The organism is Paenibacillus provencensis, assembly GCF_042678545.1.
In the GTDB taxonomy this organism is placed as follows: Bacteria; Bacillota; Bacilli; order Paenibacillales; family Paenibacillaceae; genus Paenibacillus; species Paenibacillus provencensis.
The window spans coordinates 1,210,701-1,268,371 of sequence record NZ_JBHTKX010000001.1; the positions used below are offsets into that span (position 1 = coordinate 1,210,701).

A 57,671-nucleotide genomic window follows, 5' to 3' on the forward strand; every position below is an offset into this window, starting at 1 on the left:
AATAAACGGAACCACCCTGAAAGACTGGAAATGAAAAAGTATAGTCCAAGATTGAAAAGATACACGTTACATCGTGAAACTCGCTAAAAGGAACAACTCCATAACGGAATTTGCGAAATGAACCATACGTAGTTGTAAAACATAGAATATTGTTGAAAGAAGGTTATTTGTATTGGCGAAAAAATCAAAAGTAGTAAAAGAGCTGAAAAGACAGCAGATGGTGCAAAAGTATGCGGATAAACGCAGGGAGTTAAAAGAAAAGGGAGATTATGAAGCCCTGCAGAAGCTGCCTCGGGATTCCTCTCCTACACGTCTTCATAATCGCTGCGCGGTGAGCGGCAGACCGAGAGGATATATTAGTAAATTCGGTGTATCCCGAATTGTATTCCGAGAACTCGCACACAAGGGTCAAATCCCAGGTGTGAAAAAATCAAGCTGGTAAACTAAACCGCAGAAGAAGTTTATGTTAGCTAAGATGGGGCTCCTTACCTGTAAAGGAGCCTTATTTTTACTCAGATAGACCTTGTGTAGTTAATTCTGCGCTATATGAATGGAAAGGAAGCGATAATATGAACCTCCAAACCTCAGCAGCACAAGATGGTAGAATTCCCGTTACCGTATTATGCGGTTATTTAGGAGCCGGGAAGACAACAATTATGAATCACGTGTTAAACAATCGAGAGGGTCTTAGAGTAGCAGTGATCGTTAATGACCTGGGCGAGGTCAATATCGATGCTGATCTGATACGAGATGGAGGTGGATTATCTCGTACGGATGAGAAATTAGTCGAGATGTCCAATGGCTGTATCTGCTGCACGCTGCGTGAGGACCTTCTTGTAGAAGTAGAACGTCTTGCTAAAGAACAGAAATTTGACTACATACTTATTGAATCAACGGGCATTGGAGAACCTGTTCCGGTTGCTCAAACGTTCAGCTATGTGGATGAGGAGAATGGGATTGATCTAACTCAGTATACAAGACTGGATACCATGGTTACGGTGGTGGATGCTGCTCAGTTCTGGATCGATTTTAATTCTAAGGAATCTTTAAGGGACCGCGGTCAGGCAGTCGGTGAGGAAGATCAACGTGGAATTGTACACTTATTAACGGATCAGGTCGAATTCTGCGACGTACTAATCCTTAATAAGGTAGATCTTATTTCTAAAGAGGAGTTGACTCGTCTTGAGAAGGCACTGACTGCCTTACAACCAGAGGCGAAGCTCATTCATTCAGTACAAGGACGCATTGATCCCAGAGATATACTAAATACAGGTCGATTCAACTTCGATAAAGCTAGCCAGTCTGCGGGTTGGATTAAGGAGATGTTAAAGGAAGAGCATGTGCCTGAAACAGAAGAATACGGGATTCACTCATTTGTGTACAAGCGAAAGGTTCCGTTTCATCCAGAACGGCTGCTTCGCTGGATTTCTAAATATCCATCCTCGATTGTCCGATCCAAAGGCTTAATGTGGTTAGCCACTCGGAATCATATGGCCATTTCGTATAGTCATGCAGGTACATCGAAACAACTCTCTCCCGCAGGAGTTTGGATTGCTTCACTAAGCCAAGAAGAAATCAATTTTCATTTTAACGGAAAGATCCCTGACATTCCTGATTGGGATGAGGTGTGGGGAGATCGGATTACGAAGATTGTGTTCATTGGAATTGATATGGATCGTGAGGAAATTGAAAAGAGCCTGGATACAGCGCTATTAACTGAGGAAGAGCTTCATTCCAATTGGAGAGAATTTAAAGATCCATTCCCTAAGCTGCAATAAATTAAAAGAGAAGTCCTTGAGAGTGTGAATTTTGAGGGGCTTCTTTTTTTATGGGAAAAAGATAGCTGCCTTAATTGTTGTACTTTTTACTGCAAATATTTTATCTTAATATATAGTTGCAAGTAATTTGTAGCATACAACAACTCTGCAATAATACATGCAAACAGAAGGAGCATATATGAGTAAGATCAGATTAGCGCATGCTTATACGATACAAAAGATTGAAGCAGAGCCCTATGATCAAGTTATCGCATTTGTCATGAAAATAAGGAAGGAAGTATTTCCTATGCTGTCAACGGAACAGCTTCCCCAGGACTTGGATCAATTCGAGCAGTATTATGTGCTTAGAAAAAATGCTGCTGTTTTTGCTGCTATATCCGAGGATGGTTCAGTGCTTGGTACAATCGGAATTTGTCCTTACGATGGAAGGCTGAAACAGATTGAAGGAGTCTATGACTTTACAACAACCGCCGAAGTCGTCAAGTGTTACACAGATTCGACTTGCCGCCGTTCAGGCATTGGTACCGCCTTATTTGAAGCTGCGACGGCCTTTAGCCGGGAAGCTGGTTATGAAACGTTATACTTACATACGCATGCTTTCTTACCAGGGGCCATTCCATTCTGGACAGCAAAAGGCTTCAGTGAACGATTGTACGAGAATGACCCTGTTTGGCAGACGGTGCATATGGATATGAGGTTTTAACGATCTATTAAAAATAATTTACAGTTCTACTAGCGTTCTACATAGCCTCAAGCAGCATATATTTGGTGAATAACGGCTGTGAGAGGAGGATGAAATGGATGGAGGATGCTTTATATGAGCATCGGTTTTGGCTGCAAATTCTTGGTGATCATTGTCGGTTTATTTTTACTGCACTCTCACCTAAAGAAAAAGCTGATATCGCCATCGCTGAACGATTGATGAACCGATTTGATGTGCTGCTCGATGAGGCGAGACGTTCGAATACATCGACAAATATCTCAAATCTAACGCATGAAGCAAATGGTGCCACTCAAGAACTTCGAAATTTCAAACTGAATTTACTGAAACGTCAGCTTGAAGGTAAAGTAGATATACTTCTGACGCCCTCCTTCATTAACCACATGGTGAATGAATTAGAGGAATATCAGCGAATATTAAAATCATTGCTTGAAGGGAAAGGTGTTCCTCTATTTCATCCGCTGCATTATGATATGCTTTGGTTACAGGATGCATATGGACATGCAGCCAGTCTCGCTGCCGATTTAGATTTTGCAGAAATGCAGCTCATTAAAAAAAGTAATGCTTTTCAGAAAAATTTCAAAGGGTTTTATCTCAAATCCGTGGAAATGGCTGGATATTTACGTACCCATTTAAAGGACTTCCCAGCATTGACGAAATTTCATGCGGATGTAGACCTTGAAATGAAGGTATTCATGCACTTTCTAGCCGAGCTTGAGGAATTTGAGCTGCGCGGGGAAGTGCTGGATCGAATAAATCCGTTAATGCCGGATCATATGTATCGAGAAGAATGTTATTATCTATCGAAGCTGGCTGCACTGGGTGAGATTCAGAGCCCTAATTGCGATCCAACAAAGCCAAGAGTTATTGGATAAAGGATATATTTAATCAAATAATAGAGGATGGCTTCGGTTTTCATCTGAAGTCATCCTTTTTAATTGTACAAATTTGTTATATTAATTGTTTCTCTTTAATGAATTTGCTGATGGCGGAATTTATAGGCAACAATCCGTCATTCCTAATATTCTTTCTTCCTGCGAAACAAACGAACGACGGCGATAATTACGACGATCCACAAAGCCAGACTGAGTAGGGAAAGTATAGGGGCACCAAGTGAGAATCCGGCAAACGGATTAAACAGTGATCCTATAATTGTGCCTAGAGCCAGACCGCCGAATAAGCCGCCAAAACCACCAAAACCCGTTCTTGTTGCAGGTGTCGTTCTTGGTTGGGATGGATTATTCACGTTATTATCCTGTCTAGATGGATTTGTACGATTGGGATTTCGGATTCCGGGGTTATAGGTTCCTCTTGGTGATCGAAATCCGCCTCGTCTAAACGGTTCTATAGTGCTGTTTTGTTCCATTTGGTTTGATTCTTCAGGTGGATCGGGAGTGGCGTTAATTTCAGCTATACAAATTCCATTAATCAATAAAATGATAAGGAGCATGATTAGCCATTTTCTCATATGTTTTTCACCTCGACCGTAGTTTACCCCTAATGACAGGGAACATTCGGATAAAGATGAAGAAATTCAAAAGCAATGGGAGCAAGAATTTTATATAAAGAGAAAATGAATCTGGATCGGCTGATTTTTGTTTTTTTTTGTTTCAAAATGAACTTTATTTGCTGTTAATATCTCTTATTTAGAAAAGGGGGGAGACCATGAATATAAGCCGTCTTGTTAGACAAGCCCAAAGGGGGAACAAAGAAGCTTTACTACAGCTCATCTTAGCAGAACAGGACGCTTATTATCGTCTTGCCTATAAGTATATGGGAAATAAGCATGATGCAATGGATGCCATGGAAGATATGATCATAACTCTCTATGAGAAGCTTGAGCAATTGCAGAAGAGGGAGGCATTCTACAGCTGGAGTAAAACGATACTTGTAAACCACTGCAAATCAGCACTTCGAAAAAAAGATAAACTTATTCTCATTGAAGGAAAACAGGAGTCTTTCATAGCTAATCTGACTGAAGTTGATCCTTATCTTCACTTTGAGTCTGAGACAGATATGAAAGAGCTTCTATCCAAGCTAAATCCACGTCAGCGTGAAGCGATCGAGCTTCGCTATATACATGACCTTCCTTATCAGACCATTGCGGACATGACAGGTGCACCGATTGGTACGATCAAATCAAGAATCTCACAGGGTCTAGTTAAACTGAAATCTACGATCGGAGGTGATCGTTATGAGAACGATCGAGGAGAGATTACAAGAACACAAGCAGACCTCTGAAAGAATGCTGGCACCGTCAGAGCTGGAGGACAGACTTCGTAATGCACTAGACCGTGTTCCGAACAAAAAGAAGAAGAATGAAGTCGTCCTGTGGTTTGGGCTCACCGCAGCAGCGTTAGTGCTTATCGTTGGAACTTATCAATATCCGGCATTGACCTATTATGGAAACGAGTTGTTCAATATGGGGCTGAATGCCTCCAGCTTCTCAGAAGCTGCCACAGAGGGATACGGGCAGGAGGTCAATAAGAGTACAACACTAGATGATGGTACGCTTATTACAGTGGATAGGGTAATCGCCGATGATAACTCGTTCTCTATGTACTACACCATTAAGGCTCCAGAAGGAGAAATAATCAGAAGGGATTCATCTCGTTTCGGCGTAGACCATATAGAAGGCTTCATGACCAATTCATCTCCCGAAGAAGGCAGTAATGATTACAGTGAGGACGAAACCGTACTCCATGGAATACAACGTTTTGAATCCGTTAGTCCTTTGTCTAGAACATTAACCGTGACTTTTTATGAATTCCAAAAAAATGGGGAACGTGAGACATATCCGATTTCATTTAAATTTGATACCAGCAAAGCAATGAAGAGCTTGGTTAAAGAAAAAATCTCAAAATCAGTTGCTGTCGATCAGGGAGAAATATATTATGAGTCTATTACAGCTTCACTAACCTCTACCGTCATTAAAGGACATATTAAAATGGATGAAGAATGGGCACAGGAGCGGCAACCTTGGTTTTTTGGAACGACACTTCTCTACGTAAATGGAATTGAAATGAATTTTGACTTCATGGAGTCACAATATGACGCAGCTACTGGCCTTAGCGAATTTGAACTTGGATTTGATGCGCTACCAACGGACGAGATCAGAAGTCTTGAGCTAATACTTAAAAATTCCAGCGGTTATCATAATCAACAGGAAACAATCTCTCTTGTCTCACCTTCCGATCAATCCATTAAAATGGGAAGTGAGAAACTATGGATTCGAAGTGTGAGCAAAACGGATACAGGTTATGATATCGTGATGGCTACTAAACAATTTACGATTCTGGAAAATGACAATATATTTGTACAAGCAGGCGGTACTGAGGTTCCCGTATCGTCCATTTCTTCCGAGCGTCCATGGGACTTAAACAATGGAAACATCCTGTGGGAGCGAACCTATTCATTTAATACCACGGACCAACCAGAATCATTGATTCTTGGTGGATATCATTATATTAAAACCTATAATAAGATTGTACCGATTCCTTTTGATTAGCAGCTATTTAAAAAATGGAACTGCACCGTATTGCTAGGTACCCTTACCAGCAATAGAGGTGCAGTTTTTTGATGAAATCTTGTCTCTTCACTTAAATTATGTAATATTGGAACTTTCAACTAAATGGGTCGTATTACCACGAGCACATAAAATACGAGCTAGATATACTTTACGATTGCATATGCATTAATGGGGGTACTCCTGTTGTTCATTTCAGGCTGGGGAGCGATCGTTAAGGTGAAGAATGATGTGAATATGGGTATGGATCAGTATAAGAGGAATACACATGAGAATGATATTGAACGTTATAGTAAGTATAATCACGAGACTAGTAGTAATCAAAAAATGACAGGAAGTAGCGAAACTGCTTCATCTACTCATCCACAACCGAATATCTCAATAGCAAAGCCCATCCGATATACAATCGGATGGGCGTATTCTTTGAATCCATTTACTTATTAATATCCTTTAAAAGCCTTTACGATGATGACTAGCAAAATGAACAATACAAGAATGGCAGCAACGCTGTTGCCGTAACCTCCGTTGTAAGCACCGCCAACATATTCATATCCGCTCATGTAATCCACCTCCTTGCTGATCATGCTATATTCTATGCAATCTCATATGACTTGACTGGTTAAACATCCTTTAAGAGTAAATATCCTCACATGTCATAGGAACATAACAAGCATACGGGCAGTTGCCTAACGAACCTTCACTGAATATATCTAAGACATAGGATGATTCAGGAAAGGATGTTGAACATGCAAGCTAGTTTACAAGAATTTGAAAAAGGATGGATTGCATACACTACAAACTGAGGTCCGGGAAGTAATACGAGCTTTGGAGGCGTGAGACAAACGGAGACGGGATCAGTATAAGGAAGCTGCTTTTAATGACGTTGAGCTTGAATTATCGTCGAAACTACCAAAAATGAATACCGATCATCCTGAGTCTATGGAATGGATCGCAAATTCGGGATTAATGATGAAATACCATTAAGCGACCTGATGAGCTTGCTCAGGAGATTATAGAGGAAAAGAGTTTTAGCTGTGATGCGAGTCACATGAGCAATGAATTTGCTTCTATTACAATACATAAAATTCCAAATGTAAAAGCCCTAAGTATTTTCTTCTATGTTAAAGAAAAAACTTAGGGCTTTGTTATTTAAGGGAGCAATTTTAACTGAAATTTCGTACTATCTTAGCATTTGGGCAATCAGAGAGAAGATAATCACGATCAGGAACAATAATGTCATATGATTCAAGGAGAAGATGAACATCTTCTTAGCCCAGCTCGTAATGTCTGATTTGCGGTAGCTTACCAGGCTGAAGATTAACCAGGCAAGACTTAGAGCAAAGGCAATTCCAGCAATGTACGGGTTAAATGGCCAGAATAGGGCACTTGAAGCCGTGAGCAGGATCAGATAAAAATTGGTTTGGAGATAAGTTCGCTTAATTCCTTTTACGACTGGGAGCATTGGTACTTCAGCTGCTTTGTACTCGTCTAAACGACGGATAGCAATTGCATAAAAATGAGGCATCTGCCATATGAGCATTGTTATAACCAAGGCCCAGATTTCGAAGTGTCCGAGCTCGTTCGAGATGACAGACCAGCCAATGAGTGGCGGAACTGCTCCAGAGATACTACCTACTTCCGTATTGTAAATGGTTGTCCGCTTCGTCCACATCGTGTAAGGCACGACATATAGGAATAATCCGAGAAATCCAAAAAATGCGGCTAGTGGTGAACTCAAATAGAGAAGTAATATACCGAGAATACTCATTAGGAATCCGAGAATTAAACCTGACTTTGTATCCACTTTGCCGGTTACTGTCGGGCGATCCTTGGTTCGCTGCATGATGGCATCGATATCCCGATCATACAGATTGTTAAATGTACCGGCAGAACCGATAACGAGCGATGAACCAATAATCGACAAGACAATAGCGCCCAAATGGTCAATAAACGAAACATTGAATACATAGAGCGCCATACTTAGTCCGGCGAACATCGCGATGAGATTTGATTTTATGATTCCTGTCTTAATGGTCGCAAAGAAAACCTGTGGCAGGGATTGAACATCCGCTGCTGCACTTGATCCTGAACTATTATTAATTGTACTCATAATTCCACTCACTTCTATGATTAAATTAGTATATCTATATAGATTGAACTAAATTTGATCTACTGTCTAGCCTGAATGTTACATTTTTGCTGTTAAATCTTCTTTAGTTCAACTGTATACAGCATACCAATTTTTAAGGTAAAAATGTTTGTTTGTTAAATATTTAATAATTCATTCAATAAATTGTGAACTTCTTATTAACTTTTTCATAAAGGTATTTTAATATTCAGAAAATGTGTTCTTCATGCCAAACGCAGATCAGATCCTCCTGTACGCTGAGTATACATTTATATACCCGGCCTTGACTCACCTCACCATTTCAAGGAACCTTGTTGCTGCACTGGATATAGGCATATTACGCATAATCATGACGCCTACCTTGGATGGAGGCAGCTTGATGTCTAGTTCAATTTCAAATAAGGATCCTTCTCTCAGCTCTTTAGACACGAATTCACGTGTGACATATGAAATACCCAGACCTCTTCGGGCAAATTCAATGAGTAAATCCACGCTTCCGACTTCAATTTCAGGTTTCAACTCATATCCATATCGTTCAAACAGCTCAGTGACTGCCATTCGAGCCCGGCTGTTGCGGGAGAATAAAATGACGGGATATTCCATCAGCTCTTCCATAGACAGCTGTACCCCTTTGAGCTCCGCATAATGCTCTCCAGCGACGAAACAATCCTGCAGTTGGATGCTTTCGGATACTTCAATATGAGAATCGACGATTGGCATTCTGACGACACCAAGGTCGATGCGGCCTTCTTTGAGGTATGAGATCACCTCGGGTGTAGTTCCATGGTTTAGATGCAGCTTGACGCTCGGGTATTTAGCGTGATAGTCCTCAAGAAATGGAAGCAGGTAGTGTTTAAATAACGAATCGCTGCCCCCGACTCGAAGCTCCCCGCTGTCCAGGTTTTTTAATGCAGCCATTTTTTCCTCAGCAAGTGAGATCATAATTTGAGACTGTTCAATATATGAAAATAGAATTGTTCCTTCCTGTGTTAGATTAACTCCCTTGGAAGTACGGTGAAAGAGTGTCACACCAAAGCTCTCTTCAAGCTGTTTGATGGCATGGCTTACACTGGGTTGGGTAAGGTACAACGCTTTTGCTGCCTGGGTTAAACTCCCTGTTTTCGCAGCCCAATAGAAAACTTTGTATAGTTCATAATTATTTGTCATAGATGTGGTCTATATCTCCTCTGAAATATATTAATTACATGTATAACTGTGCTTTGTATTATAGTGTATTTAAGAAATAGATACCAGAGATGATCACAGGCAATACCAAATATTCGGTTACTGTGCATTCTCAGCAGGAAGGAGATAATGGAAGTGAATCCTACAACTTTTGTATTGTTTGGAGCTACAGGCGATTTGGCCAAACGAAAAATATATCCTGCACTTTATCATTTGTTCCTGAACGGAAAGCTGCCGGAGGCATTTTCTCTGATTGGACTTGGGAGAAGGAGCTTATCTGATGCAACCTTCCAGGCCCATGTTAAACAATCTCTTTATGATTTTTATCGGTTTGAAGTGAAGGAAGATCAAACCTTACAAGCATTTCTAAGCTTATTCGGCTTTAATATTTTGAATATTGATAAACAAGAGGACTTTGTTCAATTAAAAGGACGTGTTGAAGCATGGGAACAAGGTCATGAAGGCCTTGTAAATCGATTGTTCTACCTTTCTGTAGGACCTGAGTTCTTCGGAACGATCTCATCCCAAATTGAGAACAGCGGGCTTGGTGAGGTTACGGGCTGGAAGAGACTTGTGATCGAGAAGCCTTTCGGACATGATCTGGCTTCGGCTCGGGTGCTCAATGCTCAGCTTAGCGAGGCATTCGCAGAAGAGGAAATATATCGAATTGACCATTATCTTGGCAAGCCGATGGTTCAGCGTCTTGAAGCATTACAGCAGGCGAACCCGGTAATTCAGGCCTTGTGGAACAATCGTTACATCGCAAACGTTCAGATTACAGCTGATGAAACCGTTGGGGTAGAAGAACGTGCAGGCTATTATGATCATGTCGGCGCTGTACGGGATATGTTCCAGAATCATATGCTGCAGCTGCTCATGATGCTGGCCATCCAAGTACCTCAGAACAGCACCACAGCGGAGAATGTCAGATTGAAGAAGAAAAAGGTGCTTGAAGCCATTGAACCACTGCAGAGACAGGATGTAGCCACACGCATCGTGCGCGGTCAATACGCTGCAGGAACACTCCATGGTACGCCAGTTCAAGGTTATACTTCTGAGCCGGGTATTGCAGAAGACTCGATAAACGATACGTTTATCGCAGCCAAGCTGAACATTGACAACTACTACTGGCGTGGAGTTCCGTTCTATATCCGTACGGGCAAACGTCTGAAATCCAAGCACACACGCATGGTTGTCGAATTTAAAGATCCGATTAAATCACTCGGAAGCACACAACAATCCATTACGCCAAATCTGTTGATCTTTGATATTGGACCGGATGAAGGAATCACGCTGCAGCTGAATACGAAGGACCATGAACATCAAGGTGGATTCAAGCCAGTCAACATTGATCTGTACCCTGACCGGACCGAAGCGCCTGAAGCTTACGAGACATTGATCAACGATGCCTTGATTGGCGACTCCACCTTCTTCGTCCACTGGGATGAAGTGGAGCTCTCATGGAAGTGGGTTCAACCGATACTGGAGGCTTTTGCGGAGAATGAAGTGCCGCTTCATCCGTACCCTGCGGGTTCACATGGTCCGGCAGCAGCGAACGAAATGCTTGCTCAAGACGGTTATCGCTGGTGGTTTGATGAGCCGGATGAGACCTTTGTCTTAAATGAGACTGCGAGAACAGCTGAAGATGAATCTTCAGCAGCTACTCCCGTTGCACAAGTTATTGTAGGATAAATTTTGGGTAAGTTCTGTTCAGGCTGAATGAATCTCATAATCTTCAGTATATTATAGGATGTGAGATTCATTCAGCTGCAGATTATTTTGTAAATCGGGATTGTTCATTAATCCCAAGCGCATCGAGTATTACCAAATCCATCCCAATACACATTACAGGAGGCTATACAAATGAAATTCTTTATTGACACAGCGAATGTACAGGATATTAAAAAGGCTTATAAAATCGGAGTATTATCTGGAGTAACAACGAATCCATCCTTGGTAGCCAAAGAAGGCGTGAAATTCGAGGATCGGATCGAGGAAATCCTGCAACTTGTACCTGATGTGGAATCTGTATCTGCGGAAGTAACTCCTGACGCGGTGTCTGCTGAAGAGATGATCGAACAAGCGAATGAGCTCATTAAGATCAACAATAACGATAAGAACATAACGATCAAGCTGCCAATGACCCTCGCAGGTCTTGAAGCATGCCGTTATCTTGCTCATAAAGGTGTTAAAACCAACGTTACATTAATATTCACGGTGAACCAAGCACTTCTTGCTGCTCGTGCAGGTGCAACTTATGTTTCACCATTCCTTGGCCGTCTGGATGATATCTCTGAAGATGGAGTTCAATTGGTATCCAAAGTAGCTGAATTGTTCCGTACGCACAGCTTGGACACACAAATTATCGCAGCTTCTGTTCGTCATCCGGATCACGTAACACGTGTAGCTATGGCTGGAGCCCATATCGCTACTGTACCTTTCTCTGTCATTGAGCAAATTTCGAAGCATCCATTAACGGATCAAGGTCTTGATAAGTTCGCAGCAGATTGGCAAAAAAGCGTGAAGTAATTCAAGTATACAGGGGGAGAAGAGATTCGTGAGCAAACAACAAATCGGAGTGGCTGGTCTTGCCGTCATGGGTAAAAATTTGGCCTTGAATATGGAGAGCAAAGGATTCTCTGTAGCACTGTACAATCGGTCGTCTGAGAAGACGAAAGAACTGCTTGCAGAAGCCGAAGGCAAAAATTTTGTAGGCACATACAGTATCGAGGAATTTGTTGCATCTCTTGAAACACCGCGTAAGATCATGATGATGGTCAAAGCAGGTGAACCGACGGATGCGCTTATTGAGCAGCTCGTACCTCACTTGGAAGAGGGAGATATATTAATTGACGGCGGAAACGCCTATTTCCCTGACACAGAACGCAGATATCAAGAGCTTGCTGCCAAAGGGCTGCGGTTTATCGGCGCTGGTGTATCCGGCGGTGAAGAAGGGGCACTTAAAGGGCCAGCCATCATGCCAGGCGGACAAAGAGATGCTTATGAGCTCGTCGAGCCCATCCTTACCGGAATTTCTGCAAAAGTAAACGGAGATCCTTGTTCGACCTATATCGGAGAAGGTGGCTCCGGCCATTATGTGAAGATGGTTCACAATGGTATCGAATACGGCGATATGCAGCTGATCGGTGAGGCATATCACCTCTTGAAGGATGTACTTCATCTGGGTACGGATGAGCTGCATGAGATCTTTACCGAGTGGAATCGCGGTGAACTGGACAGCTATCTGATTGAGATTACAGCCGATATCTTCTCCAAACAAGATCCTGATACGGGCAAGCCGATGGTGGATGTTATTCTGGATGCGGCAGGTCAGAAGGGCACCGGTAAATGGACGAGTCAAAGCTCTCTAGATCTGGGAGTTCCACTCTCCATTGTTACGGAATCTGTATTTGCACGCTTCCTGTCTGCGATGAAGGAAGAGCGCGTACAGGCTAGCCAAATTCTAAAAGGTCCTGATACCAAACCTTATGATGGGGATACAAAAGAATTTATCGAAGCCGTTCGCAAAGCTCTGTATGCGAGCAAAATTGCTTCTTACGCCCAAGGTTTTGCACAGCTTCGATCCGCATCAGAAGAGTACAATTGGAACCTGAATTTCGGAAGTATTGCCATGATCTTTAGAGGAGGCTGCATTATTCGTGCCCGTTTCCTCGAGAATATCAAGGAAGCTTACGATAAGAATCCGGAGCTGAAAAATCTGCTGCTGGATGATTACTTCGGCTGGGTTGTGAACAACTATCAGGAAGCTTGGAGACAAGTGGTTTCTATTGCTGTTCAATATGGCATTCCGGTTCCTGCCTTTGCTTCTGCGTTAGCCTACTATGACAGCTATCGCACAGAGCGTCTCCCGGCGAACTTATTGCAAGCACAGCGTGATTACTTCGGCGCCCATACGTTCAATCGTGTGGACAAGGAAGGAACCTTCCATTTCCAATGGATGGAGTCCGCTGACAAGGTTCTGGAGACGAAATAATACACCGCAATAAGTAGATTCAACATATTACGAGCACTCACGACTACAATCTAAAGTTGTCGTGAGTGCTTTTTTTAATATCGTTTGATTTCACATAGTGTTCAATCATCTCCAGTAGGAAGAAGGTTATAATACAATGTAGACAACCTCATAGATGATGAGGGAATGGGGAGGAACGTTTAGTGTATGCAGGTGTATTTTTTGCGATAGGTATTATCGCACTAATCTTGATAGGCAGGGTCGTATTCGAGAAGATGACCAAAGAACCGGATAAGAATAAGCAGGATCTCGAGGATAAAAATAACCATTAAATGAAATAGAGTCTTACTGAAAAATATGAAACCATCTCATGATTTAGACAACTGATCGAATGATGAGACTACTTCTATCCATCAAAATATTTGAAACACTTTTTTGTCGAAATTTGCTATGATGAGGAAGAATGAAACTTCAGATAACATGGGGAGGGGAAGTATGGGCAAGAAAGTGGCAGTATTAGGTGGAGGAGTTGCAGGTCTAACAGCAGCGCATGAGCTGGTCGATCGGGGGTTTGAAGTTGAGGTGTACGAATTCAAAGCAATCCCAGGGGGGAAAGCTCGCAGCATGCCATATTCCGGTTCTGGTGTAGGGGATCGTTCTGATCTTCCGGGTGAGCACGGATTTCGGTTGTTCCCGAAGTTTTATAGACATGTCATAGACTCAATGAAGAAAATCCCTTATGAAAATGGGAAGATGGTGTACGATAATCTGGTGGAAGTGCCTCGTCTTGACATCTCAACAGACACACATCCACTCGTTCCACTCGTGACGGAAATGAAATTCTCACTTGATGATTTAAGAGATTTAATCAAATTGCTATTTGATAATGGTCTTGGCTTAACGGAAGCCGATCTGGAGCAATATACATCCAAGCTATGGCAGGTGATGACCAGCTGTGACGAGAGACGGGAGAATGAATATCAGGATATCCCTTGGTGGGACTTCATTGAAGCAGATCAATTTTCTCCAGCCTTCCGCAAAGTGTTTGGGAATATTACGAAGACGCTGGTAGCCTGTAAGTCCACCAAGGCGAATACCAAAACAGTCGGTACAGTTGCTGCACAGATGACACTGGATGTTCTGACACCAGGCTTGTCGTTTGTACGTATACTGGATGGTCCTACGAATAATCGCTGGATTGACGCGTGGGTTCATTATATACAGAGCAAAGGAGCGTTGTACGAAACTGAGGCGCAAGTGACAGAGTTTCATTATGAGAACGGTCAAATCTCTGGAGTTTCGGTGATCAAGAATGGAGAGAGCAGCACGATTACAGCTGATTATTATGTAGCTGCATTTCCAGTCGAGATTATGTCGGAATTTATTACGAATGAAATGGCAGCGGCTCATCATGAATTAGCGAACATCCGGGTGCTATCGAAGTCCATTGACTGGATGAACGGAATTCAATTCTATTTGAAGGAAGATGTCCCTGTGGCCCCAGGCCATGTAATGTATTTTGATTCTCCATGGTCGTTAACCTCAATATCGCAGGCACAATTCTGGGATGGATTCGATTGGAGCAGTTATGGGGATGGACAAGTTAGAGGCGTATTATCAGTAGATATATCCGATTGGGAAACGGAAGGAATACATATTCGTAAACCGGCTATGGATTGTACACCGGAGGAGATCAAAGAAGAAGTATGGGAGCAGTTAAAAAGAGGATTAAATGTGGACAGCATCATTTTGCATGATGAAGTGCTTCATTCATGGTTCTTGGATACAGATATCCATTTTGAGAATCCACATCATACGGTTAATCTGGAGCCACTCTTAATAAATGAAGTAGGGACTTGGGAGCTTCGCCCGAATGCATATACCTCCATTCCAAATCTATTCCTCGCATCCGACTATGTTAAGACCAATACAGATCTCGCTACGATGGAAGGTGCTAATGAGGCAGGGAGAAGAGCGGTGAATGCCGTTCTTCATGCAGCCGGCTCTAGCCAGAAGCAATGCAAGATATGGGAGATGTATGAATTTGATCTTCTTGGTGTTGATTATTTGGCACCATGGCATGCACATGACCGTCACCGATATCACAAGGGACTTCCATGGGACGGAAAATTATAATTGCTTAATTCTCGAAGCATCGTCTTGTAAAAGACGGTGTTTTTTTATACTCAGAATTAGCCGTTTTACGTGATAAAGTATGCACATCATTTTAAAGTGATGGTTTAACTTATGTTAAAGAGCGTTTAAGAACGATCTTTAACTAATCTTTAGATTGGCTTGAACGTAGCTTTAACCGATTCTTGTAAGATCATAAGTACTAAGTGATGATCCCCATTATAGAAAGGAAGATTATGATGCATACCCCATCAATTCCTGTGACAAAAGTCATCGTCAGATTGGCGAAAGGGGAGGAAACGTTTGTTGCTGTCAGAGACGATTCGGGTTCAACCGGATACGACTGGAGAGTTGAGCCGGGTTCTCCGATAACGGTAACAAGTGAGGTATATATCCCTATTCCCGTTAAAGATAATGCATTATTAGCACCTTCCGTTCTGCATGTATTTGCACTGAGGCTTGAACAGGAGATGACCGGGGAGTGGATCGAGCGTATAGAGCTGATCTCTTCAACGATGGGCGAAACGATACGAGTCATTGAAGCTCATATTGGAGCTGTAAATTATGGTTAAGCCCTTGCTTAATCGAGATGAGGCAATGCGGTGGGGGAACATGATTAAGGCTTTATATACAGGAGATGCCGGTTCGTCAAATGCGAGTGCTTTTCCTAAAATTTCTACTCCATCCAACTGGCGCATCATTGCGAATATTACGCTTGAGCCTTCCAAATTTCAATGGCATTCGGAACAATGTATCGGTTGTATCGCTCAGTCGATCACCGATCCTTCAATACAAGCGATCGTATTTCGCGGGACAGCCAAGGCGCTGGAATGGGCTGATGTTTTCGATTTCTTCCTGCTGTCCTATACTGAACCGGGGGGAATTGGCAAGGTGGAGGAAGGATTCGCAAGGATGTATCGTTCCTTGAAGGTATGCTGTACCGCTACAAATAAGGAGCAGATGCTCACTACATATGTTGAGGAAATGAATGCTTCTCAATTGACTGTTGCAGGCCATAGTCTTGGTGGTGCATTAGCCATGCTTACTGCTTTTGCAGCCGCTTTTTATGATATAGATACAGAAGTTTACACTTTTGGTTCACCTATGGTGGGGGATCGGGTGTTCACAGAGACCTATGAACAGGCAGTCCCTCGTACGTTTCGTATTTATAATGTGCCCGATATCGTTCCGAAGCTGCCGAGTTACGAGCTGGGATACGTTCATCCTGAATCGGGATATCCAGTGAATTCCTTGAACAATCCCGCAATTGGACGAGGAATCACCCAATATCACAAGCTTGAAACGTATCTATCATGTATCGCTCAATCCAAGTTGGAGCACGATCAGAATAATGAAAGAGTTGGATGATGATATGCCGAATTTATTCTCTAACAACCACAAACGCAAAGCTAGATGGATCGAGCTGTATACAGATATTGAATCCTTGCTTCACCAAATGAAGGAGAAGCATGAGCTTTTCAAAGGATTAAGCCATGAGATCCATGATAAACTAACCCTGGTGTATACAGATCATGACATCTATCCTGAGACTAAGGCTCATGAAATATGCAAGGTGCCTGAACTGAAACATGATTCAGCGATGAGCTGCCCGACATTAAGAATATCCAACCTATTGGTGAGCGCTGCTGCAGTTATGGCCTCAATCCAATTCCTTGCTCCAGAAGTTACAGCTCTCCTCATCAGATCCGGGATACTGGATTCTGAAATGGCTGATATGAATGCAGTCTCAGTCTTCGGTGGGGAGATTAGCGTAGGTCTGGCTGCAGGCACTTTAATTGCGAGTGCTGTCGTATCTCTTGCGGCCGCTGGAATTCGTGCTGCACTCAAAGGGGTTGAGCAGATGGTTCTGGGAAATAAACTGCGCAGAAGCGTTCATCATCTGAATCAGGTTCGAGCAATGAAGCTACTGGCCTTGAATCGACTAGATATCATCATCCGCTCTATGACCTACATTAAGTATGAATTAGATCAAATGCAGGACCGAGGTGATGCCGTTACTGAGACCGCGGTGCAGCATATGATTCGGAACTTCGCAGAGCCGGCAGTCCTTAAGGCAAACTCGATTCAGCTGTCTGATGCTGTGCATCAATTGAAGCAAGCAGATCTATCTCGTGCTTCATGGACGGAGGACGATATTATCCCAACTGCTTCTCCTGAACCTCAGCGGGCTTTTCATATAGAACAAGTGCCCATACAATCCTTGCCCTCAATTCCGGCTGATCTGAAGGCACTGAGTTTGTCTTCACCGGACACCTATGAACCCAAGGATATCTATCCTGTATTGAGGTCCAATAGCTATACCTATTGGCCGCTTAGCTACGCAGATCATCGAATGGGGATGGCCATTGTCGTGTATGATTCCGATGGGAACCTGATTAAACGTTGGGATAAGTTCGGAGCGAGATATATTGTCGATATCATGGCGAATCCAACGAACCAAGCCATGATTTTCAGGGGAGAGTCCAATCATTATTTTTCGATGTCGTGGTCCGAACTCGGGGTAATGTAAACAGATTTTTTGTAGAATAATGGGATGTAATCTTCTTCTCACTGACAACGCTTTTACGTATAATGATCTCAAAGCCACTGCCATAAGTATAAGTGAAAAGGTGAAGAAGATGAGAATTGGCGATTATTCCAGTTACGAACGATTGAATGACGGGAAGTATGCAAGCGTTTTTCGAGCGCGGTCCAGCAAGAATGATCAGAAATACATACTTAAAGTACCAAGAACAGAACCTCCTATTGCAGAAGAATGGCAAAGATTGAAGCAAGAATACGACATGATCAGCAGTCTTCCTATAAAAGGGATCGTCAAATCTATTGAATTGATTCCCTACTATAGTGGATATGCACTCGTACTTGAGGATAATGGGGGCATATCCCTTCAGCAATTAATAAAAGAAAATTCTCTAACGCTGGAAGCTACTCTTGAGATTGCAATCTCCATTGCATCCATCGTTGGACAATTGCATAGACATCGAATTATTCATAAGGATATTAAACCAAGAAACATTATTGTGGAGCCGGAGAGCTACAGTGTGTGGATTACAGATCTGGGTATTGCGAGCCGGTTTCGATCCGAGTATGTAAGATCGACTGCATATGGACAATTAGAAGGAACCCTTTCCTATATGTCTCCAGAGCAGACCGGCCGGATGAACCGTATGGTGGATTATAGAACCGACCTATATTCACTTGGGGCGACCTTTTACGAAATGCTCACAGGTGTTCCACTGTTCCAGGCAGAATCGCCGATGGAATGGGTGTATTGTCATTTGGCGCGGACACCGATACCGCCTTCTCATCTGGATGCTCGAATCCCTGCAGTCTTGTCCGACATCATTATGAAATGTTTGTCCAAGAACCCAGAGGACAGATATCAAAGTGCACAAGGCTTGGAGCATGATCTATCCTGCTGCCTCAAACAACTGGAGGAGCATGGATACGTAACTGAATTTGTCATTGGTGATCAGGATAAGAAAGACGTCTTCTACATACCAAGCGGCCTGTATGGTCGAGATACCGAGGCAGCCAGACTTAGAAAACTATACGAACGCCTTCAGTTTGGAAGTAGTGAATGTGCGATGGTAAGCGGGCTTGCTGGTTCAGGCAAGTCCAGCTTGGTCCAAGAACTGATGCTGGATGTTACCCTTGGCGGAGGACTGTTTGTATCCGGTAAATTTGATGTCTTAAAGCGTCAGGTTCCTTACAGTGGTGTACTTCAAGGCTTGCGTGAAATATTACGCTCCCTATCGTCCGAAACAGAAGATGAGCTTGCTGTATGGAGGGATCGAATTACCCAGAAGCTTAAGGAGAGCACTCGTGTGCTTGTTCATATGCTGCCTGAATTAGAGTGGATTATTGGTCCTCAAGATGCAGCGGAATCCCTTACGGCACTATCAGCTGCAGAAGCGAAGAATCGTCTGCATTTTGCGGTATTTCAACTGCTGGAATGCTTGACAGAGCACAGGCCGATTGTATGGTTCGTGGATGATCTTCAGTGGGCGGACCCTGGCTCGCTGCAGCTCTTGCACTTTTTGATGACGGCGTCAAACGCTCCTTCACTGATGCTGATCGGTGCGTATCGTGTGGAGGATTGGGAGAAGGAGCATTTACTTAGATGGTTTGTGGGAGAGCTTAGTTCAACTATAGAGAGAACCGAGCTTATTACACTGGCTCCTATGGATGAAGACATATTGAAAGCACTGCTGCTAGATACATTTGGGTCAGGAATACAGCAATCGAATCGCTTCCAGAAGATCGTGATGGAATATACCGGAGGTATCCCATTTGATGTGAAACAATTTATATATGGTCTTATCGAGCAGAATTTGATGAGCTTGGATGAGGATTCAAGAACCTGGGTGTGGAATGAAGAACAGCTGTTAACGACGAAAGTATCTGACCAGATGTCAGGCTTCCTCTTGCAGCGAATTGATCAATTGGAAGAATGCGAGAAGGAAACGTTGAAATATGCTTCATGTATCGCTGACAGATTTGATTCGGAGCTCCTTGCCAATCTATTGCAAATCGAGAAGGCACAGCTTCAACTTCAATTGAATCCGTTAGTTGACTTAAGATTAATTGCTCCGTCTGGACCACACGAATATACTTTCCTTCATGATCGAATTCGGAATTTCTTCTATCATCTCTTGCATATGGAGGAGAAGCAGCAAATTCATCTTCAGACTGCGAGACTCATTGAGCGCAGTACGACAGGAGAAGGGGAGGAGCGACTATTTCTATCGGCACATCATTATCGGCTGGGCTTGCCATTACTGATGGACGAGCGGGAGAAGCTGCACATTGCACAGATCTTCCAGCTAGCTGCGGAGCAAGCCAAAGCTTCTGGTGCATACGATTCGGCAGCAGAATGGTATTCATGCGGCATCGAGCTTCTAGAAGAGCATGATTGGAAGCATTCTTACGAATTGGCATTCAGTTTATTTCTCGGAAGATGGGAATCAAACTCCCTGCAAGGAAGATTTGAAGAAACGGAACAAGGCTTTGCAGATATGCTCAAGCTGGCGAAGAATCCAATCAACCGTGCAGACGTATACACCGTCATGATTAATCAATATACGCAGAGCGGACAACACGAAAGAACGATATCTATGGGTATGGAAGGGCTGAACCATATATTTGGACTTCAGTTAAATTCTGCTCCAGGTCAAGGCTCGCTGCATCTGTCACTCTTGGATATTATATTCCAACGAGTTAGGAAAGGAAGCAGAGAAAAGAGAAGCTCACGCGCTCCCTTGATTCAGGATGAAAACAGAAGTCAGATGAAACTGCTGATGGACACAGCGACATCTGCTTATTTCGTCAATCCGACTTTATATTTGAACATGATGCTAACGATCGTCAAGTATTCGATCCATCACGGCAATTTTACAGAATCGTCTAATGCTTATAACGCATTGGGTCTGTTGTTAGGATCGGGATACGGACAATATAGCCGTGGCTATGAGCTTGGTTGTTATGGTGTAGAGCTTAGCAACCAGTTTAAGCATCCAGGACTTCGCTGCAAGACACATTTTACCTTTGCCGTATTTATTTCTCCTTGGAAACGTCACTTGCGCAACTCTGTTGACGACTTATGGACATCTTATCATGCCGGAATGGAAGCAGGGGATCTGGTCTTTGCGGGTTATGCAATAACTTATATACTACTTGCTCATGATTTTCTCGGCCTCCCTTCTGAGCGTTGGATTGAAGAAGCGGACAGGCATCTGCCTTTCTTGAGACAAACGGGAAATCCAGAGACGGTACATATGATTGAATTGGTCCGGAAGACACATATTCGCCTCATAGACAGCTACGGACCGAACGTTATGCTCTCTGAATGTGAAATAGAGGAAGAAACATGGATCAAAGAACTTGAGGGGATTCAGAATCAGGTCGTGATCCAGGTCTTTTATATGAAAAAAATGATGTTGTCCTACCTATCAGGGGACTATGAAACCGCGTATGAGATGTCACGAAGATCAAAGGGAGCGCTTGCTGCTTCGTTCGGTTTGTTTCACAGAGTAGAGCATGAAATATACACTGCATTAACCCTATACTCCCTGATTGAGCATGGAACCAATGATAGAAGGAAAGTGCTGCTTCAGGAAGCGCGTCAGTGTGAACGCAAATTATATCGCTGGGCGCTAGAAGCACCTGAGAACTATCAGCACCTCTATCTGCTCGTCAAAGCGGAAAGGTATCGTGCTGAGAAAAAGTTAAAGCAGGCCGAGAGAAATTTTGAATTGGCGGTGGAGGGGGCCCGAGTTAACGGGTTTCATCATTTTAACGCAATCGCCGCTGAACGCCTGGCAAGCTTCTATGTGGCTGAAGGCCGGATGACGGCTGGCAGAATGTCCATGGCGGAGGCTTATCATTTATATGAGCAGTGGGGTGTCGTGAACAAAGTGAGAAGAATCGGAGATGCTTATCCAGAATTTAAATCAGGCTCGTATAACACGACCACCACAATATCGACAGATTTTCTGGATCTGGAAGCCATAATGGGGGTATCTCAAGCTCTATCTCAAGAAATCGTGCTTCAGACGCTGCTTGAAAAAATTATGACGATCCTAATTCAGATATCAGGAGCAACGAGAGGCGTACTCGTTGTTAAACAAGCTGAGGGTCTCTATGTAGAAGCTGAAGGGGAAGGTGGGGGCAGAGTTGGAGATGGTACAGCCAGACATACAGCGGCCGAGGAGATCCATATCTACAAGGAAATTCCATTGTCCATAGTGCAATATACAGCGAGGACAAGTGAGGACGTAGTGCTTGATGATGCTTCAAGGCAAGGATTGTTTGTCAAAGATCCGTATATACAAAACAATGAAGTACGTTCCATCTTGTGCATTCCGATACTGCATCAGGGTACTTTAAATGCGATTGTGTACTTGGAGAATCGGTTTACTTCTCATGTATTTAACGATGAACGGAGAATGGTTGTACATATGCTGGCAGGTCAGGCTGCGATATCCATCGAGCATGCAAAATTGATATCGACACTGGAGCATAAGGTTAAAGAACGAACAGAAGAATTGATGCAGATGGAGAATGACCGGCGGAAGCTGCTCGCTAACATATCGCATGATCTTGGAACACCGCTGACTTCAATTCAAGGCTATGTTGAAGCTATTCTGGATCGTGTCGTAACGGAAGAAGAACAGCAGCGCAAGTATTTAAAGGTTATTCATTCCAGAGTTCTAAGCATACAACGATTATTTAAAGATTTGGTGCAGCTGAGCCGAATGGAAGCCAAGCAATTAACCATGACGAAGACCCCAATGCATACAGGGGTGTTCGTACAGTGGTTATCACAGAAGTATGAGCTTGATATTGAGCAGTCTGGAATCCAATATATTATAAGTCTTGATCCTACTGTGATGGATATATCAACTAGGGAAGACATGCAAATTTTGGTGGATCGGGAGCGAATGGGACAGGTGTTTACGAATTTGATCAGTAACGCCATCAATCATACGTCTCCAGAGGGTTCGATTACTTTGTCGGCAGTCATGAGTGAGGAGGGGCATCATTTAATTGTACAGGTGAAGGATACAGGGGTAGGGATCTCGGAAGCAGATATACCTTATGTATTTGAAAGGTTCTATCGAGCTTCGAAATCCCGAAATTCAAAGTATGGAGGAAGTGGACTTGGACTTGCTATAGCCAAAGAAATTGTTCAATTGCATGACGGTGAGATTTGGGTAGAGAGTTCACTCGGTCAAGGCAGTACTTTCTATGTTAAACTTCCCTTTATTACTTGAGAACTAGGAGCAGCCGGCTGTGCGAGGAATTTATAACCCACTCCGCGCACGGTCTGGATATATTGCGGCATTGATGGATTTCCTTCGATTTTTTTGCGTAAATTGCTGATGTGTACCATTACTGTTCTGGTGTCGCCATAGTGATCTGCTCCCCATATAAAGTCAAACAGCTGTTCAGTAGGGAATACACGTCCCGGCTGGCAAGCTAGTTTATGGAGGATATTGAATTCGGTAGCAGACAGCTGCACGGCTGTTCCGCGAATATGTACTTCATGCGTCGATTCATTAATTATCAAATCACCGAAGTTCAGAATATGAGTATCATTTATGACTTCATTGCTGGTGAGTACAGGCTGAGGCTGTCGATGAACCCGACGGAGATGTGCCTTGACCCTGGCAACCAGTTCTCCAGGACTAAACGGCTTGGTCATGTAATCATCAGCGCCTACGCTCAATCCGCTGATCTTATCCCAGTCTTCACCTTTGCAGCTTAAGAAGAGAATGGGCGCAGGAGTATGATCTCTAATCTGTCGACAAATTTCCAAACCGTCCATATCGGGAAGCAGAATATCAAGAATAATCAAATCAGGCCGCAGCTCGTAAACGGCTTGAATGGCTGCCTGCCCGGTACTTACGGTAGTTACGTTATACTGTTCTCTCTCCAGATATAATCGGATGAGTTCACTGATCTCAAGCTCGTCGTCCAGTACGAGAATGGATTCATGGGACATGCTTCGTTCACCTTCTTGCAATATTTAATAGACAAATTATACCTGACCCGCGGCGGATACGAAATAACTTCTAGATAAATTTACCTATGAATTTTGATTTGATCAATTCCATATAGAAAAAAATAGGATATTAAGGAAATTTTGCTGGTGAAAAGGTATAATAGTTTGTGGTTTTCACTGTTATTGATTTTTATCACAAAGGGGTTGCTCAATGGCTTGAGTTACTCCATATAAAGGGGATTCCACTATCATTAACCTTTATCGTTACCGTCCATTTTCAACAGGACCCTGTACCAGAAGATATGAAGGAAGACAGATACAAACACAGGACAGCATACGACGTAAATGGTGAGCTATAAATAGGAAAAACGCAGCCGGATTGGACTGCGTTTTTCTTTATTACGGTTGCGTATGATAACTAAAACGATAGGTTTGTATCGGCTGTGAGGTATAGGACCTGTCTATTTCTATTCGATCCTCTGGTTTCAGTTTGATCCCCTCATACGTTTTTGTAAAGACAGAGTTCATCTCCTCAAGCATCAATTTCTGGATATAATTTCATTTCGATTCCTCGCTTATCGATCTAGATTAGAGTTGTTAGTATTGCTTGAAACAAGTTATGATGGTATGTACTATGGTCTATTGTTGAAATTGATACTATTTCAAAGCATTAATTATATAGGGTGGATCATAATAGATTAATAGTTCGATGCTATCAAAACGGCGCTGTATTCCTTTTATATTAGCAACGTGCATGGAGAATATTGTCGAAATGCCTGCTAAGCTAAAGGTATTATGAAATTGATTCTATTGGGAGAACATTAAATGGTAAACACAAGAAAAAATTGGATCAGCATCATACTCATTGTTGTATTTAGCTGCGCTGTCATGGGCTATGTCGATGCCGTACTTAAACCTGATTACGCCGTAAAATCCATTATCAAAATCATACTCTTTCTCACCTTACCGGCATTGTATGCCTATTACAGCAAGGGAGTTTCTTTCCGGGCCTTATTCAAATTTGATAAGAAAAGTATCCGATTTGCCATATTACTGGGTATAGGTGTCTTCATATTTATCTTGGGTAGTTACTTCCTCATTGGACCTTACTTTGATTTTACCCAAGTCACTGGAGCGTTGCAGGATAATATGGGGGTTCACGCGGGCAATTTTGTATTAGTAGCCATTTACATTTCCATAGTAAATTCATTGCTTGAAGAATTTTTCTTCAGGGGATTTGCATTTCTCACATTGAAGAAACTTGCCAGCCGCCGATTTGCCTATTTGTTCAGCTCAGGAGCATTTGCAGTCTACCACATCGCGATGATGACGAGCTGGTTTACGATTTCATTATTTGTATTGCTGATTGTCAGCCTCTTTGTCGCAGGCGTCTTATTCAACTGGCTCAATGAGAGAAACGGAAATATCTATGCCTCTTGGATGGTACATATGTGTGCTAATCTCGCAATCAATACGATTGGTTTCATTCTGTTTGGGATCATTTAAAATATCAAAGTGATCAATAAGAGAAGACCCTGGGATATACTTCACAATCCCAAGGTTGTCTTGTAATTTAAATTAAGCTTTCAGAGGTTCACCACTGAATATTTTGAGTTCCATCGGTGCGGCCAGAAGCTCTTTCGCTTTCTGAGTGAAGGAAGTGAAGTGAGCACTTGTATTGTGAATTCCCGCAGCCTCCATATCCTTCCACAGCTCAACCATAGTGTACTTATGCTCTTGCTCGGTTGATTTCATGAGATCATAGCTGATGTTTCCTTCTTCAGCTCTCGTCGCTGCAAGAAGTGCTTTGACTTCTTCAAGAAATACAGCTTCCTGCTCCGGTTTAATCAATAAGTTTGCATGAATGATAATTATGATGATGACCTTCCTTTTCCTAAATGTAAGTTAGTATTGGCTTATATTGTTCTGCAATCGAAGCAGCATATCATTAAGAATCTCGACTTCTTCCTTACGGAAATCCTTCAGCATTTGACTCACGAAATTCATCTTTTCTTTCTTGTAGTTAACGATATGTTTCCGACCGTCTTCGGTCAGACGAACAAAGGTTACTCTGTGATCTGAAGGGTTTCGCCTTCTTGCTACCATTCCGTCTGCTTCCAGTTGTTTAAGATGACGAGTAATGGCCGCACTATCAATATTGATCGCCCTTTGCAGATGAGTTTGGTTGACCTCGTCTGCAAGATAGAGCTGATATAATAAGTCATATCGGGAAGAGCTGATTCCTGTACATCTTTCAAACTTGGGGCTGATCTGATTATTCAGATTCTTAAGCAGATGCAGAATTTGCTCCTGTTCTGAGAATGAACATTTCATAAATTGACCTCCCGAGTGCTGTCAGGTGGACAATCGCTCTATGGTCATGTCCAAATCATGACACACTCATTATTTGAGCTATCAATTAATATAATGCAAATTCCCATAAAGTACAAGACAGCACTAACTACATGCTCTAAATCATGGAAACCAATTATTTCCACATGGCAACGGTATCTACAGGTAGACGATAAGAGGTGAATCCTTTACTTGCTGCTTTGCCTATCGTAATTAGCATAACCGGTACATAGCGGTTTTTATCCAAACCAAAAGCTTCTGCAATCTGATCCTTCTCAAATCCACCGATTGGATTAGTATCATAACCATGGGCTCGTGCCACAAGCATAAGCTGCATGGATACAAGACCAGAATCCAGCAAGATGACATCACGCAAAACTTCATCCGACATATTTTCATAAATAGGTTTAAAAGCACCAAGCTGCATGTCTTTAACCTCGTGAGGCATATAACCAAGCTCTACAGCAGTTCCATAAATTCTTCCGCATAATCAAAGTTATTCATGTCCCCAAACACTGCAATAACAGCTGAGGCGGAGAGTACTTTATCCTTATTGAATCTTGCTAGCGGAGCGAGTGTAGCTTTGGCCTCATCGCTTTCAATGACCACAAAACGCCAAGGCTGCATATTAATTGAGGAGGGAGCTGTAACCGCTTCTTCCAAAATCTCAGTCATTTCTTCTTTGCTGATCTTAACGGCAGGATCATACACTTTGATGGAACGACGACCGTAAACGATCTCGTTGAAATCATTGTTTTGTTGATATTTGCGCATAGTCATTACGACACTCCTTTTATCTATTTAATTGATTAGTCAATATTTGATGAGTCAATAATTGATATGTCAATTAATATATGATATTGCTGAATAATTTGCAACAGTTTTAATTTCAAGTCATAAGTATGATGGGGATATAACGGAGGATGTAACCCTTGTAATCTAAGACTTGCGGGATGTATAAATAAGCCGATCCATGATGGGATCGGCTTGGTTAATCGGGTATTGAAATGATCAGGCTCTTTTATTTTCGACAGATTTCATGCGGTTCTGGTCATCCGACTTTCTGTCATGACTGAATTCCTGCCCTGCTTCTAATTCAGCATGACCTGATGCGCTGCGTGCAAATTTGGTGAACTGTTCTTTTTGCTCATCCTGACTGTGTTTTTGCTGTAGGAGTTCTTGTGGATCCTGTTTCGTCATTTGAAGCAAACCTCCTCCTCGATCAAAGTGCAAATCACATTAGGATTGTGACTGATGATCGGATTCATCCTTAATTTCCTCACGGAATCCGGAAATACTATGCTTGCGGCGTTCATTTTTCTCTTGAATTTGAGCTTTTTCCTGAGCAGGTATTTCATCTCCGAACTCTTCGAGATAGCCCTCAGCCTCACGGTAATTTTCAATAGTGTTTTGTACCGCATTTTGCAAATGTTGAACATTATCCTTGCGATTATCTGGCTTAGCCATACCTAATACCTCCTTTAAATAATGCTGTTGTATTGGGATTTATGCTTAATCCTCACCTAGGAAGTTTTCCATAACACAGGGCTGCTTATGCATTCAAGCCTACATTTTCTCATGAACGAGTGAAAGGATGAGCTTAAACGTATTGTGCAATAATAAGCAGGGTATAGGAGTTAAGGCTATATAAGCAACATATTCGTTCTATTTACCTATGTAATCGAAGGCAGAAGCAAGTATGATATAAAAACGGGAGATGGAGCTGTCTAACCGAATTGACATCAGAGAAAGAGAGTGAATGAAACTAACCCATGGTACAGGATGATAATTTGACAAGAGGGTTAAAAAACAGACACGTGCAGCTTATCGCCATAGGTGGAGCGATCGGTACCGGTTTGTTTCTGGGCGCCGGTAAATCCATTCATTTAGCAGGTCCCTCGATACTATTGGCATACATACTAACGGGTATCATTTTATTTTTCATTATGCGGGCTCTGGGAGAATTGTTATTAAGTAATCTTAACTACCATTCGTTCGTTGAATTTGTTAAAGAATACATGGGGAATGGGGCCGCCTTTGTCACGGGTTGGACTTACTGGTTCTGCTGGATTTCGATTGCAATGGCAGATTTGACAGCCGTCGGACTATATACAGAGTTCTGGTTTCCGGAGATACCCCAATGGATGCCTGGCCTTATAGCACTTGTAATATTGCTAATAATGAATCTGGCAACCGTGAAGCTGTTTGGGGAGATGGAATTTTGGTTCGCCTTAATTAAGATTATCGCGATTCTTGCTCTGATCGTCATCGGGATCGTAATGATTGTAAGAGGGTTCTCCACGGATCAAGGTCCTTCGAGCTTCACAAATTTATGGGAGCATGGAGGCATGTTTCCAAATGGCGTGAACGGCTTTTTACTATCCTTTCAAATGGTGGTATTTGCTTTTGTAGGTATTGAGCTTGTTGGTCTGACAGCGGGTGAGACGGAGAATCCGGAAAAAGTTATTCCGCAAGCCATCAATAATATTCCCATCAGAATTTTGATCTTCTATGTGGGCGCACTGCTCGTAATTATGAGCATCTATCCATGGAATGCGATTATTCCGGATGAGAGTCCCTTCGTTCAGGTGTTCCTGGCTGTAGGTATTACCGCGGCGGCAGCGGTCGTTAATTTTGTCGTGCTGACATCTGCGGCCTCGGCCTGCAACAGTGCCATTTTTAGTACAAGCCGTATGCTGTATTCCTTGGCCAAAGACGAGAATGCGCCTGAACGTCTAAGCAAGTTGAACAGAAGAAGAGTGCCTTCTAATGCGCTGTATTTCTCTTGTGCGGTTATATTAATCGCAGTTATACTGAATTACGTAATGCCGGAGGGTGTATTTACACTTATTACGAGCATTTCGACAGTGTGTTTTCTCTTCATCTGGGCGATGATCGTGATCAGTCATCTGAGATACCGTAAATTGAAACCGGAATTGGCACGTAGCAATAAGTTCAAGCTGCCGCTCTATCCATTCTCTAACTACTTGATTTTGGCCTTTCTTGCTTTTGTACTTGTCATCTTGGGGCTGGCTGAAGACACGAGAGTCGCTCTGTTTGTAACTCCGGTATGGTTTATCATCGTCATCGCAATCTATTACATTCTTAGGAAGAAAGCTGCTTAACTGTTCACTACAAGAGTCAAGGCATTTGCCTTGGCTTTTTTTATTCAGCGAATAATTACTGAATTTGGTTTCTATATATTGCTGCGAATTAACTCATTTAAATGCATAACTCACCTCTATTCCAACTATGCTTCTGATATCAAAGCTAGCACTATGTGCTGGAGTAGTAAATACGTATGTTAGGTAACTCCTGAGGACGGAACGAAATCGATGAAAGGTATTTTTACCTGATCTGGGAACCACTTCTGCCTTGAAAGCGTGACTTCGTGGATCTAGTGGTCTAAATGATTATATGCGATGATGATGGCGAGGGGGCTGCTGAGAATGTATTCGGATTTTATACTAGCGAATGACCGACCGGCCTATATACAGGTCAAAGATTATATGAGACGGCTTATAACGACAGGAGCACTTCAAGGAGATCAAAAGCTGCCTTCTACCCGTGAACTATGCGTACTTCTCCATGTTAGCCGTAATACCGTAATAAACGCTTACTCAGAGCTTGAAGCGGATGGATATATTTATACCGTTAAAGGTCAGGGTCATTTCGTTATTGATTCTGCCGCACCTTCGGATTCTGTATTTCAGTCACACGGCGTTATGATTGATTGGAGTACGAAATTAAATGACTATGCTAGGCTTGCCGAAGAACATGATTTAATGAAGCATGGCATTCGTGGACAGAAACAAGCCATTTCTTTTACCAGTATTGCTCCAGATGAAGAGTTGTTTGATCTGCAAAATGTAAAGAGGGCTTTTATGGACCGAATGTCATTAGAGGGAGAGGTGCTTCTAAATTATGGATACGCCAAAGGCTATCAACCGCTGATCGAATATCTGCTGAGCTATATGGAGAATAAAGGCGTAGACCTAGCTGGTAAGGACCTGCTCGTGACGAGTGGCTTTACGGAGGGGCTCAGCCTGGTACTGTCTAGCTTCAAGCAAGGAAGCGGCCGGATTTTGTGCGAGAATCCGACTCATCATACGGCCATCAAAGCATTTAAAATGCATGGTTACAAGATTACAGGAGTTCCTATGGAGAGGGATGGTATCCGTCTGAAGGACCTTTCCCATGAGCTCGCATCTCATGCTTATGATTTGGCTTATCTCATACCCTCTTATCATAATCCCACTGGAATAGTGATGTCCCATCAAAAAAGAAGAGAAGCTTTACGTCTGTTTACTGAATATCGGGTTCCCATCATCGAGGACGGATTTAATGAAGAATTGCGTTATTCGGGATCGCATATAGCACCGCTTGTCGTGAGTGCGGGAAGTGGATATAACAATGTGATCTATATAGGGAGCTTCTCTAAGATATTATTTCCCGGCTTGCGTGTCGGCTGGGTGCTGGCCGATAAAGCATTGATTCATTATCTGGAGAGCGTAAAGCGTGCACGAAGCATTCATACGTCTACACTCGATCAATCCTTGCTATATCAATATCTTTATAATGGCAATTTTGAGAAATATCTAAAGCGGGCGAAGTCGGAATACAAACGAAAATATGAGCTGGTCGTCAAAGGTTGTAAAGATTGGCTCCCTGCGCATCAGTTGTCAAGTGATGGAGGCCTTCATGTATTTATTGAATTTGCACCCGGCTTGGATACAAGGAAGCTGCTGAAGTTGTGTTCAGAACAGGGGGTTTTGTTTACACCGGGTGATATTTTTTACACGGACGGCCGTGGTCGGAATACGCTTCGGCTTGGTTTCTCACGAGTATCAGAAGCGGATATTCGGAAGGGAATTCAAATGATTGGTCATTGTGCGGAGAAGCTGCTCTGATCAGAGCGCAGCATTATTTTAAGGAGGTAGTGTTGTGAAAGTTGGCATCATTATGGGCGGAGTATCCTCCGAGAGAGAAGTCTCATTACAAACAGGCAAGCAAATGATGGTTCATCTCAATAAATCTAAATACAGTCCAATTCCCATTGATATTAAGGATAAGCGTGATCTGATTACCAAGACAAATGGGATTGACTTCGCTCTGCTCGCTCTTCATGGAAACTTTGGCGAGGATGGAACCGTACAGGCCACGCTGGAAACTTTGGGTATTCCATATACAGGAAGTGGTGTGCTATCCAGCAGCATTTGTATGGATAAAGACATGAGCAAGAGGCTGCTTCGGCAAGCAGGTGTCTACACACCAGACTGGATCAACGTTAGCAGCTTGGAAGAGCTGTCGACTGTAGACACCGAAGCGATCGAATTTCCAGTCATCGTCAAGCCGAACAGCGGCGGCTCCAGCATAGGAACTCAACTTGTTCGGTCTGCAGAGTTTCTTGAGGAAGCGGTATGTAGAGCACTGAAATGGGACCGTCAAGTTATGATTGAACGTTATATAGAGGGAGAGGAGCTAACTTACTCTATATTAGACGGTAAGCTTCTGCCAATCCTATCCATTAAACCCAAAGCTGAGTTTTTTGACTATGTGTCCAAATATGAGGCAGGGGAAGAGGAAGAGCAGGTCGTTCAACTGACGGATGAGCTCCAAAACCAGGTGAATGAAGCTGCCTTAAAGTGCTATTCGTCCCTGAAGTGCAGTGTGTATGCAAGGATAGACCTGATGCTCAAGGACGGCGTGGTCTATGTATTAGAAGTAAATACGCTTCCGGGAATGACTCAAACGAGTCTGTTTCCGCAGAGCGCCAGAGCAGATGGGATAGAGTACGAAGGACTGCTGGATAGAATAATTACAGCCTCCTTAGAGGAAAGAAGCAAAGAGAATCTGTGCAATAGGGAGAAGAATCGTTATGTATCTTAAGAACAGCTTCCTGTCACCTGTAGTACAGACAATGCCGCCGTCCGGAATTCGCCAATTTTTTAACGCAGCCGAAGCTGATCCGGAGGTGATCTCTCTAGGCGTAGGAGAACCCGATTTCGTTACACCTAAGCGAGCAATAGAAGCATGTGTAAAGGCGCTGAACGATGGGCGAACCATGTATACACCTAATGAAGGACTCATGGAGCTGCGGGAAGAAATTGCTGGATATTTGAATAAATATTTTAAGATGAGCTACGACCCTGTTGGTGAGATACTCGTAACCGTCGGTGGTAGTGAAGCAATAGATTTGGCTCTTCGTGCACTCTTAACACCAGGTGATGAGGTCGTCATACCTGTGCCAGGTTACGTAGCATACTCTCCGCTTGTACGGTTAAACGGCGGAGTTCCGATTGAGCTGGAGCTGTCCGACGAGCACGACTTTAAGCTGACCGAAGAATTACTACAGCAGGCCATTACTTCAAGAACTAAAGCCGTGATCGTCAATTATCCTAGTAATCCGACAGGTGCAGTGATGAAAAAAGAAGACTGGCTGCCAATAGTCCGTCTGGCAATACAGCATAATCTCATCGTTATTACGGACGAAATGTATGCGGAGCTCACTTATGATGGTCAGCATGACAGTATTGCATCGCTGCCTGGCATGCGAGATCGGACGCTTGTGGTCAGCGGCTTCTCCAAAGCATTCGCTATGACGGGATGGAGAATAGGTTATTTATGTGGACCTAAGCAGCTCTTGCAGGAAATGGTCAAGATTCACCAATATACCATCCTGTGTGCACCTATCATGGGGCAAATTGCCGCTATTGAATGTCTTAAGAACGGACATGAAGAAAAGGAAGAGATGAAGCAGGCTTACAATGAGCGACGAAAAATGTTCATTCAGAGTTTAAGTGAACTGGGTCTGTCATGCCGACAACCGAAGGGTGCCTTTTATGCCTTTCCAGACATTACGGTGACAGGAATGAGTTCTCAGGAGTTTGCAGAAAGGCTCCTCCGCGAGGGGAAGGTAGCCGTAGTGCCTGGTCATGTGTTTGGTAATGGTGGAGAGGGCTTCATCCGGTGCTCGTATGCATCTTCGTTCGTACAGCTGGAGGTAGCGCTGGATAGAATCAGCCGCTGGCTTAGATTAACACATGGAATTTATTGACATAAACAGCATTTCCCGTGATTTCGATCGTGTCACCTGCGATCACTTTTACCTGTACTCGGCCATCCTTTCCGATTTCCTGCCCCTGTTCTATGAGAAGCTCGAACGTTGAAGTCAATTCTTTATTTATATATTTTGCATAGTAAGCTCCCAACACGCCAGAAGCCGTACCCGTTACCGGATCTTCGATCGTACCTGAATACGGTGAGGAGAAATGCCTGGCGTGGATATGTGCAGCTTCATCATAAGTCTGTAAGCAAAAAGGATGGATAGAAGCACGAGGCATCTCCTTTAATATGTTAGGAAAAAGAGTGTTCTCAGGCTTCATCCGTCTGAAAGCATCAAGGTTTCTTACCGGAACTATTAAAGTCCATGTTCCCGTGCTGCCATATACTATAGGTGTTTCAGTATCGATATCACTAATGTTAATTCCAATTGAATTCGCCAGCTCTTGAATAGAGCCATTGAAGCTGTGAAATTCGGGTGCCGATTGCTTCATGGTGATAGATAACTCCTGTTCATCTAGATTCAGTTGAATCGGCAAGACGCCGGCTCTGGTCTCAATCGTAAAATTCGTCAAATTGCATAGCAGACCTTTTGAATGAAGCGCATAGATGGTTGCCATTGTTGCATTGTTGCATGACCACATAGATTGATTTCATGTCCAGGTGTAAAATAACGAATCCTCAGATCAGCTAAGTCCGATTTCATCGGAAACGCAGTTTCATTAAAGCCTACCTTCTCAGCCACCTGCCTCATTTGTTCCTCTGTTAGCTCATCGCTGTCCAGTACCACCCCGGCTGGATTTCCCATACCAGGAATATTGCTGAATGCATCGTAATGATAAACCTTTATTTCTCTCATAGAACCCCCAGATATATGTATGACTTGTATGATATTAATTTAATGGTCTCGTATTCTTTGACAGAAAGAACGAAGTAGTGTAAAGTGATGTCTGCATACATGATTTAACGCTTAAAAGCATTTTAGCATTTTAGTAGAAAAGTTGATAATAAAAATTGTCGTAAATAAATAGAAATATTTCGCACCCAGACGGTAACAGCAGAGCTTACAGAGAGTAGGAATCTTAAATTATCCCGCACCATAAAAGCGGAGCCTGATGAGTCCTTTCGTTACTAAAGCGAAGGGACTTTTTTTGTTGATGTCTTACAGGGAATGATTGAAATAGTTCAAATCGAAATGACGACTATGATATGGAGGTAAATATGGATCAGGAAAATAAGGTATTAAAGATTCATTCAGCAGAAGCAATGGTCATCACTGCTCTGTTAATGGGATTGCTGGGATACCTGATTATTGGAGTTGAGGTGGTTCCGCATATCGCAGTTATGTCCGGAATAGCACTTCTGCTAATATATGGTGCTATAAAGAAGGTTAGCTTCAAAGAGCTGGAAGGAGCAATGGCAGAGGGAGCTAAATCGGGAATCGGTGCAGTGATGATCTTCTTCTTCATTGGCATGCTGATCAGCAGCTGGATGGCGAGCGGGACCATTCCAACTTTTGTTTATTTATCTATCGAGCTGGTATCGGGAAAGTTCTTCTATGCAATCGTGTTCCTTGTGACCGCCATCATTGGTATTAGTCTTGGCAGTTCTCTTACGACAGCAGCCACTCTAGGCGTTGGATTCATAGGTGCGAGTACTGCACTGGATATGTCACCGGTAATCACCGCAGGAGCCATTGTCTCAGGTGCATTCTTTGGAGATAAGATGTCGCCACTGTCCGATACGACTAACCTTGCTGCTACAGTAGCGGGTGCAGATTTATTTGATCATATTAAAAATATGGCCTGGACCACAATTCCTGCATTTATGATATCATTCATCGTATTCTTAGTGCTCTCTCCACAACAAACGAGTACCAGTATAGACCAAATTGAATTGGTGAAAGATACGCTGATGCAATTGAATCTTGTTAATGGATACTCATTCTTGCCGTTTGTGATCCTAGCAGTTCTTGCCTTTATGAAGGTGCCAGTTATTGCTGCCTTGTTTGCAGGTACGCTATCGGCGCTGGTCATCTCTATATGGACTGGGAATGGGATTGATATTAAGAGTATGCTGGATCTGCTATATTCGGGTTACCAATCGGCTAGTGGAGTGGAGGATGTAGATACAATGCTGTCCAGAGGCGGAATAGAGAGCATGATGTTCAGTGTATCTGTTATACTGCTTGCGTTAAGTATGGGAGGCTTGCTGTTTAGACTTGGAATCATCCCTGCCTTGCTGTCTATGGTCCAACGCTTCTTAAACCGTGTTTCCATTCTTATTTGTTCTACCGCTGGAATGGCCATAGCTGTCAATTTTATTATTGGAGAGCAGTACTTGTCGGTCTTATTAACCGGCAATGCATTTAAAGATTACTACAGAAAGGCAGGACTTGAACCAAAGCATCTATCACGTGTGCTAGAGGATGCGGGAACGGTAGTAAATCCCCTTGTTCCATGGAGTGTGTGTGGTGTATTTATTACTTCTGTGCTGGGTGTTTCCGTAGTTGAATATGCGCCATTTGCTCTGTTCTGCTTGCTGTGTCCCTTAATCACTGTATTCTATGGATTTACAGGCATATCTTTGCCGAAATCTTCGAAAAACACGAAGAATAGAACCACCTGATAGGAGAATAAAGTTTATCCAATTTAATTATCTGGATTCCGGTTTAAATACCATCCTGCCGACAGGTATCACAGGATACTGCCGTTCATCCCCTTCCTTCGTGTCGTCAAGGGGGTCAAAAGGCAGCACCGCTTCGTCAGCAGGATTCATCAGCTGCACATACAAACCTTACTCTTCCGTTTTGCCAGCGGCTAACGTATCATAGAGATTTTTTCCTGCATAATCAGGGTTTTCAGATGCGAACTGAGCAGCTTCATAACGATCTATATATTGTACCCCTGTTATAGGAATCCAGCTGGATTTAACGTAAGTGCGTACACCTTGTGTATTCTTCCAGACATAAGTGTTCACACTATGTCCGAGTATATGCCGGAGACTCTTCACCGTACCTGTAAATTGCAAGAAATGAAGTTTAGTCTGACATGGAGTTCAGCAGGAACGTCGCCTGCCCATTTCATATTCTGCATTCTGACTTGGATAACTATGATTTCCGTATCGAAATCATAATATTACATTGAGTAAACGATAAAAAAATATACGGTTAATATTTGTGTTTTATACTCTATTAGAATTGAAAATTAAAGGAGGAATAATAATGAATACATTTAGAAAAAAGGCTATAACGATTACAGCTGTTTCTGCAATCGCTCTTGGAACAATAACCGCTGGAAGTCACTTGCCCATCTTAGATGCAAAGGGGAATCAAAATAATAATAGACAAGTCGAAAATGTCATCTTTATGGTTCCAGATGGCTTCTCCGCTTCATATGTCACGAATTACCGTTGGTATAAAGGAGAAGAAACAGCACTGGATTCTATATTAGTTGGGATGCATCGTACATACTCTGCAAATTCAGAGATTACGGATTCAGCTGCAGCGGGCACCGCTTTTGCAACTGGTGTTAAAACAAACAACGGTATGATCAGCACTTCACCTGATGGCAAAGAGCTCAAAACCATTCTTGAAGCGATGGAGGAAAAAGGCAAGTCCTCAGGTTTAGTTGCAACTTCTACCATTACGCATGCAACACCGGCTGTATTCGCCTCTCATGTAGCCAGCCGTGCGGATGAAGCGGCTATTGCTCCACAGCTTATCGATAATGATGTAGATGTCATTATGGGTGGTGGGAAAAAATATTTCCCCGACTCTCTTATCAATGAAGCAAAAGAGGATGGTTATCAGTACATCTCGAGCAAAGCTGACTTGAAGCGTGCTGAAAGATCGAACAAGCTGATTGGATTATTTGCGGAAGATGGACTGGCGCCTGAACTGGACCGTGAAACGACGAATCAGCCTAGCCTGAAAGAAATGACAGAAACGGCATTGAAGGTACTCAACAAGGATAAAGATGGGTTCTTCCTTATGGTTGAAGGAAGCCAAATTGACTGGGCAGGTCACGATCATGATGCAGCCTGGGCAATGAAGGATTCGGAAGCATTTGAGAAGGCTCTGGAATCTGTACTGGAATTTGCTAAGAAGGACAAGAATACGTTGGTCGTTGTAGCAGGGGATCATGACACAGGAGGTATGTCCGTTGGCGGAAGCGGTCAAGGAGATGTAGATCTAGAGGTGATTCGAAATGTAACGGCTACCGGTGATTATATGGTAACCAAGCTTGATTCCACTCGCAGTAATATAAAAGAGGTTGTGAAGGAATACACTGCACTTGATCTTACAGATGATGAGGCTCAGTTAATTAAGTCTTCCGAACAGCCGTCAATTACGATTAATGAAATTGTCTCTGCACGAGCAAATGTTGGCTGGTCAAGTCTGAACCATACGGGTGTAGACATACCGTTGTATGCATATGGCCCGGGTGCGGATCTATTTACCGGACTTCATGAGAATACAGATTTGCCTGTGTTAATGGCAGAAGCGCTAAAGATTAAATTTACTCCAGGAAAATAAGCGGAATTTTGCTGAGACCCTAGAATAACGTGATCACTTGGGAAGTTAGAAAATAATCCCAAGTGATCTTTTTTTTAGAGCAAGAGAAGAGAATAACATTAAATCTTGATATGTTAATGAAAAAAGGCTATTCACAACACATGAACCATGTGTTGTGAATAGCCAATTCATATGTAGGTCATAGTTAGCAAGGGAATTGTTGATTATTTAGGTCTAAATTCAGAACCGTGGTCAAGAAGCTGCATTGAATTGGGTACAAAATCAGGATAAGTTACGAAGATGAACAGACCCAACACTGTCAGAGCGGCTAGAATACCTTTTTTCATTTGGGAGATCTCCTCTCATAAGAATTTTATTGAGTATATCATAACACGTTTTGAGTTGAGAAACAGTACCAAATTTTCTAAGAATTTCAAACAAGGAGATTGCTTTTTTGAAATACTTGTCATTCCTCATTTCATCAGCTGCATCCAGAATATGAAGGGTAATATCGATCGCGGTTGATTGTTCCTGTTTCATATTGCGGTATAGGGCGAGCTGATATTGGTAGGACAAGTAATGTGCTGCTCTTACTTTATCGTTGTAATGCGTGTAGCCTTCTACGAAATTTGATAGGTGAGTAATGATGGAATCGACGTCATAGTTAAATTGATTAGCAGAACGAAGGATATTGATTAAGCCTTGAAGTACTTGATCGGGGTTAGCGTCTAAGAATTGTACATATTCAGGCAGCCTGTCCTGCTTGCCATCCAGAATATCGAGCTGTAATTCATTAGCAGTAGAGAAGAATTTGAAGTGTTCGATCAGATATTTGCCCGTTTCTGTGGAATCATCAAGCCAATCCAGGTTGGCATAGAAGGAGATGTACTCTCTTGATTTGGTGAAATCACCCAGCTTCTGATAGGAGAGACCATTCATAAGATGACTGTATCCAAAGTAATAAATGATATGGTCTTTATAAACATGTGACGTGGAGTCTGTCTCGATAAGCTCTTGATGAACTTCTTTGGCTAGCTGCATAAGCTGATCAGATAAGGATAGAACCTCTTCCCAGTTCTCAATTGTATAGTTTGATTGAATCAAATTGACTATAGAATCCAGATCCAGAGGCTCATCGTAAGGAAAATGTACACTCATTTATTCCTCTCCTCGCCATAATTTTCATAATATTTACTATATATTACAGTAAGCGCAATAGGAGGTCAATCAAGCATTAGCAGGCTACGAAATTCTCAAAATTTTATATTGAACTATAGATTTAACACGGATTTAATTATGATCATGTATTAGGTACACATAGGCTTTGTATGATGGTGCATGGCGATTAAATAATTCATTTTTTTCTGACTGTGACGATGTGAAGCTGATTTCTCAAAATAATGCTTGACAGTATGCAGCGATATGGTTTTAATTATATAGACCAATCGTTATAATGCATAAGGATGTGACTCTGCTTGAGTGAGAAGTCTAACGCTAAAGAATGCATCGTTAATACAGCAGCCAGACTGTTTTTTTCACAGGGATATCATGCGACCGGTCTAAATCAGATCATTAAGGAAAGTAATACACCCAAAGGCTCGTTGTATCATTATTTCCCGCATGGTAAGGAAGAGCTTGCACACGAATGTATTCAAAAAGCTAATGAGGATATATTGCAGAAATTCGAAGCGTGCTTTGCGGCTAATGACAATACGGGGGATGCCATACAATTATTCGTTCATAAGCTTGCTGATGAGACTGAAGCAGCTGGATTCACCGGTTTTTTGCCATTCAGCTTCTGGGCAGCCGTTGAGACCTCTTGCATTAGTCATCAGCTGAGAGAAGCTTGTCAAGGAGTATTTGCAGATTGGCAGCAAGTGATTGCCAGGAATCTCATTAAGGATGGCATAAGTGAGGAGAAAGCACGAGAAACGGGTTTATTGGTCATTTCCTTGCTGGAGGGAGCATTGATTATCAGCCTGACCAATCAGGACAAACAGCCGATGCTGACGGCTGCAAATTATTTGTCGGTTCTCGCAAAGAATGCGAAGTAGGCTTCCCTAACTTGTAGAGAGAGAAAATATATTAAGGATTAAGAGGAGGATGGAACCGTGGAGGTTACCATGAAAGCTGATACTGTGCAAGAGGGGCAAGAACAAAAACAATATAAGGTGCTGCCCATTTTGTTCGCCATGCTGCTTAGTGGATTTATCGGTCTATTTGGAGAGACAGCACTTAATGTAGCAATGACTCCATTGATGGATCTGCTACAAGTAGGGCCTACAACAATTCAGTGGCTGACTACTGGTTATTTGCTTGTATTGGGTATTCTAGTACCCGTGTCTGGATTGCTGTTGCAATGGTTTACTACAAGACAATTGTTTACAACTTCACTGATTTTTTCGATTGCAGGTACTTTGGTAGCTGCGTTTGCACCAACCTTTGAAATGCTATTAATTGCAAGGGTGCTTCAGGCTGCGGGTACAGCACTATTGCTGCCGTTGATGTTTAACACGATATTGATTATTTTCCCGATCGAGAAGCGGGGTTCTGCGATGGGATTGATCGGGCTGGTCATTATGTTTGCGCCGGCGATCGGTCCAAGTATTTCAGGATTGATTCTGGCTAACCTGACCTGGCATTGGATCTTCTTGATATCATTGCCATTCTTTATCATTTCGCTTGTGTGCGGCTTAATGTTCCTGCCGAACATCTCGAAATTAACGAAACCGAAAATTGATGTACCATCTATCATCCTATCCACACTTGGTTTTGGAGGTATCGTATACGGGTTTAGTAGTGCGGGTGGACACGGAGAAACAGGCAGTGGTTGGAGCAGCCCCATTGTTATAAGTACGCTGTTAGTCGGCGTATTGTCTTTGCTCATCTTCAGCATCCGCCAGCTCAGAATGAAGCAGCCGATGCTGGATCTGCGCGCATTCAAGTATCCAATGTTTACAATTGGGCTCATTCTTATCTTCTTCTGTATGATGATGATGTTATCGTCCATGCTGATATTGCCGATGTATTTGCAGAAAGGTCTTGCGGTTACAGCTCTGACAGCCGGATTAGTATTATTGCCGGGCAGCCTGCTGAATGGATTCTTGTCACCAGTAATGGGGCGTCTGTTTGATAAATTTGGTCCTAAATGGCTCGTTCGTGTTGGATTAGTTGTAGTGGCTGCAGTTCTGTTTATGTATACTGGAATTGAACCTGCGACTCCACTGGCCTTGATTATTACACTCCATTTATTCATGATGATCGGTATTTCTATGGTCATGATGCCTGCTCAGACGAATGGTCTGAACCAGCTTCCGCCGGAGTATTATCCGCATGGAACGGCAATTATGAATACTCTGCAGCAAGTGTCTGGTGCGATTGGTACAGCTGTTGCGGTAAGTATTCTCAGTGCAGGTCAGGCGCGTTTCTTGAGTGGAGTGACCAATCCGGAAAGTCCGGAGAATCAACTCGCTGGATTTACAACCGGTGTACAAAATGCCTTTGTATTCGCATTAATCCTGGCCGTCATCGGTCTAGTCATTTCTTTCTTCATTAAACGGGTTCAGGTAACTGGACAACAGAGTGAGCAAGGCCCTATGCATTAATTAATAAATGTAGTTTATAGAAAGGTATGCTGCCAGAATCCTGGAAGCATACCTTTTTTATTCACTCTAAAGTGTCTGATAAGCTGGAATTGTGATGATCACGGAGTCATCTATCAACTGACTCTTCGTAATGCAGGATATGTAAATTTCAATGCAAAAAATAAAAAAATAGGATTGACTTATTCAATGATATTTCATACACTGAATGCAATGAAAGCACTTACATTTTATATTCGAAAACGTTACCTCAATTTATTTCCCAATACATTTCCTCATTATTTCAAGTAAACTGCACTTCAGATCAACTAATTCTCTATTCATCCAGTTTATTCTGTTCCTAAAGCGCTTTATATTAAGGTTTTGATGATGATTTGTTTCCTCGCTGTTCAATTCGGTATATACAGGGATACCTGTTATACATATAAAAAGCTATCTAAGGGGGATTACAGCAAATGAAACACAAAGCGCCAAAAACGGTTGCCATGCTTCTACTTGCAAGCACAATGTTGTTTACTGCTGCCTGTGGAAATACGAATGATGGAGCAAGTACCGGAAATGAAGGGACTTCATCGGAATCGAATTCAACAGAACCGATCACATTTACGTTTTTCGGAGCGGATGCAAGTCCGAACTGGAATAAGATGCAGGATGCTATAGGTCAGAAGATCATTGAAGAGACCGGTGTAACGATCAATGCCGAATATGATGTATCCAGCGGGGGCGGAGATGAGAAGATCCCTCTGATGGCAGCAAGCGGTGATTATCCTGATCTCATTTATCCGAAAGGGAATTTGTCCAAATTGGTTGATGCAGGTGCGATGATTGATCTTACGGATCTTATTGAAGAGCATGCACCTAATTTGAAGAAGGTTTATGGAGATCAGATGAATCGTCTTAAATACAGCAATGAAGATCAATCGATATACTGGCTGCCAACAAATACGGGTGTTGGACAGACATTGTTTGATGCAGGAGGCGGATTCTCAATACAGCATCAAGTGGTTAAGGAGCTGGGTTATCCAGAGATCAAAACCCTAGAAGATTTTGAGAATGCAATTCGGGAGTACTATGAGAAGCATCCAACAACAGCCGATGGTCAGCCAACCATTCCGATCTCACTTAGTGCTGATGGATGGAGAATTATGATAACGGTTACAAATCCAGCTTTTGGTGTAACAGGCGCTCCGGATGATGGCGAATACTACATTAATCCTGAAACGTACGAAGCGATGTTACATTACAAGCGTCCAGAGGAGAAAGAGTTTTTCCGCTGGCTGAACAAAATATACAATGAAGGCTTGCTCGATAAAGAGAGCTTCATTCAAAAGGATGATCAATACAAGGCTAAGATAGCAAGTGGACGTGTACTTGGTTTGCTTGACCAAGATTGGGGATACAGCGACGCAGAGAATGCTTTGAAATCTGCCGGAAAGTATGAGCAGACTTACGGACACTATCCTGTATCTCTGGATGAGACATATAAACGCGCCGACTTCCAAAGCATCGGCCTGGATGCATACGGGATCGGGATCACAACGAGCTGTGAAGATCCTGTTCGTGCAATTAAATTCCTAGACTGGCTTGCCTCTGACGAAGGGCAGGTACTTCGTCAATGGGGGATTGAAGGTGAACACTATGTTGTAGAAGACGGCGTTCGTAAGATCCCAGCAGAGGTTCAGGAGAAGAAGAACAATGACAATGCAAACTTTACGAAGGAATCCGGAATCGGTCTGTACAACATCTTCAGTGCGCGTTATGGTGATGGAGTAAAAGATTCAACGGGGAATTATTATACTACCAACTTCCCAGAAGAAATTATCAAGAACTATAACGAGGTCGAGAAGGAAACACTTGCAGCTTATGGCGTAGAGACTTGGAAAGGCTTATTCCCGACTGAAGAGGATTTCCCTGTTAAGGAGTGGGGAGCTGCATACAATATGCCGGTTCCATCGGATACGAATTACAACGTTATTTTCCAGAAAACCCAAGACATTATTCGCAAACGGATTCCAGAAGCAATCGTTTCAAGCCCGGATCAATTTGATCAAATCTATGACAGCATGCTGGCGGAGATTGATAAAGCAGGCGCGGTTGAGATGGAGCAGCAATACACAGAATGGCTGAAAGAGCGTATTAAATTATGGACAGGGAAAGATGTATAGGCTAGTAATTATCAAAGCCTTGAGGAATTCATAAATGAAGAAGACAGCCGAGCATTAAGATTCGGCTGTCTTCTTCTTTAATTTTAACTCTGAAAGAAATCACTATTTGGATTGGACGGACTCTTTCTTCTCTAAGGCTTGTTCAGCAGCCTGTTTCTGCGTCCTTTTGCCAGGCATGAATAGCGTCAGCACAAGTGCAATTATCCCTATAACCATCATAAAGTAGTATGCGTCACTTGAGCCTAATATGGAAGAAAGGGTCGCGATGAACTCGGAGGAAGCCGTTGGATTTTGGCTTTGAACTTCAATAGAATGACGGGCTGCTTGAGCGGTATAGATCGTGATTACAACAGCTGTTCCGATCGCTCCTGCAATTTGCCGAACCGTATTGTTAACTGCGGAGCCATGCGTGCCCAAATGTCTTGGCAATGCATTCAAACCAGCAGTGTTCAGCGGCATCGTAATAAAGCTAAGGCCAATGCGCAGACAAATCGTACGGATCATTAAATACATATAAGAAGTATCACTGGATAAGTCAGTCACGGCCCACATGGATGGGATGATGAAGAGCAGGCCTGTTATAAACAGAGGTTTTGCTCCGATTCGGTCATACAGCTTGCCTGTAACTGGAGATAAAAGAGCATTAATCACTGCACCAGGTAGTAATAATAGTCCAGCTTCAAAGGCGGTAAAGCCCTTACCGCTTTGGAGGTACATAGGCAGCAGGATCAGATCCGCATAGATAAGCATCGTAATGAGAATGTTTATGACGGAAGTGAACGTAAACATCTTATTCTTAAATACATCCAGGTTCAATAGAGGATCTTTGGATTTAATTTGCCGGGCACAAAATAGAGATGTAATTAAGAGTCCGATGATCAAAGACAGGATCACACTGAGGGAATCCCAGCCCTTGCTGCCAGCGGTGCTAAATCCATATAATATAAAGCCGAAGCCGATTGTAGACAATACAACACTCACAACATCAAGCTTGGCTTTGACGGTTTGAGAAACGTTAGCCAAGTATTTTAATGATAGCAAAATGACAATTGCCGCAAAAGGTACCAGCCCAATAAAGAGCCATCTCCAAGATACATATTCAATGATGAAACCAGCCAGAGTAGGGGCGATTGCAGGTGCAAATATAATAGCAAAGCCGATCAAGCCCATGACGCTGCCTCTTTTTTCAATAGGGAAGACGATAAGGATGATGCTCATCATAAGGGGAGTAATAATCCCTGTACCTGCGGCTTGAATCATTCTTCCTGTAAGTAAAATACTGAAATTAGGTGATAATGCACAAATTACGCTGCCGATCAACAACAGCAGCATGGAGCTGACAAATAATTGTCTAGTGGTGAAACGCTTCATGAGATAAGCTGTGGCGGGAATTAATACTCCGTTGACCAGCATAAAGCCAGTTGCTAGCCATTGTATGGTTGAAGCCGACACTTTGAACACATTCATCAGATCATTAAGTGCTACATTGAGCAGGGTTTGATTCAAGGTTGATAAAAAACAACCTAAAATTAAAATAAATAATAGTATTCCTTTTTTTACATTGGGTTTCTCTTGTTCCATTAAGTTACTCCTTCCAAGCATTGCTTTATCAACACCGTATCAATAAAATAGATGGTATCATAATGAAAATTAACTGCCAATTTGCAATTTGTTTTAATGCGTCGTGTATACAACAAGGAGTAGGCAAACTGCATACAAACAAGGATTTAATCGACAAAGGAGAAAGAAATGTCTATAAGAAAAAAGGAAGATCCACGAGCAATTCGTTCTAAAAATATGTTTAAACAGGCCGCTCTTTCTCTTCTGGTAGAGGAACCATCGATCTCACAGGTCACAGTACAGAAGGTTGCTGATCGCGCTGAACTAAATAGGGCAACATTTTATCTTCACTATGTAGATATTAATGATCTGATGACGAAGGTTACGAATGAAATGTTCGACGAGCTGTCGATAAAATTAGAGCCTCTTGTACAGTCGGAAATACTGGATAACGAAGAGGACCTAACACGATTTTTGGACTATATATATGAGAATAGGAAGCTGTTCGCTGTATTGTTTGAGCACAAAAGCTATGAATCCAGACTATTCAATCTCTTCAAACATTTGATCGAAACGAGAAGAAATAAAGCGCAAATCACGAGGGGTTTGCCAGATCATCTAGTATCAATCGAGATTCTGACATCTTCAATTATCGGGGTCATAATGTGGTGGATCAGAGAAGGAATTCACTTTAGCTCGGAACATATAGCAAATCAAATCTCGATGATTTATAAAAAATCGCCTATAAGTTAACCGTCTGTTCAATGGTCCAGAGATATAAAATAAACCCTCCGTTAGGAGGGTTTGCTTGACGAAACGGTAGATGATTACAGCTCTCGCTGGTCGATATCGTCATGTGAACCTTCGAATCCTTGCATCTGGAGCTGTTGAATAAAGTTAAGCAGTGCATGAATGAGAGAGCATATATCCGAGAAAAAAAGACTGCCGGCCTTATACGCCAGCAGTCTTCTTCAATTATCGTAGTAAGCTCATCTCTTACTCGCTTGATAATTCCTTGAGCGATTTTACTTTACCATGAGGGTGCTGTTCTTGCTTTCGTGACTTCCAGGCTGCTTCTTTCCTTCTCTTCTGGTCGGCCATTACAGTATTCCTCCTTTAGGCAAATGAGATGTATACCACTTCTCTATAGTGCCATTGCGTCGGGAATATCATTCCTCACACCATCATCTTTCTGTAACTTTGCATCCTTATGGAAATACAGAGCTGGTACGTTTACTTCTTTAGAGTTTATTTAAAGTTAGACAGCTTCAATATGACGATGTTTGTTAAATTTGTTTCACTAACGAAACGAGATGGAGCTTGATGCCGTAAGGAAATAAGGTAAACTATGTAAGCATTCATTCTAAATGGAAAGAGGGTAACACGATTGGAGTCAATATGGCTGGAGTATGCATGGGCGCTGCTGATTCTTATTGGACTGGAAGGATTATTATCAGCGGATAATGCCCTTGTTCTGGCGGTAATTGCAAAGCACTTGCCGGAAGAACAGAAGAAGAAAGCGATTAATTATGGAATTATTCTGGCTTTTGTTTTTCGATTTGGCGCGTTATTTGCGATTTCGTTTATTGCAAACGTTTGGCAAATACAGGCTATTGGTGCAGCGTATCTCCTATACCTCGGATTGAAGCATGTCATTAAAACGAAATTCGGGAAGAAAAACGAGAAAATTCGCGAGGATGTCAAGAAAAACGCTGCGGGAAAAAGTTACTGGGCTACGGTTGGTAAAATTGCACTCGCCGATATTGCCTTTGCGATTGACTCAATACTGGCTGCAGTTGCTCTCGCACTCGGACTTCCAGATTCGCCGCTTGGTGATTTCGGGGGAATGGATGGTGGTCAGTTCATCGTTGTCGTGCTCGGCGGAATTGCTGGACTGGTACTCATTAAGTTTGCTGCAACATGGTTTGTTAAGCTGCTTGTTGATCGCCCGGCACTGGAAACGACAGCATATGCGATCGTTGCGTGGGTCGGTGTTAAGCTAGCTGTAATTACTCTCGCTCACGAGGATATCGGAGTGCTGGATCATCATTTTCCACATAGCACGGGCTGGACACTTGTATTCTATGCAGTGCTGGTTGCAATCGCGTTATGGGGCTGGTTTGCTCCATCGAACAAGAAGCAGGCAGCAGAAGATATTATATAGGATTAAGCCATTGTAAGCAGATAGCTATATATTGTCGCTGACAAGACATGCCAAACCAAGAGCTGCGTATTACGCGGCTCTTTTTGTATTTATTCTAGAGAGATCTTACCATATGTAGGGATGATTTGATAATATACATAATGAACCAAAATATATCTTTACCATGATTCACCTCATTTATTTCAATACCTGTAGAAATGCAAGGATTTATGAAATTGATTCAGCCTTAACAAAAATTAGGTATCATTAGAGTTGGATCAACTATGGAGGAAGTGTACCATGAAAATCGCAATCATAACAGAAACATTTCTGCCTTCGACTGACGGGATTGTTACCAGATTAACGGCTTCAATTCGTTATTTCCTTGACGAAGGTCATGAAGTGATTATTATTGCTCCGGATTTGGGAATCACCCGTTTTGGTGAAGCCAGGATCTATGGAATTCCAGCACGTCCACTTCCGTTATACAGAACGAAAAAGTTTGCAATGCCGAGCCCTAAAGTCGGAAAGCTACTGAAAGAGTATGATCCTGATGTCGTGCATGTCGTCAATCCGGCATTACTTGGAGCTGCAGGAATATATTATTCGAGAAAGTATGGTTATCCATTATTGGCGTCGTATCATACGAACCTGTCACAGTACCTTGATTATTACAAGCTCCCCTATCTAAAAGGTCTCTTGTGGTCCTATATTCGATCACTTCATAACCGGGCAGCTGTCAATTTGTGTACTTCTCTTACTGTTAAGGATGAACTAACCTCACGACATTTTCGAAATGTTATGCACTGGAAACGCGGTGTTGATACCGAAATGTTCAGTCCCGAGCGTTACGATTCAGTTATGCGTGTAAGGTTGTCTCAAGGACACGAGGGTAAAAAAATATTGCTCTACGTGGGGAGACTGGCGGTAGAGAAGGAAATAGAGAAGCTCAGAGATCTGTTTGACGCTTCTGATCAATTTGTTCTCGCCATTATCGGGGATGGACCGCATCGAAAGGCGCTGGAAGACCACTTTAAAGGCACACCTACACTCTTTACAGGCTTCCTATATGGTCAAGAGCTGGCGCAGGCCTTTGCTTCATCTGATGTTTTTGTTTTTCCATCCACGACAGAGACGCTTGGACTTGTCCTCTTGGAAGCCATGGCATCCGGTCTTCCTGTTGTTGCTGCAAGAAGTGGACCAACAAGCGAACAGATCAGACATGAGCACTCTGGATTATTATATGATCCTAACGATCATCAGGATTTTATCTCCGCTGTCTGTCGGTTTGAAGATGAAGCTGTAAGAAAAAAGATGGCTGAAGCTGCTTATCAAGAGAGTATAGGCAAGGGATGGTCAGAAGCAGCGGAGCAGGTGCTTGGGTACTATAAACAGACCATTTCAGAGAGGAAGCTTAAGTCAAATGAGGAAATCTTGAATTCGAATTAGAAGGGGAGATGACGGCTTGAATCCAGCAGAAAATGATATCGGACTTATTCTGGAAGGCGGGGGAATGAGGGGATTATACACGGCAGGCGTATTGGATTGCTTAAGGGCATGGGGCATCGACTTTCCGATTGTGGTTTCTTCCTCATCCAGCGCTCTGATTGGAAGTTACTATATTTCTAAACAGAGAGGGAAGATTTACGAGGTTTTTAATCAACTGCTGGATGGTCGAAGTCTTGTATCGATTAAGCGCATGTTGACCCATCAGGAGCTCTTTCATATGGATCTGATATTCAATATTCTTCCGGCACAACTGGCGCCTTTTGATTTTCACTCCTTTTCTGAGTCCGATGCATTGTTTCTCATTACTACGACGGATATGGCAACAGGTTCTGCATTGTATCATGATCATTACGATTCAGCGGAAAATCTGTTCACCCTGATTCGTGCTTCAAGCAGTCTACCTGTGCTCTCCCCGAGTGTATTATTCCAGGGCAGACAGCTTATTGACGGTGGAGTAGCAGATCCAATTCCGATCCAGCCTTCTATTGACCGAGGCTACAAACGTCATCTTGTTGTTCTAACTCGAAATAAAGGTTATATAAAAAAGCCTGAGCCCTACGGCTGGATGTACTATGGTTTGTTCAGACAATTTCCGCAGCTCCAGCAACAGCTGAAGAAGAGGCATAACGATTACAATCAAACGACGAAGCGACTGTTAAGCATGGAAAGGGATAACGAAGTTTTCATCATCCAGCCTGAACAACCCTTAATCGCGGGGAGAACTGAACGCAACAAACAGGTGCTTATGCAGCTTTATTGGCAGGGATACCGAGAAACAGAACAAAAGAAGGATGCGCTCTTCCGATTTTTGTTTAAATCACAGAATAAGAACAGATTGAATGCGTAAAGGATGGGTTGAGATGACAAGTATGCATGTACATAAAAAAATATTCGTTTTTGGCGGCGATGGATTCTGTGGATGGCCGACCAGCCTTCACTTGTCCAGCTTGGGACATGAAGTGATTATCATTGATAACCTCTCCAGAAGAAGAATTGATGAGGAATCCCAGACCAATTCACTAACTCCGATTCAGTCAATGGAAGTTCGCCTTGAAGCCTGGAAGGAAGTAACAGGCAAGCGCATCCAACATTACCTGCTCAATGTCGCCGAGGATTATGACGATCTGTTAAATGTCATCATGGAGGAAAAACCGGATGTAATGATCCATTTTGCAGAGCAGAGATCTGCGCCATATTCTATGAAATCCTCTCGTTTGAAGCGGTATACGGTTAACAACAATATTAATGCAACGCATAATATTCTAAGTGCGATCGTAGAGAGCGGCTTAGATATCCACCTGATTCATTTAGGAACGATGGGTGTCTATGGGTACGGAACGGCAGGGATTGCGATACCTGAAGGGTATTTGGATATAGAGGTGGTAACTGAAGAGGGAGAGCGTGTGCAACAGCAAATTTTGTACCCTACGAATCCAGGATCCATCTATCACATGACCAAATCTCAGGATCAGCTGTTGTTTGCTTTTTATAACAAAAATGACAAGCTTCGGATTACCGACCTTCACCAGGGGATCGTATGGGGAACGCATACCAAAGAGACGCAATTAGACGAAAGACTGATTAATCGTTTCGATTATGACGGAGATTATGGTACCGTTCTGAATCGTTTCCTTATGCAGGCTGCGATCGGACATCCAATTACCGTACACGGAACTGGTGGCCAAACGAGAGCTTTCATTCATATTCAAGATACCGTGCAATGTCTGCAGCTTGCTGTAGAACATCCTCCCGCAATAGGAGATCGAGTACTCATCATGAATCAAATGACAGAGACACATCGAGTCAATGATCTGGCTAAGCTGGTGAGTCAGCTGACGGGCAGTGAGATTGCTTACGTCTCGAATCCAAGGCAAGAGGCGGCCGAGAATGATCTCCATGTTGAGAATGGTCTCTTTCTATCCAAGGGACTGATGCCGATTACACTTAATGAAGGATTGTTGTCTGAAATCACCGAGATCGCGAGGAAGTACGCCGATCGAGTTGATTATTCCAAAATTCCTGCCATGAGTACGTGGACGAAGCAGCATCAACCGGGTGTACTTTAATTGATAGGTTTAAGAACATTTGCATAGCAAGGAGCGGCTGCCCTTAGTGTAGTCGCTCCTTTTGGCTGATGACGGAACCAAGGAGTCCTTATTTTATATGGTTCGGTAATCATCTTATATTTAAAACATGAACGGTTCGGGCTAATATAGAGCAGCGAAGAGGGGATTACCTAATTCGTGTAAGATCGCAACGTCAATGATGTTGCACAAGAGGATCGTTTGCCTCTAGAAGTTCTTATGAAGGATCCTGTGCTGTGGCTTGTGTAGTCATTGGTTTTTAATCTGAAGGCGCCTTTTGGGCGGCTTTTTTCGTAAGAATAGATGCGATGTGAGCTGTATTGACACGACACTGTTGGGTGTCTTATAATCGTTTCGTCACCAAACGGTGTCCTTTTTGAAAGTTTGCGTATATTATCAAAGATTTCCTATTTCTTGGTAATAATACATAGGAGAGGGTGTTGTGAGAGAGAACGATACGTCAAGGGATGTATTTAACGCGATTGCAGACCCGACGAGACGTCAGCTGATTTATCTGTTAGCAGATACAGAGGAGATACCGCTTCATGAATTGACTTCGCATTTTGAAATGGGCAGGACAGCCGTGTCCAAGCATTTAACCATTCTGAAAGAGGCTGACTTGGTATATGACCGCAAGGTTGGCAGAGAAACGAGGTATAGACTCAATCCCTCGCCATTAAGAGAAGTACAAGATTGGGTGGCGTTCTACAGCAAGTATTGGAGTGCAAACATGATGAGACTAAGCGACCTATTAGAGGAGGAAGAAGAATGAGTTCAATTCTGTCTATGGATTATCTGTTCACAACAACGATTGAGAAGCTATGGTCAGCAATTACAGATTCAAATAAGCTTGCGAAATGGATTACGGATAATGATTTCAAGCCGATCGTAGGACACCGATTTCAATTCCGTCATCAGCCTTCTGAATGGTGGGACGGCATAGTTGATGGTGAAGTCATCGTCGTAGAAGAACCGAACCGTTTGTCCTATTCTTGGGCTACCGGAGAAGAGAAGCATATTGTAACTCTGTCTCTGAAGGACTTGGGGAACGGTGAAGTAAACCTACATCTTGAGCAGTCCGGATTCACGAATATTCATGGACTTGAAGGGGCAAGACATGGCTGGAATGCTTGGGTCGTTAAGCTTGAGCAGATTTTGGAACAATAATTTGCTAAGGCAAATGATAATAAAGGAGTGTAAGCATGAAGGAATGGAATCAAGAGTACATTGTACTCTCCGGGGCAAGGGAAAATAATCTGAACGATGTATCCTTGCGTATTCCGAAGCGGAAGATCACCATTTTCACCGGCGTGTCGGGCTCGGGCAAGTCATCCATCGTCTTTGATACGATTGCAGCAGAATCCACACGTTTGCTAAATGAAAATTTCAGTATGTTCGTGCGTAATTTTCTCCCCCGTGTGCCGCAGCCTGATACAGACGCAATTGAGAATTTAAGCATGGCCGTCATCGTGGATCAGAAACGACTGGGCGGCGGGTCCCATTCCACGATGGGTACGATTACCGATATTTCTCCGATCCTGCGCCTTCTGTTCTCTCGTGTTGGACAGCCACATGTTGGAGCAGCGCATATGTTCTCTTTTAACGATCCGCAAGGGATGTGCCCGGAGTGCAGCGGCTTGGGGCGGAAGCTGGGTGTTAACATGAAGATGGCAATCGACATGTCCAAGTCGCTCTCGGAAGGAGCGATTATGCTGCCTGACTATTCGGTAAACGGTTGGGAATGGAATATGCTAATACAATCAGGAGACTATGATCCGGACAAGAAGCTGAGTGATTACTCAGAAGAAGAACTGGATCATCTGCTCTATTCCAAAGCACGGAAAGTAAAGCTGGATTTTGCAGGAAAAGCAACGAATGTGACAGTGGAAGGCGTCATTGAGAAGTTTACCAACAAATACATCAAGCAAGATGTAAAGACCAAATCCGAACGAACACAAAAAGCAGTCGCCCCTTTTATCTCCGAAGGCCCTTGCTCCAGCTGTCACGGTGCGAGACTAAGCCAAGCGACATTAAGCTGCCGTATTAATGAGCTCAACATTGCCGAGATGTCTTCGATGGAAGTAGGCGAACTCCTGAAGGTCATTCAAAATATTGAAGAGCCGATTGCAGCGCCCATCGTTAAATCGCTGACAGAGCGGCTTCAGCATCTTGTAGATATTGGACTTGACTATTTGACACTGGATCGTGAGACAGATACTTTGTCCGGTGGCGAGTCTCAGCGCGTCAAGATGGTCAAGCATTTAAGTGGAAGTCTGGTTGATGTTACTTATATCTTTGATGAGCCCAGTGTGGGTCTGCATCCACGTGACGTGCATAGGCTGAACGAATTGCTGTTGAAGCTGCGCGACAAGGGCAATACGGTGATAGTGGTTGAACATGATCCCGATGTCATCAAGGTCGCGGACCATATTGTGGATGTAGGTCCTTATGCCGGGAGTCGTGGCGGCAATATAGTATATGAGGGCAGCTACCAAGGTCTGCTGGAATCGAATACACTGACAGGCAACCATATGAAGCTCCCGCTTCAATTGAAGCAGGACACTAGACGTCCATCAGGCCAGCTCTCGATCAAGGATGCATCCTTGCATAATCTGAAGAACGTCAATGTAGATATTCCAGCAGGCATTCTGACTGTTGTTACGGGAGTTGCGGGTTCGGGCAAAAGCACGCTGATAAACGACATATTTCTTAGTGAGCATCCAGATGCGATTGTCATTGACCAATCGGCAGTTGGTGTGTCAACACGTTCCAATCCCGCTACCTACACAGGTATTATGGATGATGTCCGCAAAGCGTTTGCTTCCGCAAACAAAGTAAACCAAGGCTTGTTCAGCTTTAACTCCAAAGGAGCCTGTGAGAATTGCCAAGGGCTGGGCGTGGTGTATACAGACCTTGCATTTCTCGACAGTGTGAAGCTGCCGTGTGATGTGTGTGGAGGCAAGCGCTTCAAGGAAGAGGTGCTGGAATACAAGCTGAACGGCCAATCGATTGCTGATGTACTGGCGATGACCGTAGAGCAGGCCCTGGAATTCTTTGAGCTTAAGGAAGTCGTCCGCAAGCTGCAGGCGATGAGCGATGTAGGACTAAACTACGTAACACTGGGTCAGCCGCTCAGCACGTTGTCTGGCGGGGAATGTCAGCGTATCAAGCTGGCAAGCGAGCTGCATAAGAAGGGCAGCATCTATGTAATGGACGAGCCGACAACGGGTCTTCATATGTCCGATATCGGACACTTGCTTGCGATTATGAACCGACTCGTAGATGCTGGCAATACGGTAATTGTCATTGAACATAACCTTGGGGTGATCAGCCAAGCGGATTGGATTATTGATCTGGGCCCTGATGGAGGCAGCAAGGGCGGTCAAATCGTGTATGAGGGAACACCTGCACAGATTCTTCATGCAGAAGCGTCGATAACCGGAAAATACCTGAAGTAAGGGGGGAGGTAGAGACATGAGTTTTTTTAAAGATATGTTCTCTATTTTCAAGAAAAGAGAGCTTTCATTTCTGGAGAGCTATAAAGAAACGGACGGCGTGTATACTTTCATATTTGAGAAAGATAAAGATTTAACATGGAGAGCAGGGCAATACGGGTTGTTCAGTATTACGCATAGAGCTGTCAAGAACGCGACTAAGCCTTTCAGCATTGCCTCCATTCCATCCGAGAAGGTTGTCAAAATAACGACACGTATTGGGGATACTCCCAGCGACTACAAGCAGGCAATGTTAGAGCTGAAGCAAGGAATGAAGATCAAGGTAAGTGGTCCTGTAGGGGCATTTTACCTTGATAAGGAGAGCCCTTCTTTAATTATTGCAGGGGGGATTGGGATAACTCCGATCCGGTCGATTCTGAAGCAACTCGAAACAGTGGAAGACGGAGAGGAGAGACCTGTTCAGGTGCTCTATTTGGACAGTGACGGCTCCTATTTGTTTAAAGACGAGCTTGATGAGATGGCTAGCCACCTCCCTTGGATCCAGATCAATTATCTGGATTCAAGAGAGCACTTAGATCAAGAAATCAGCCGATTTATCAGTGAGTATAACAATAACGGCAAATACTATGCGGCAGGACCCAAGTCGATGGTAGACTCTGTGTCTTCTTACTTGCAATCAAATGCGATCACCAAGCAGAATATTAAGAAGGATGCTTTCTTTGGGTATTAAATGACATCTGGAGGATATATAAATGAATCAACGATTTCGAATTACAAGATCAATGCAAGATGCTGCTGAAGCTCAAGCGATTTCATTAGATGAGTGCAAGGAATATTTCGCCGGGAAGCCTGATTTTACTTATGAGGCCGTACTGACTGTCAAAGGTCCGGAGAGCACGATGTCTATCAAGGGAGATTTCTTCATGTGGGAGCTTGGAGGGATGAGGGTTCCATTTCGGCACTATATGGGGGAGGTGTATGTGGCCATTTCTCAAGAAGAAGTTGTACCTATGATGATGGAAGTGGCAGCAGATCTTCGAGCAGATATCGTGGAAGGCTGAGGATGTTACGCTTGAATCTGATGAATTATTTAAATTTGAAGCCACCTTATAGGGTGGCTTCAAATTATCTATAGGGACTGTGCTATACGAGCTGGTGTACATAATAAAAGACCCGGCAGGTTCACCGAGTCTGACCATATATAAAAAAATAGAATTGCACACAAAAAAGCATTGTGATACGATATTGAAACGAATGTCTCAAATCTTGTCACAAGGCATAATGAACCTATTTTTTATCTCACACTATAATCTTATCATATGCCTTGTAGATTGTCAAATTACGAATGAAGGAGCGAATCTACAAGTGAAGAAGGATGCTAAGGAATGGACTCAAGAGCAGGAACGGTTAAATAAGGTTGTAAATGAGCTAGAAGCGAGAATTATAGAATTGGAGCCGGAGGTTACGGGATTACATGACCAAGTTACAGGTATCCGGAGACGCTTCTGGGAGGAAGTGACGGTCAACACAAATACACATGAGGACTTTGAAGAGACGTTTTACAGCATAAGGCAGCAAGAAGTGTTATTGTCTGAACGGGAGAGAAGCCACAAGCTGCGTTTGCAGCAATTGAGAAACATGAAGCGATTGCTGGGTTCGCCCTATTTTGGCAGAATTGATTTTGAGGAAAAAGGTATGAGCCTCACGGAAAAGATCTATATCGGCGTTTCTTCCTTAGTGGATACGGAGGGAATGAATTTCTTGGTTTATGACTGGCGTACTCCCATAGCAAGTTTGTATTACGATCATGAGCCGGGAGAGGCTGGCTATGATACACCTGTTGGACACATTGCAGGTGCAATGACACTAAAACGGCAGTATCAGATTCAGGGAGGGCAGCTGCAGAACGTGTTCGACACGAGCCTTACGATTGGAGACGAATTGCTGCAGCAGGTGCTGGGTCAAGGTGCGGACCATCAGATGAGGAGTATTATAGCCACGATACAGAAGGAGCAAAATGCAATAATCCGAAATGATAACAGTAAAATGCTGATCGTACAAGGTACAGCAGGCAGTGGGAAAACTTCAGCTGCACTTCAGCGGGTTGCCTACCTGCTCTATAAGCACCGTGAGAGATTAACCGCAGATCAAATCGTTCTATTCTCACCGAATCCGATGTTTAACAGCTATGTATCAACTGTCTTGCCTGAGCTCGGTGAAGAGAACATGCAGCAAGTGACCTTCCAGGAATACCTAGAATATTCGCTATTCGACACTTTTCGTTTAGAGGACCCTTTTGATCAGATGGAATATGTATTGGCAGCACAACAATCAAATGAAGAAGAGTACTCGGCAAGGTTGAGCGGCATAAAGTACAAAGCTTCCGAGGGCTTTCTGCGGGCTATACAGAATTATGTTGATTGGCTTATGGAGGAAGGTATGCAATTCAAGTCGATCCGGTTTCGTGATCGTGATTTATTTACAGCTGAGCAAATAAAATCGAAATTCTACAGCTATGATGCTTCTATTCGCCTAGCAAATCGGATTACTCTGTTGAAGGAGTGGATGCTGAGTGAACTTCGTATAGTTGAGAAAAAAGAGCATACAGCTTCCTGGGTACGAGATGAGCTTGATTATCTTGATAAGGATCTATATGCCGAAGTATATAGCGAGTTGCACAACGAGAGAGCCGTCTTTGACTTTGCTGAGCAGTATGAAGAAGTCAGAGAGAGAATAAATAACAGACGCAGGGCCGATGAAGGGGATTTCGATTACGCTGATCGCGAGGAAGAGCTGCTGCGTGCGATGGTTGTGAGGAAGCATTTCGCACCTGTAAAACAAAGTGTAAAGCGTCTGTCCTTCATTGATCTAATCCAGATATACTCGAGTCTATTTGAGGAAGAGTCTGTGTTTAAGCAGAGGACGGATCAAGCTGAGGTTCCATCGTTATGGCCGCAAATTTGTCAGCAGACGCAGGATAAGCTTGGGAAGCTTGAACTATTTTATGAAGATGCTACACCTTACTTGTATTTAAAAGAGCTCATCGAAGGTGTGCGGATAAATACCGATGTACGTCATGTATTTGTGGACGAGGGGCAGGACTATTCAATGTTTCAGTATGAGTACCTCAAAAAAATGTTTCCTCGTGCCCGAATGACCATTCTAGGAGATTTCAGCCAGGCGATCTATACGCAAGCAACGGAGCTCTATGGTGTGGACTCACCGCTTATTCGGCTATATGGTGCAGCAGAC

At 43.0% G+C, this 57,671-nt stretch carries 49 protein-coding genes and 3 pseudogenes (2 of these 52 cut by a window edge); 37 read left to right on the plus strand and 15 right to left on the minus strand.

All coding sequences use genetic code 11. From position 1 onward, the window contains the following. From rpmG to ACFQ3J_RS05750, 5 genes are all read left to right on the plus strand, one after another. Window positions 1-87 carry the 3' portion of a 50S ribosomal protein L33 gene (rpmG, locus tag ACFQ3J_RS05730; RefSeq protein WP_076313791.1) on the plus strand. The gene continues 63 nt to the left of window position 1, outside the view, so only the last 87 of its 150 coding nucleotides appear in the window; the start codon falls outside the window, past its left edge; the stop codon is at window positions 85-87. Between the two features lie 85 nt (window positions 88-172). Then, window positions 173-442, plus strand: coding sequence for a 30S ribosomal protein S14 (rpsN, locus tag ACFQ3J_RS05735; RefSeq protein WP_076313792.1), 270 nt, complete (start codon window positions 173-175; stop codon window positions 440-442). Window positions 443-569: 127 nt separating this feature from the next. Then, complete coding sequence (locus ACFQ3J_RS05740) at window positions 570-1,778, plus strand: GTP-binding protein (RefSeq protein ID WP_251581471.1); 1,209 nt, start codon at window positions 570-572, stop codon at window positions 1,776-1,778. Window positions 1,779-1,956: 178 nt separating this feature from the next. Then, the gene (locus tag ACFQ3J_RS05745) at window positions 1,957-2,481 is read left to right on the plus strand and encodes a GNAT family N-acetyltransferase (protein WP_251581472.1); all 525 of its coding nucleotides are present in this window, start codon (window positions 1,957-1,959) and stop codon (window positions 2,479-2,481) included. A 98-nt stretch (window positions 2,482-2,579) separates the two neighbouring features. Beyond that, complete coding sequence (locus ACFQ3J_RS05750; RefSeq protein WP_251581473.1) at window positions 2,580-3,374, plus strand: DUF2935 domain-containing protein; 795 nt, start codon at window positions 2,580-2,582, stop codon at window positions 3,372-3,374. Between the two features lie 143 nt (window positions 3,375-3,517). Here the strand turns inward: ACFQ3J_RS05750 and ACFQ3J_RS05755 are convergent, their stop codons facing one another. Further along, window positions 3,518-3,967 (minus strand): hypothetical protein, encoded by a 450-nt coding sequence (locus tag ACFQ3J_RS05755; protein WP_091156948.1) that lies wholly within the window; start codon window positions 3,965-3,967, stop codon window positions 3,518-3,520. 197 nt (window positions 3,968-4,164) lie between these two features. Between ACFQ3J_RS05755 and ACFQ3J_RS05760 the strand changes: the two genes are divergently transcribed. Both ACFQ3J_RS05760 and ACFQ3J_RS05765 read left to right on the plus strand, forming a co-directional pair. Further along, complete coding sequence (locus tag ACFQ3J_RS05760) at window positions 4,165-4,740, plus strand: RNA polymerase sigma factor (protein ID WP_091156947.1); 576 nt, start codon at window positions 4,165-4,167, stop codon at window positions 4,738-4,740. Further along, window positions 4,694-6,007, plus strand: a complete 1,314-nt coding sequence (locus ACFQ3J_RS05765; RefSeq protein WP_251581474.1) for a DUF4179 domain-containing protein — start codon at window positions 4,694-4,696, stop codon at window positions 6,005-6,007. Before ACFQ3J_RS05760 ends, ACFQ3J_RS05765 begins: the two co-directional genes overlap by 47 nt. A gap of 458 nt (window positions 6,008-6,465) precedes the next feature. Here ACFQ3J_RS05765 and ACFQ3J_RS05770 read toward each other — a convergent pair whose 3' ends face one another. The 3 genes from ACFQ3J_RS05770 to ACFQ3J_RS05780 all read right to left on the minus strand — a co-directional run bounded on the left by ACFQ3J_RS05770 (window position 6,466) and on the right by ACFQ3J_RS05780 (window position 9,320). After that, the gene (locus tag ACFQ3J_RS05770) at window positions 6,466-6,585 is read right to left on the minus strand and encodes a YjcZ family sporulation protein (RefSeq protein ID WP_139236973.1); all 120 of its coding nucleotides are present in this window, start codon (window positions 6,583-6,585) and stop codon (window positions 6,466-6,468) included. Between the two features lie 620 nt (window positions 6,586-7,205). Next, window positions 7,206-8,135: a heme o synthase gene (gene cyoE / locus ACFQ3J_RS05775; protein WP_251581476.1), complete on the minus strand. Its 930-nt coding sequence runs from the start codon at window positions 8,133-8,135 to the stop codon at window positions 7,206-7,208. 306 nt (window positions 8,136-8,441) lie between these two features. Then, window positions 8,442-9,320 (minus strand): LysR family transcriptional regulator, encoded by an 879-nt coding sequence (locus ACFQ3J_RS05780; RefSeq protein ID WP_091156934.1) that lies wholly within the window; start codon window positions 9,318-9,320, stop codon window positions 8,442-8,444. A 153-nt stretch (window positions 9,321-9,473) separates the two neighbouring features. On the opposite strand from ACFQ3J_RS05780, the gene zwf reads away from it, so the two are divergent. From zwf to ACFQ3J_RS05825, 9 genes are all read left to right on the plus strand, one after another. After that, window positions 9,474-11,030, plus strand: coding sequence for a glucose-6-phosphate dehydrogenase (zwf, locus tag ACFQ3J_RS05785; protein WP_251581477.1), 1,557 nt, complete (start codon window positions 9,474-9,476; stop codon window positions 11,028-11,030). Window positions 11,031-11,201: 171 nt separating this feature from the next. Beyond that, entirely contained in the window at window positions 11,202-11,867 is a 666-nt protein-coding gene (gene fsa, locus ACFQ3J_RS05790; protein WP_091156931.1) for a fructose-6-phosphate aldolase, read from the plus strand. Window positions 11,868-11,895: 28 nt separating this feature from the next. Beyond that, window positions 11,896-13,332: an NADP-dependent phosphogluconate dehydrogenase gene (gndA, locus tag ACFQ3J_RS05795; RefSeq protein ID WP_251581478.1), complete on the plus strand. Its 1,437-nt coding sequence runs from the start codon at window positions 11,896-11,898 to the stop codon at window positions 13,330-13,332. Window positions 13,333-13,514: 182 nt separating this feature from the next. Then, window positions 13,515-13,643: a hypothetical protein gene (locus tag ACFQ3J_RS05800; RefSeq protein WP_285849965.1), complete on the plus strand. Its 129-nt coding sequence runs from the start codon at window positions 13,515-13,517 to the stop codon at window positions 13,641-13,643. A gap of 163 nt (window positions 13,644-13,806) precedes the next feature. Next, entirely contained in the window at window positions 13,807-15,447 is a 1,641-nt protein-coding gene (locus ACFQ3J_RS05805) for a hydroxysqualene dehydroxylase (RefSeq protein ID WP_091156927.1), read from the plus strand. Window positions 15,448-15,680: 233 nt separating this feature from the next. Continuing rightward, the gene (locus ACFQ3J_RS05810) at window positions 15,681-16,016 is read left to right on the plus strand and encodes a hypothetical protein (protein ID WP_251581479.1); all 336 of its coding nucleotides are present in this window, start codon (window positions 15,681-15,683) and stop codon (window positions 16,014-16,016) included. Window positions 16,017-16,056: 40 nt separating this feature from the next. Beyond that, the gene (locus tag ACFQ3J_RS05815) at window positions 16,057-16,812 is read left to right on the plus strand and encodes a lipase family protein (protein ID WP_251581480.1); all 756 of its coding nucleotides are present in this window, start codon (window positions 16,057-16,059) and stop codon (window positions 16,810-16,812) included. Next, window positions 16,796-17,974 (plus strand): hypothetical protein, encoded by a 1,179-nt coding sequence (locus ACFQ3J_RS05820; protein ID WP_251581481.1) that lies wholly within the window; start codon window positions 16,796-16,798, stop codon window positions 17,972-17,974. Before ACFQ3J_RS05815 ends, ACFQ3J_RS05820 begins: the two co-directional genes overlap by 17 nt. Window positions 17,975-18,083: 109 nt before the next feature. Next, entirely contained in the window at window positions 18,084-23,240 is a 5,157-nt protein-coding gene (locus ACFQ3J_RS05825; RefSeq protein ID WP_251581482.1) for a protein kinase domain-containing protein, read from the plus strand. Here the strand turns inward: ACFQ3J_RS05825 and ACFQ3J_RS05830 are convergent. Then, window positions 23,213-23,971: a response regulator transcription factor gene (locus tag ACFQ3J_RS05830; RefSeq protein ID WP_251581483.1), complete on the minus strand. Its 759-nt coding sequence runs from the start codon at window positions 23,969-23,971 to the stop codon at window positions 23,213-23,215. The two genes, ACFQ3J_RS05825 and ACFQ3J_RS05830, sit on opposite strands and share 28 nt — an antisense overlap. A gap of 825 nt (window positions 23,972-24,796) precedes the next feature. On the opposite strand from ACFQ3J_RS05830, the gene ACFQ3J_RS05835 reads away from it, so the two are divergent. Next, the gene (locus tag ACFQ3J_RS05835) at window positions 24,797-25,477 is read left to right on the plus strand and encodes a CPBP family intramembrane glutamic endopeptidase (RefSeq protein ID WP_091156913.1); all 681 of its coding nucleotides are present in this window, start codon (window positions 24,797-24,799) and stop codon (window positions 25,475-25,477) included. 72 nt (window positions 25,478-25,549) lie between these two features. Here ACFQ3J_RS05835 and ACFQ3J_RS05840 read toward each other — a convergent pair whose 3' ends face one another. From ACFQ3J_RS05840 to tlp, 5 genes and pseudogenes are all read right to left on the minus strand, one after another. Then, window positions 25,550-25,846: a putative quinol monooxygenase gene (locus tag ACFQ3J_RS05840; RefSeq protein WP_091156911.1), complete on the minus strand. Its 297-nt coding sequence runs from the start codon at window positions 25,844-25,846 to the stop codon at window positions 25,550-25,552. Window positions 25,847-25,876: 30 nt separating this feature from the next. Continuing rightward, window positions 25,877-26,305: a MarR family winged helix-turn-helix transcriptional regulator gene (locus tag ACFQ3J_RS05845; protein WP_251581485.1), complete on the minus strand. Its 429-nt coding sequence runs from the start codon at window positions 26,303-26,305 to the stop codon at window positions 25,877-25,879. A gap of 154 nt (window positions 26,306-26,459) precedes the next feature. Next, window positions 26,460-27,097, minus strand: a pseudogene (locus ACFQ3J_RS05850) (nitroreductase family protein). 237 nt (window positions 27,098-27,334) lie between these two features. After that, a complete protein-coding gene (locus ACFQ3J_RS05855) occupies window positions 27,335-27,523 on the minus strand; it encodes a hypothetical protein (protein ID WP_091156904.1) in 189 nt (62 codons plus the stop codon). Between the two features lie 39 nt (window positions 27,524-27,562). Then, a complete protein-coding gene (tlp, locus tag ACFQ3J_RS05860; protein ID WP_251581486.1) occupies window positions 27,563-27,790 on the minus strand; it encodes a small acid-soluble spore protein Tlp in 228 nt (75 codons plus the stop codon). A gap of 305 nt (window positions 27,791-28,095) precedes the next feature. On the opposite strand from tlp, the gene ACFQ3J_RS05865 reads away from it, so the two are divergent. From ACFQ3J_RS05865 to ACFQ3J_RS05880, 4 genes are all read left to right on the plus strand, one after another. Next, window positions 28,096-29,448 (plus strand): amino acid permease, encoded by a 1,353-nt coding sequence (locus tag ACFQ3J_RS05865; protein ID WP_251581487.1) that lies wholly within the window; start codon window positions 28,096-28,098, stop codon window positions 29,446-29,448. A gap of 324 nt (window positions 29,449-29,772) precedes the next feature. Next, the gene (pdxR, locus tag ACFQ3J_RS05870) at window positions 29,773-31,233 is read left to right on the plus strand and encodes a MocR-like pyridoxine biosynthesis transcription factor PdxR (protein ID WP_251581488.1); all 1,461 of its coding nucleotides are present in this window, start codon (window positions 29,773-29,775) and stop codon (window positions 31,231-31,233) included. Window positions 31,234-31,267: 34 nt separating this feature from the next. Continuing rightward, window positions 31,268-32,212 (plus strand): D-alanine--D-alanine ligase, encoded by a 945-nt coding sequence (locus ACFQ3J_RS05875; RefSeq protein WP_251581489.1) that lies wholly within the window; start codon window positions 31,268-31,270, stop codon window positions 32,210-32,212. Next, window positions 32,202-33,380: an aminotransferase class I/II-fold pyridoxal phosphate-dependent enzyme gene (locus ACFQ3J_RS05880; RefSeq protein ID WP_251581490.1), complete on the plus strand. Its 1,179-nt coding sequence runs from the start codon at window positions 32,202-32,204 to the stop codon at window positions 33,378-33,380. Before ACFQ3J_RS05875 ends, ACFQ3J_RS05880 begins: the two co-directional genes overlap by 11 nt. Here ACFQ3J_RS05880 and ACFQ3J_RS05885 read toward each other — a convergent pair. After that, window positions 33,355-34,244: pseudogene (locus tag ACFQ3J_RS05885) on the minus strand (PhzF family phenazine biosynthesis protein). The gene ACFQ3J_RS05880 and the pseudogene ACFQ3J_RS05885 sit on opposite strands and share 26 nt — an antisense overlap. A gap of 362 nt (window positions 34,245-34,606) precedes the next feature. Here ACFQ3J_RS05885 and nhaC point away from each other — a divergent pair. Continuing rightward, window positions 34,607-36,013, plus strand: a complete 1,407-nt coding sequence (nhaC, locus tag ACFQ3J_RS05890; protein ID WP_251581491.1) for a Na+/H+ antiporter NhaC — start codon at window positions 34,607-34,609, stop codon at window positions 36,011-36,013. A 26-nt stretch (window positions 36,014-36,039) separates the two neighbouring features. On the opposite strand, the pseudogene ACFQ3J_RS05895 reads toward nhaC, so the two are convergent. Beyond that, window positions 36,040-36,403: pseudogene (locus tag ACFQ3J_RS05895) on the minus strand (catalase); the annotation flags it as partial. 205 nt (window positions 36,404-36,608) lie between these two features. Between ACFQ3J_RS05895 and ACFQ3J_RS05900 the strand changes: the two are divergent. Then, window positions 36,609-37,922, plus strand: coding sequence for an alkaline phosphatase (locus ACFQ3J_RS05900; protein WP_251581493.1), 1,314 nt, complete (start codon window positions 36,609-36,611; stop codon window positions 37,920-37,922). A 261-nt stretch (window positions 37,923-38,183) separates the two neighbouring features. Here the strand turns inward: ACFQ3J_RS05900 and ACFQ3J_RS05905 are convergent, their stop codons facing one another. After that, window positions 38,184-39,059 (minus strand): hypothetical protein, encoded by an 876-nt coding sequence (locus tag ACFQ3J_RS05905; protein ID WP_091156886.1) that lies wholly within the window; start codon window positions 39,057-39,059, stop codon window positions 38,184-38,186. Window positions 39,060-39,376: 317 nt separating this feature from the next. Between ACFQ3J_RS05905 and ACFQ3J_RS05910 the strand changes: the two genes are divergently transcribed. The 3 genes from ACFQ3J_RS05910 to ACFQ3J_RS05920 all read left to right on the plus strand — a co-directional run bounded on the left by ACFQ3J_RS05910 (window position 39,377) and on the right by ACFQ3J_RS05920 (window position 43,668). Continuing rightward, window positions 39,377-39,955, plus strand: coding sequence for a TetR/AcrR family transcriptional regulator (locus ACFQ3J_RS05910; protein WP_251581495.1), 579 nt, complete (start codon window positions 39,377-39,379; stop codon window positions 39,953-39,955). A gap of 69 nt (window positions 39,956-40,024) precedes the next feature. Further along, window positions 40,025-41,506, plus strand: coding sequence for an MDR family MFS transporter (locus tag ACFQ3J_RS05915; RefSeq protein ID WP_091159146.1), 1,482 nt, complete (start codon window positions 40,025-40,027; stop codon window positions 41,504-41,506). Window positions 41,507-41,958: 452 nt separating this feature from the next. Continuing rightward, entirely contained in the window at window positions 41,959-43,668 is a 1,710-nt protein-coding gene (locus ACFQ3J_RS05920) for an ABC transporter substrate-binding protein (protein WP_091156883.1), read from the plus strand. 102 nt (window positions 43,669-43,770) lie between these two features. Here the strand turns inward: ACFQ3J_RS05920 and ACFQ3J_RS05925 are convergent, their stop codons facing one another. Further along, a complete protein-coding gene (locus ACFQ3J_RS05925) occupies window positions 43,771-45,249 on the minus strand; it encodes a DHA2 family efflux MFS transporter permease subunit (protein WP_251581496.1) in 1,479 nt (492 codons plus the stop codon). 168 nt (window positions 45,250-45,417) lie between these two features. Between ACFQ3J_RS05925 and ACFQ3J_RS05930 the strand changes: the two genes are divergently transcribed. Next, window positions 45,418-45,981 (plus strand): TetR/AcrR family transcriptional regulator, encoded by a 564-nt coding sequence (locus tag ACFQ3J_RS05930; RefSeq protein ID WP_251581497.1) that lies wholly within the window; start codon window positions 45,418-45,420, stop codon window positions 45,979-45,981. 243 nt (window positions 45,982-46,224) lie between these two features. Here ACFQ3J_RS05930 and ACFQ3J_RS05935 read toward each other — a convergent pair whose 3' ends face one another. Then, window positions 46,225-46,329, minus strand: coding sequence for a DUF6254 family protein (locus tag ACFQ3J_RS05935; protein ID WP_244533193.1), 105 nt, complete (start codon window positions 46,327-46,329; stop codon window positions 46,225-46,227). A 286-nt stretch (window positions 46,330-46,615) separates the two neighbouring features. Between ACFQ3J_RS05935 and ACFQ3J_RS05940 the strand changes: the two genes are divergently transcribed. From ACFQ3J_RS05940 to helD, 10 genes are all read left to right on the plus strand, one after another. Next, complete coding sequence (locus ACFQ3J_RS05940) at window positions 46,616-47,392, plus strand: TerC family protein (RefSeq protein WP_091156876.1); 777 nt, start codon at window positions 46,616-46,618, stop codon at window positions 47,390-47,392. 279 nt (window positions 47,393-47,671) lie between these two features. Then, entirely contained in the window at window positions 47,672-48,820 is a 1,149-nt protein-coding gene (locus tag ACFQ3J_RS05945) for a glycosyltransferase family 4 protein (RefSeq protein ID WP_091156874.1), read from the plus strand. A 16-nt stretch (window positions 48,821-48,836) separates the two neighbouring features. Next, entirely contained in the window at window positions 48,837-49,727 is an 891-nt protein-coding gene (locus tag ACFQ3J_RS05950) for a patatin-like phospholipase family protein (protein ID WP_251581498.1), read from the plus strand. A 13-nt stretch (window positions 49,728-49,740) separates the two neighbouring features. Further along, the gene (locus ACFQ3J_RS05955; RefSeq protein WP_244533191.1) at window positions 49,741-50,946 is read left to right on the plus strand and encodes an NAD-dependent epimerase/dehydratase family protein; all 1,206 of its coding nucleotides are present in this window, start codon (window positions 49,741-49,743) and stop codon (window positions 50,944-50,946) included. A gap of 460 nt (window positions 50,947-51,406) precedes the next feature. Next, a complete protein-coding gene (locus ACFQ3J_RS05960; protein WP_251581499.1) occupies window positions 51,407-51,736 on the plus strand; it encodes an ArsR/SmtB family transcription factor in 330 nt (109 codons plus the stop codon). Then, on the plus strand, window positions 51,733-52,131 hold the full coding sequence (locus tag ACFQ3J_RS05965) for an SRPBCC family protein (protein WP_251581500.1): 399 nt from the start codon (window positions 51,733-51,735) through the stop codon (window positions 52,129-52,131). Before ACFQ3J_RS05960 ends, ACFQ3J_RS05965 begins: the two co-directional genes overlap by 4 nt. 35 nt (window positions 52,132-52,166) lie before the next feature. Beyond that, a complete protein-coding gene (locus tag ACFQ3J_RS05970) occupies window positions 52,167-54,422 on the plus strand; it encodes an ATP-binding cassette domain-containing protein (protein WP_251581501.1) in 2,256 nt (751 codons plus the stop codon). Between the two features lie 16 nt (window positions 54,423-54,438). After that, window positions 54,439-55,149 carry an FAD-dependent oxidoreductase gene (locus tag ACFQ3J_RS05975; protein ID WP_251581502.1) on the plus strand — a complete coding sequence of 237 codons (711 nt, stop codon included), beginning with the start codon at window positions 54,439-54,441 and terminating at the stop codon, window positions 55,147-55,149. Window positions 55,150-55,171: 22 nt separating this feature from the next. Beyond that, window positions 55,172-55,480: a hypothetical protein gene (locus ACFQ3J_RS05980; RefSeq protein ID WP_251581504.1), complete on the plus strand. Its 309-nt coding sequence runs from the start codon at window positions 55,172-55,174 to the stop codon at window positions 55,478-55,480. 304 nt (window positions 55,481-55,784) lie between these two features. Then, window positions 55,785-57,671 carry the 5' portion of an RNA polymerase recycling motor HelD gene (helD, locus tag ACFQ3J_RS05985; RefSeq protein WP_251581506.1) on the plus strand. It continues 540 nt past the right edge of the window, so the window shows 1,887 of its 2,427 coding nt (coding positions 1-1,887); its start codon is at window positions 55,785-55,787; the stop codon falls past the right edge of the window.

Coding starts and splice junctions, on each gene's coding strand:
- ACFQ3J_RS05745 (WP_251581472.1), top strand. CDS start 1,957: ATGAGTAAGATCAGATTAGCGCATGCTTATACGATACAAAAGATTGAA.
- ACFQ3J_RS05835 (WP_091156913.1), top strand. CDS start 24,797: ATGGTAAACACAAGAAAAAATTGGATCAGCATCATACTCATTGTTGTA.
- ACFQ3J_RS05740 (WP_251581471.1), top strand. CDS start 570: ATGAACCTCCAAACCTCAGCAGCACAAGATGGTAGAATTCCCGTTACC.
- ACFQ3J_RS05935 (WP_244533193.1), bottom strand. CDS start 46,329: ATGGCCGACCAGAAGAGAAGGAAAGAAGCAGCCTGGAAGTCACGAAAG.
- ACFQ3J_RS05915 (WP_091159146.1), top strand. CDS start 40,025: ATGAAAGCTGATACTGTGCAAGAGGGGCAAGAACAAAAACAATATAAG.
- ACFQ3J_RS05820 (WP_251581481.1), top strand. CDS start 16,796: ATGAAAGAGTTGGATGATGATATGCCGAATTTATTCTCTAACAACCAC.
- ACFQ3J_RS05975 (WP_251581502.1), top strand. CDS start 54,439: ATGAGTTTTTTTAAAGATATGTTCTCTATTTTCAAGAAAAGAGAGCTT.
- cyoE (WP_251581476.1), bottom strand. CDS start 8,135: ATGAGTACAATTAATAATAGTTCAGGATCAAGTGCAGCAGCGGATGTT.
- ACFQ3J_RS05920 (WP_091156883.1), top strand. CDS start 41,959: ATGAAACACAAAGCGCCAAAAACGGTTGCCATGCTTCTACTTGCAAGC.
- ACFQ3J_RS05945 (WP_091156874.1), top strand. CDS start 47,672: ATGAAAATCGCAATCATAACAGAAACATTTCTGCCTTCGACTGACGGG.
- tlp (WP_251581486.1), bottom strand. CDS start 27,790: ATGGCTAAGCCAGATAATCGCAAGGATAATGTTCAACATTTGCAAAAT.
- ACFQ3J_RS05845 (WP_251581485.1), bottom strand. CDS start 26,305: ATGAAATGTTCATTCTCAGAACAGGAGCAAATTCTGCATCTGCTTAAG.
- ACFQ3J_RS05970 (WP_251581501.1), top strand. CDS start 52,167: ATGAAGGAATGGAATCAAGAGTACATTGTACTCTCCGGGGCAAGGGAA.
- ACFQ3J_RS05825 (WP_251581482.1), top strand. CDS start 18,084: ATGAGAATTGGCGATTATTCCAGTTACGAACGATTGAATGACGGGAAG.
- ACFQ3J_RS05865 (WP_251581487.1), top strand. CDS start 28,096: ATGGTACAGGATGATAATTTGACAAGAGGGTTAAAAAACAGACACGTG.
- ACFQ3J_RS05930 (WP_251581497.1), top strand. CDS start 45,418: ATGTCTATAAGAAAAAAGGAAGATCCACGAGCAATTCGTTCTAAAAAT.
- ACFQ3J_RS05925 (WP_251581496.1), bottom strand. CDS start 45,249: ATGGAACAAGAGAAACCCAATGTAAAAAAAGGAATACTATTATTTATT.
- ACFQ3J_RS05830 (WP_251581483.1), bottom strand. CDS start 23,971: ATGTCCCATGAATCCATTCTCGTACTGGACGACGAGCTTGAGATCAGT.
- ACFQ3J_RS05810 (WP_251581479.1), top strand. CDS start 15,681: ATGATGCATACCCCATCAATTCCTGTGACAAAAGTCATCGTCAGATTG.
- ACFQ3J_RS05760 (WP_091156947.1), top strand. CDS start 4,165: ATGAATATAAGCCGTCTTGTTAGACAAGCCCAAAGGGGGAACAAAGAA.
- ACFQ3J_RS05880 (WP_251581490.1), top strand. CDS start 32,202: ATGTATCTTAAGAACAGCTTCCTGTCACCTGTAGTACAGACAATGCCG.
- ACFQ3J_RS05900 (WP_251581493.1), top strand. CDS start 36,609: ATGAATACATTTAGAAAAAAGGCTATAACGATTACAGCTGTTTCTGCA.
- ACFQ3J_RS05815 (WP_251581480.1), top strand. CDS start 16,057: ATGATTAAGGCTTTATATACAGGAGATGCCGGTTCGTCAAATGCGAGT.
- ACFQ3J_RS05955 (WP_244533191.1), top strand. CDS start 49,741: ATGACAAGTATGCATGTACATAAAAAAATATTCGTTTTTGGCGGCGAT.
- ACFQ3J_RS05980 (WP_251581504.1), top strand. CDS start 55,172: ATGAATCAACGATTTCGAATTACAAGATCAATGCAAGATGCTGCTGAA.
- ACFQ3J_RS05965 (WP_251581500.1), top strand. CDS start 51,733: ATGAGTTCAATTCTGTCTATGGATTATCTGTTCACAACAACGATTGAG.
- pdxR (WP_251581488.1), top strand. CDS start 29,773: ATGTATTCGGATTTTATACTAGCGAATGACCGACCGGCCTATATACAG.
- ACFQ3J_RS05905 (WP_091156886.1), bottom strand. CDS start 39,059: ATGAGTGTACATTTTCCTTACGATGAGCCTCTGGATCTGGATTCTATA.
- ACFQ3J_RS05750 (WP_251581473.1), top strand. CDS start 2,580: ATGGAGGATGCTTTATATGAGCATCGGTTTTGGCTGCAAATTCTTGGT.
- ACFQ3J_RS05855 (WP_091156904.1), bottom strand. CDS start 27,523: ATGACGAAACAGGATCCACAAGAACTCCTACAGCAAAAACACAGTCAG.
- ACFQ3J_RS05805 (WP_091156927.1), top strand. CDS start 13,807: ATGGGCAAGAAAGTGGCAGTATTAGGTGGAGGAGTTGCAGGTCTAACA.
- nhaC (WP_251581491.1), top strand. CDS start 34,607: ATGGATCAGGAAAATAAGGTATTAAAGATTCATTCAGCAGAAGCAATG.
- ACFQ3J_RS05765 (WP_251581474.1), top strand. CDS start 4,694: ATGAGAACGATCGAGGAGAGATTACAAGAACACAAGCAGACCTCTGAA.
- fsa (WP_091156931.1), top strand. CDS start 11,202: ATGAAATTCTTTATTGACACAGCGAATGTACAGGATATTAAAAAGGCT.
- ACFQ3J_RS05755 (WP_091156948.1), bottom strand. CDS start 3,967: ATGAGAAAATGGCTAATCATGCTCCTTATCATTTTATTGATTAATGGA.
- ACFQ3J_RS05780 (WP_091156934.1), bottom strand. CDS start 9,320: ATGACAAATAATTATGAACTATACAAAGTTTTCTATTGGGCTGCGAAA.
- ACFQ3J_RS05770 (WP_139236973.1), bottom strand. CDS start 6,585: ATGAGCGGATATGAATATGTTGGCGGTGCTTACAACGGAGGTTACGGC.